Origin of the sequence: Planococcus plakortidis (assembly GCF_001687605.2) — a bacterium.
In the GTDB taxonomy this organism is placed as follows: Bacteria; Bacillota; Bacilli; order Bacillales_A; family Planococcaceae; genus Planococcus; species Planococcus plakortidis.
On sequence record NZ_CP016539.2, the window covers coordinates 1,695,605 to 1,751,791 of the forward strand.

Below are 56,187 nucleotides of genomic sequence, written 5' to 3' on the forward strand. Positions count from 1 at the left end.
GGGTGTCGTGAAACCATTGTCAAGGTCGATCCCATTAACACCGAGAAAGCTTTTATCAAAACGGTAATTCTCCAGCGACTGGGTGGCTTGAGGGCCGACCAACGCGCGCGTGCGGGACTTGATGAAGCCTCCCGTCAGATAGGCCGTAATGCCGTTCTCGACCAAGGCTTCAAGATGGCTCAGCCCATTGGTGACAACGGTTACATCCTTGCCTTTTAGAAATGGGATCATTTGTGCCGTAGTCGTTCCCGCATCCAAAAATAGCGCGTCTCCGGCCTTGACGAGCGATGCTGCATATTGCGCGACGAGCTGCTTTTCCCTTAAATGCTTTGCCGCTTTATCCGACAGGCTCGGTTCCGGCTCATTCGGGGCGATTTTCCTGGCGCCGCCGAAAACGCGTTCGAGTTTCTGCAATTCCTCCAGTTCCGTCAGATCGCGGCGGATGGTGGACTCTGAAGCCGAGGTCAGTTCCACCAGCTCTTGGATTTTGATGCTCTGTTTTTCTTTTAACGAATTTAAAATCACTTGATGCCGCTCCGTCGTCAGCATTCCCTCACCCTCTTTTTTTCTGATTAAATAGATAATACTTGAAATCGGTTTCAAAATCAATCATAATCATTCATAAGCAGTCAAAATCATTCACAATATGAATGATTTTCACTCAAAAACGTTCATCCATAGGAGGAATTCAACATGACAGAAAAACAATATACAATAACAGACCAAGCAGGCATCCATGCCCGCCCGGCATCAGCGCTCGTCGGCTCCATCTCGAAATTCCAATCGGACATCACGCTCGGCTTTAACGGCAAGCAAGTGAACTTGAAATCGATTCTCGGCGTCATGTCGCTCGGCATCACTTCCGGGTCGATCGTGACGATCGCTGCGGATGGGCCGGATGAAGGTGAAGCGATGGCTAAAATCGACGAAGTGCTAAAAGCGGAAGGAATTTCAAACGAATAATCCGAAGCTTTTCCGGCAGCTCAAAAAACCCCTGAATGCCTTGATGGCATTCAGGGGTTTTTCATGTCCTTAAAATGGATTCGTCGCCCATTGTTTCGACAATGGGATGAATATACGCGGATCCAGTTTCAATTGCGAAACGATGTATTCCGCGATGTCTTCCGGCTGCATGAATTTCTGCTTTTCCTCGTCGGTTTCATTGCCGGAATCGGTCATGGACGTAATGACACGGCTCGGCGCCAACGCGAAGACACGGATATTGTCCGGGCGCACCTCCTGCATCAACGATTCGCTCATGCCGAGCACAGCGAATTTCGATGCGCTATAGGCGCTAGAGCCTTTGGTGCCCTTGAGCCCCGATGAAGAGGAAATATTGACGATGTCGCCCCCTTGCTTCTCGATCATCTGTGGCAGCACCGCTTTCGTCGTATGGACCATGCCCATCAAATTGATGTTCAGCATGTTTTGCCAATCTTCGGTTTCGAGTTCCATGAACTTGCCGTATTTGCCGATGCCGGCGTTATTGATGAGGATGTCGATTGCGCCGAGCTCCTCGGTCAATTTCTGGACAGCAGATTCGACTTGCTTGGGATCCGAGACATCCGCAGCCGCAAAGGCGGCGCGCCCGCGCAGCGACCGGATCTCCTGCGCCAATTGCTCGATTTCCTTTTCGGTCCTTGCGATCAAGCCGACGGCCACGCCTTCATTGGCCAATGCCAGGGCGGTCGCCCGGCCGATGCCGCGCCCTGCTCCTGTTATGATTGCTGTCTTTTCCGTTAGCACTTGCCCCACTTTATTTTCCGCCCTTTCAGCTAGATGAATTTTCTCTGCCCTAGTCTTTGCCCGTAAACGAGCGGCTGTAAACCGGACATGTACCACCAGATGAATTTTTTACGGGCTCAGCTTTGCCTGTGGAAGTAATCCAGCAAGCCTTGCGCGCTGACCTGGAGGTCCATCTCGATATAAGGCTCCACGCGGTGCGGCTGTTCCATGCCCTGATCCGCCAGCTGCGCCATGACCGGAGCGGCCAATCGTTTCGCCAATTGATCCGCGGATTCACCGCTCCGATAGGCGGCCGCTCCCTCTTCGACAAAAACCTCGAGCCATTCCAGTACTTGCCCAAGTGCCGCCTGCGGGTTCTTGTCAGCGCCGTAATGCCCGTAATAAAGCCAATCGAATTGCTGTTCTTCCATCCGTTCAATCGATGCCTTCATCGCCCCCGGGTCGAATTGGTTCGGCGATGTCGACGGCAGGTAAAAATCGATGCCGTCTTCAATCAGTTGAATGTAACGGATGCCGGCTGTATCCCCGGCGAAAAAGCCATTCGATACAGGGTCATAGATACCGAAATGATGCTTGGCATGGCCTGGGGTATCCCAGAACTCCAGCGTGCAGCCGGGGCCGATCTGCAACTTGCCGCCTTCTGTCTTGACCTCGATACGGTGTTCGTGCACCGGGACGATCGGATTGAACAAGCTGTCGAATTTATCCCCATAAACTGCCCGTGCCCCGGCGATGAGACGGCTCGGATCCGAGAGATGCCTCGCGCCTTTCGGATGGACGATGAGGGTCGCATTCGGGCATTCCTGCATCAATAAGCCCGCTCCACCGGCGTGGTCGAGGTGGATATGCGTCACGATGATGTAGCGGACTTCTTCGAGCGGGAGGCCGAGTTCATTCAATCCTTCTTTGACATGCTCCACTGACGGGCTCGGCCCCGTTTCAATAATGGTCAGCTGTTGTTCATTGATGACGTAGCTGCCTGTGCGCTGCTTGAGCCCAAGATCGAAACCGTCGATCAAGTGTATGCGGTCGTTCAATTTGCTGATTGCCATACAAGCACTCCTTTCTATTTATCTTCAGTCTACCAAAGTACCTTCATTGCCTACAACTCGGCACAGAAAAAGCCGCCAGCATCCTGGCGGCGTCTGCCTTCAATTGCTGCTCGGGCGATAAGCGGTCAACGGGATATCTTCATAGGCTTCCGGGTCCAACGAATAGACGCTGTCATCAGCGACGCCTTCCACAATGGCCGTCAAGCCGCGTTCCACCGATTTAACCAGCTGCCCTTTCTCTTTCTGGCCAAGCGACTGGGTCTGGCCGCGCACTTCGAACAGCACCGTGCCGCTGCCGTTCAGTGCATAGCTGCCGAGTGCCGTCCCCGGCAAGTCGAGCCCTTGTGAATACAGCGAGATATTGGTGAACTTCGAATTGCCGTAGGACTGCAGTTCTTCATACGCCGCCACATTCAACTGGCGCGAGAAATCGTAATTATAGCGGTCCGCATATTCGCCGTATTTCGCCCCTTCAGCAGTGGAGGGGTCCGGGACGAATTGGGCAGACAATGACAAGGTAACGGGATCGGCCGTGCCATCGACATAGTACATCCCTTGGTGATGAAGGTCGATGAAGACGTCGACAGTGCCGAATTCCGCTTGAAGCGATTTATAGACGTCGCGTGAAACTTGGGCTTCTTTTGTGATAAACCAGCCAGGTTCGTTCGATGCGCCCGGGAAGTCTTCAGCCTGCGGCACATAGTCGAGGTCCGGGTTGAAGTCGCGGTTGACATCGAATCCTGGATTCGCGCCGTAGTCATAGCTTTGGCTGATGCCGCGGTCCAGGTAATTCCAGGACGGGGAGGCATCGGCAAGATCCGGATAATCCGCGACCACGTCACTCCAGGTCATGCTGTTGCGGCGCTTGTCACCTTCCGAAGCATCGGGGTTCATCATCGGCATGAAGACGATCGTTACTTCATCGCGTAAAGCTTTCGCCGCTTTCGAATTGCCGGATAGCGTTTTCAACATATTCAAGATGGCCACCGTGCCCGTTTTTTCATTGCCGTGGATCTCGCTCTGGATCAGCAGCACTTTATCGCCTGTCCCGACCGTCGCGGTATAGATATCGCGGCCTTCGAAGGATTGGCCGGCGACTTCGACCGAAACCGTGCCTTTGCTATTGGCTTCGATTTGCTGCAGTTCTTTTTGAAGCTCTTTATAATCGATAAAGCCGGAAATGGCGTTTTCGTGATGATGTTCAGCCGGCTGTGCCGGTTCGGCTGCCTGCACCGGCATCGCCATCATCGCACAAAGCCCCGCCATGGTCATTGTCTTGAATACCTGTTTTTTCACTATTCCCACTCCTTTTCATTGAATAGGCTGAGTATAGCAAAGCCTGTTAAACTTGCCTATAGTTGTCAGAAATTTCAGTTCTTTGGATGTATAATCCACCCTTCTCTCCCCTCTTTTCCCATTACCAATGCCAGGTGGCAAAATGGAAGACCGTTGTTTTTCACTGCTTCGCGGGGCGAAATACCTACCCCCTTTATCGTGCCCGTTACAGGACAGGGAATCTCGCCATATTTGGCTTCGGATGTATATAACTTTGCCTATCCCCAGGAATCGGCTACAGTTATGTTATCGACAGAAAACGGGAGGGTTCCATATGACCGATCCACAAACGAGCAACATCTGGACAGAGGAAAGAGTGCGCAGCACTTTGCCAGCACGTGCACAGGACAGCCATAAAGGGACATTCGGGACCGCATTGCTCGTCGCTGGCGGCCCGGATATGCCAGGTGCGGCCTTGATCTCAGGACTTGGCGCATTGAGGAGCGGCGTCGGGAAACTGGAAATCGGCACGTACCGCGAGACCATCCGCGCTATCGCGCACGCGGCGGCCGAAGCGACCTATGTGCCGGATGCGCTGATCCATATCGCCAATGGAAGCCATCCGCTCACTTCCTATAAAGCGATCGCCTGTGGGCCCGGCACCGTGCCGGATGCATTGACCGAAGCGGCTGTCGGCAATTTGGTGAAGTCATCTGCCCCACTCATACTCGATGCGGGCGCGTTGAGCGAACGCAGTTATGCCCAGCGGAGCGCCCCGCTCATCCTGACGCCGCATGCGGGCGAATTCAGCCGGATCTCCGGTTATGCAAAAGAACGCATTGCCCACTCTCCGGAACTCTGTGCGTCGGAGTTCGCTGAGACTCATGGCTTAACGGTCGTCTTGAAAGGCCCTCAAACGACCATCGCCTTTCCGGACGGCGAACTGTACCGCAACCCGACAGGAAATGCCGCACTTGCCAAAGGCGGCACCGGTGATATGCTCGCCGGCATCATGCTCGGCATGCTGTGCTGCCATGAGAATTGGCGCCATGCTGTCTTGAACGCCGTTTACTTGCACGGTGCCTGCGCAGATGAATTCATCAAGACCCGCTCTCCCCACACCATGCTTGCACGCGATATCGCAGGGTGGCTGCCTGAAGTATGGAAACAATTCGAGTGATCCGTTGTTCGGAAAGTTGTCACACGCGTAACGGCCTGGCTGTGAATTAGTTCACAGCCAGGCCATTTTTTGTTTGTTAGGCTGAAAGGGAGATGAAAGGAATGTTCGACATGATGAAAAAAATTGGCTACTGCAGCATTTTCCTGTTGATCCTTGCCGTCATGGCCATCGGCGTCCTGTCCAGCGAATTGTCTGCCGAGAAATCGAAAACGGCAGAAGTCCAATCGGATGGGCCCGAAACAGCCCGGACAGACCAAGCGACAGCAGGCATCACCCACAGCCCGCCGTCTTTGGATGAGGTGCCGGAAGGGCCGGAAGGCGAAGCGGTGAAGCGTGGCTATGAACTGGTCAATAACACCTCGGAAGTGTTGCGTGCAGATGCCGCAAGCGTCGAGGACGGCCAACAGCGCGTCAATGAATTGTCCTGTACCAGCTGCCACGCAGGAGCCGGCCTTGAGGAAGATTCCTCATCGATGGTCGGCGTAGCGTCGGCCTACCCGATGTACATCGGGCGATCCGGCGAGATCGTCACATTGGAAGAACGCATCAACGGCTGCATGGTCCGCAGCATGAACGGCGAAGTATTTGCGGAGGACGATGAGGATTTGGATGCGATGGTTGCCTATTTAAACTATATTTCCGAAGGCATTCCGCAAGGCGCCGAAATGCCGTGGCGCCACCAGAACTCCATGGAAAACGTCCCTGTGCCCGATGTCGATAACGGCGAGAAGCTTTATCAGGCAAGTTGTGTGGCCTGCCACGCAGCTGATGGCGGGGGCACCGGTTCGAACAGCGGCCCTGCTGTTTGGGGAGAAGGCTCATTCAATGACGGCGCTGGCCTTGCGCGCATGACGAAAATGGCCGGCTATTTGCAGAACAATATGCCAAAAGGTGCAGAAAACACCTTATCCGACCAGGAAGCCAGCGACCTGGCCGCTTTCATCCTGTCACAGGACCGACCGGAATGGGAAGGGCATGAACAAGATTGGCCAAAAGGCAACCGCCCGCCGGATGCCATGACCAAAGAGCGCCGTGATCAAGTGAAAGACGGCACGATCGATTGGAACGAAGTGCTTGGAAAAGAGGCCAAGTAAAAACACCCATCGCCGATTTGCGGCGGTGGGTGTTCGCTTCTCCATCATTTTGCCGGTTTTTGGCAAGGCATCTGGATGACATGCGATAAGCCGTTATGCAACTGGCCTTCATGCCGTTCGACTTCCCCCGTGAAAAAGTGGAGGATCTTGAATTCCCGGAACGCTTCGAGCACTTCTTCGGGCCGGTAAATGAAGGATTCCTGTGTCGGGCCGCCTGTGCCGTAAGCGGGTTGGTCGATAGAATATACTTCCATCAGAAAATGGCCTCCCGGTTTCAATGCTTGCCTGATGCCGTCGAATGTTTTGCGCTGTACGTCTTTCGGGAAATGGCCGAATACGCAAATGATGAGGTCCCAGGCGTCTTGCGGCCAATCAGCCTGTGCCAGGTCCACTTGCTCAGTCAAAACCGAGACGCGGCGTTCTTCTGCCAGCCGCTCCGTCTTATCCAATCCGCTTCTTGCCAAGTCCCAAGCAGTGACCTCCATGCCCTGTTCGGCTAGATAAACGGCGTTGCGGCCCTCCCCTTCCGCTATTGCGAGGGCCTGCCCGGAGAGCTTGAGCTGATTTTGCATCGTTTCGATGAATTCATTCGGATCTGTCCCATATACATATTCTTTTGATTGAAAGCGTTCATGCCATGTCGCCATACGGCACCCCCTCATTTTGTCTTGCTTCCAGCATAACCGCCAAACAAAAAAGATGAAAAGATTGTGCTTTCAGCTATAATGGAAACCGCCAGGCATTAGACTTTCAATACGGACGGAGGCATTTTTATAATGAACAGACACCAGACGGGCCAAAGCCAATGAGCTATGTTCCGATACTGCATCTGACCGTACCCGCGATATGGGTTTCTGTACTGTTGGCAGCTGCAGCGGCAAGCCTGCTGATGCGCATAGCGACTGGGTACAAACCTGGCGAATGGTACTGGAACGCTCTTGCGCTCTATATCCTGACATGGAAACTTAGCTACATCGTATTCAATTTGCAGCATTTTCTTGACATGCCTTTATCCATTCTTTATTTTAACGGCGGCCTGTACGGGCATTTGCTCGCCATAGCATTGCTCCTTGTTTATTTGGTCGTCGCGCGACAAAAACATGCCGCTTTGGCGGAACAGGCTGCGCATGCCTGGCTATTGTTCTTTTTGGCATATCAGTCCATACTGCAACTCTTCGGAGGCCAAGGGATGCAAGCCTTCCTGCAAGCATCACTTCTGGCAGTGGCGGTTTTCTCCATCCGCCTGCTGGCAAAACGAAAAGACGTCCCCCTAGGCCTATTGCTCGCCACATTGTCCACCGTGGAACTGCTTCTCTTGAGCGTCTTCGGGCCGCTGTTGACCTGGCAAAATGCAACGCTCGCCGTTCTTGCCGCATTCACCATCGCCATGAACAGACGCAGTGAACAGAAAGGATCGAAAAGATGATTAAAAAAACCATTATCGGCATCTTGCTTCTTGCAGCGATGGCCATCATCGCCATCAACTTCTTTGAGGAAGATGCTGTCCCAATCGACACGAACGAATCCACCAGTCCCGCGACTGCACCAGATGCATCTCTTGCAGAAGGGCTCTCCCAAGGCCAAGCGGCGCCAGATTTTACATTGACCGACCAAGACGGCGAAACGGTGAAACTCTCCGATTACCGCGGGAAGAAAGTCATCCTGAACTTCTGGGCGACCTGGTGCCCGCCATGCCGCGCGGAAATGCCGCATATGCAGCAATTCCACAAAAACAATGCAGGCGGCGACGTCGAAATCCTCGCGGTCAATTTGACTGCACAGGATAACGGCGATGAAGCGATTCGCTCGTTTATCGATGAATTCGGCTTGACCTTCTCCATTCCGATGGACGAAACCGGCAGCACTGCCCAGACTTATCAAATCCGTACCGTTCCGACGACCTTCATCCTCAATACGAAAGGCGAAATCGCCCAGAAAATCGTCGGCCCGATGGATGAACAGATCATGAAAGACCAGACAGACAGCATCGATTGAGTATTCACTTGAGGCTTGTGTCCACTCGAGGGTTTAAACAGAAGCCTTTTGCGGAATACTAGAAACAGGACTTGCAATGAAATGGAGGATTTATTCATGGAACTTGATTTAGCGAAAGAACAATTGCCATCGACAAAATCTAAAGTGAACGACCGCACACCCGACCACATCAATCAACAAATCGAACGGGAAACGGAAGCCTCAGTTAATTATTACAAACGCCAAGGTGAACAGGAAATCCTGGCGCGCATCAAAGAGCTGGACCACGAATGGGATACAGAACGCTTGCTGGAAGTGAATATGGCATCCATAGCGTTCATTTCTTCTCTTTTGGCAGTCCGGGCCAATAGAAAATGGGCCTTTTTGGCAGGAGCTTCGAGTGCAGTGCTCATTCAGCAAGCGTTGCAAGGCTGGACCCCACCCATCGCCATTTTCCGAAGCATGGGCGTCCGCACCGTCGCCGAAATCAACCGTGAGAAAAAGGCCCTGCAAAATTTATTGAATAAGCCTGAATAACAGCAAAACCCCCAAGCGCTGAAGCTTGGGGGTTTTTTAAGTTTTTTTCGTCACTGCGCCCGTTTCGCTTGCCGCAACAGCAGTGGCCTTATCTTTTCGCAGCCAGCCTTTAAACAGCCGGTGCAGCGGCAACTCCAACTTGAAATGCGCCAGAATCCCGAAAAACAGCATCAAAACCACGAGCAATAAGCTCATGCCTACATTGCCCAGCACTTCATGCCATCCGGCTTGGTCCATCCATTCAGAGAATAAATCAAGGACGACATTATGGACAAGATAGATCGCAAAAGCCGCGTTGCCGAGCTGGTGGAATGCTTTTGGAATATGGATTTCTTTATTCATATCGATCACGCCGAGCCCGACCAGCAAAAACATGATGGAGATGCTCGCGCTCATTTCAAAGCTGATCTCCATAAAAGGATTCAACGCATTCATCCAAGTTACAGGAAAGCCGATCAACCCGATAGCCATCGACAAATACCCCAGGACAGGCGGAATCTGGGCGTGGAGAATGAGCCACGCACAAAAGACACCCGCCATGAACATCAGATTATAGGAAGCGAATAGGAAATCGAACAGGAAATGGTCGATATAGATAATGCCCGTAGCACCCAAGAACGACAGAATTCCCCAAAAGGCAAATAGCGCCTTGCCGATAAAACGGGGACTCAGAAACAGGATGGAAAACATAAGATAGAAATAAATCGTGTACTCCAATGACCAGGCAACGATCAAGAACGGATCTTGCCATTCAGGGTTAGGGACCAGAAAAATCGAGGTCAAAATAACAGCCATGTCCCGCTCCGCCCCGTCGCAAACCATGGGAAGAGAAATGCCAGGATGAGAAACGCCAAGGTCACGACCCAGTAAAGCGGATAGATCCGAATGAAGCGGTTGACCAGAAAATCCGATAATTGCCCTTTCCTGCCGAATTTTTGGCGATAAATATAATAAGCCATGAAACCGGATAAAGAAAAGAAATAATAGACACCGCCGGTCAGCGGCAAATACGCAAGATTCCATATATTAAACCCGTAATAATCCATCATGGTCGTCGATAAATGGTGGAGCATGACCAATAAGGGCACTAATGCCCTGGACAATTGTATCAGTACCAGTTTTCTCCTCATACGCCCCACCCCTCTATCCCAAAGTCCTTCACCGACCTAAAGAACTAACGCGAATCCAGGTAATTATCCATATTTAATTTTTATAGATATAATATACCACGACCGTTTAAAACCACAAGCATTTCCTCCCGTTCACTCACCCCGCTTCTTCGCCCTTTTTTAGGCACTCAAAAACCCGGAACCATATAGGCCCGGGTGTAATCGTTCAGCGCCGCTCTTTAGAAACCGCTATGCCGGTCGTCTGCAATGTTTCCAGCAATAATTGATGCATGATGGCATAGCCCTCTTCGTTCGGATGAATCGAATCCAGCCAAATGGAGGGCAATTTCCCCATTTTCCTCGTGTTCGTGACTATGACACCTTTCGCGCCGATGGCTGAATTCCACATCCGGAACAGGAGCTGGGTGAAACCGAAATATTGCACTTCTTTTTTCATCGAATTATATAAGCTGTTTTGGACAATCAACACTCGATCGTTGCCCTCTTGAATATGTCCGTAAATGTCCAGCAAATTGCGGCGGTATTTCTTTTTTAATGAGGCGAACTGGCGAATCAGCTCACTTGCGCCTCCATTGCGGTACTGGCGGAGCAGGTCGTTGCCGCCGATATTGAGCAGCACGAGATCGGCTTGAGCCAATTCCGCCTGCCAATGCGCTGCCCGCAGACGCTCGACGAGGCCATCGCTCGTCAATCCGTTGATGCCGAAGTTCAGCACTTCGCTATCCGGAAAACTGTCTTCCAAATGTCTCGCAATCCCGCCTTTTGTCCCGTAGCCATAAGCGACGGAATCGCCGAGAATAATGATTTTCTTTATATGGCGCGGCCTTGCCGCATTGCGTTGTTTACGTCTGAGTGCCTTTTGGAAAAGGGCACTCGACCGGAAATTCTTGCCCAATCTTCTGCACGCCCCCTCTTTATTGTATCTCTTCATTTTAACATAAAACCCCATTTGTTATCCGATTTCACGTTTCAATGCTTAATCCGGTTGGCGGTAAGGGTATGGATACCTAAAGTGAAAAGGAGGAATGTTGATGGACCAGCTTTATCTATTGATCGGAATCATCATCGTCGCCCTCACATTGATCGATTTCATCTGGACGACGTTATGGGTCGACGGCGGCGCTGGGCCACTAACCAATAAGCTTACTTCCGCCTACTGGACGCTCCATAAGCAAGTGAGCCGGAATAACTCGAAATTCCTGAGCCTCGCAGGGCCGACTATTCTCGTCGCCACCTTGGCGACATGGATTTTCCTGCTATGGGCAGGCTGGACCTTCATTTTTGCCAGTTCCGACATGATCGTCGATACAAAAGACGGCGGCCCCATGTCATGGGTCGAATATGCTTATTATGCAGGTTACTTGATTTTTACGCTCGGCAATGGCGAATTTGCCCCGGATGACGGCATCTGGCAGATCGTGGCGATTTTCGCAACCGGAACCGGCATGCTATTCATTACATTCGGCGTCACATACTTGCTGCAAGTCCTGAGTGCCGTAACGGAAAAACGTTCGCTTGCCGCGAGCATCAGCGGGATCGGGAAAAATCCCGCTTCATTAGTCAACAATGCATGGAATGGACAGAACTTCGACCATCTCAATCTATTGCTCGATACGTTCGCGAATGAATTAAGCAATGCCGTATCGAAATACAATGCCTATCCGGTCCTCCATTATTACCGCAGTTCGACACACGACCGTTCGCTGCCTGTGAATATCGTCGTGCTTGATGAAGCATTGGCCTTGCTGAAATACGGCGTGCCGAACACTGTCCAACCGAACACATTATTGATGCAGGAACTCTCCAGCAGCATCACCAGTTATTTAGACACATTGCATAGTTCGTCCATAGATGAATCTTCAGTCACCCCGCCCCACCAAGTCCTCGCGAATCTGGATGAATCGATCCCGACAGTCGATGCAGCATCGTATGAGCGGGCGATGGAATCGCTTGAAAAACGCAGAAGAAAGCTTCTCGGCCTTGTGGAGATGACAGGCGAGAGGTGGCCGGGAACAGCCAACGATGATGAATGAAATTTCGCCCGACCGAAATGATTGAATAACGGGATTTCATCGCACTTAACGCGGCGGCACTCATAAAAAAGCGCTAAACGACAGCGCTTTTCTGTTTCCTGTTTTTGACGTTTTTATTAAATAACTTGAAATAAAGTGTTTCGCGGGAAATGTTTCAGGGAACAATTTGAAAGATGAGATTTTGAAATTGGAGGCCTAGCGATGCAAACGACAATACCTGCTTTATTGACAAAAGAAGATTTCTTGAACCGAAACGACCTGCCCGAATGGCTGCTGCAGGAATACAAGACTTTCCATGAGACGGTGACCGATAAGACTTTTCCATGCTATTTCGGCAGAAGCGGCGAATTGAAAGGCGAACTGCGTTATGCATATATAAGCCAGGCTGATTGGTCCAACTTGCCTGTGGCGGTTGCCGAATTCTTGACTTTGTTCGAAGACCCGAAGCACAAGCGCCATGGGCTGTTCGTGTTCGTGGAACCTTTTGAATCAGAAGGCCCTCTCGATGATTACCGTAAGCAGTTCTGGGAGATCCTGCAGTATCTTCATGACATGGACGATACGGAATGGCCGGAACAAGCGCCGCGTGACCCTGACCATTATCTATGGGATTTCAACTTCAAAGGAGAGCCCATATTCATCTTCGGCAATGCCCCGGCCTATAAACAGCGGCGCACCCGCCACCTTGGCAATTCGATGGTGCTCGGGTTCCAGCCCAGAAGGATCTTTGAAGGCTTGACCGGAACTGAGAAAGGCGGCATCATGTCGCGCGAAAAGGTTCGCGAGCGCGTTGAGAAATGGGATGAATTACCGACCCATCCGGACATCAGCCATTTTGGCGACCCGGACCACAACGAATGGAAACAATTCTTCATCGGGGACGATATTGAACCTGTCAAAGGCAAATGCCCATTTTCCCATAAAGAACTTCAATCATAAAAAAAGCGGCCACACATTTTTGTTGTGTGGCCGCTTTCCTGTGACTAGGCTTCGTTATTTTGGCGGCCCTTGAACTTTTTTACGGTTTTTCCGCTATCGAGTTGGAGCTCTTCCGGGGTGGAATACGCCTCCGTTTCCCGGCCTTCGATTTGGTGCACGAGGCGCTCCACCAACCGATGCTCCAGTGGCTGTGCAGCAGCTGGCGGCTTGATGGCGGTTATTGCTTCGCCCTCTCCCGCTTCCGGTTCTCCGGCGACCACGATGCTGATGTCTTTCGGCACCTTAAAGCCTGCGCTTTTCAAGGAATTGAATAATTTCAATCCATCCTCATAGCTGGCCGCGACAAATGCGCTTGTCGGTTTCCTGAACGACCGGACATCGGCTGCAATGGCATCAAAATCAGAAGTGCTTTGTGTGGCATGGATGCGTTTTTTGCGCAACTTCAATTGATGATGGGCTAATGCTTCATAGTATCCCTGTAGCTTTTCACCGTTGTCCGGCAAATCTTCCCCCACCCAGGCGATCTGCTCGTGGCCTTTTTTGGCAAGATGGCCGGTGGCAAGATATGCCGCTTTTCGTCCGTCCAATGGTTTTTTACTATCCATTGCCTGTTCGGCCTGCAGAAAGACAATGCCCTTTCCGTTTACAGCTTCCTGGAATTCACCGGGAATGCTGCCAATGCCGATAACGCCAGCCACGCCTTCCAATAAGGTGGTGACGTCGTCCGATGATTCATTGCCCGTCAATACACGCCCCATCAGCTGATAACCGGATGATTGGGCAGATTCAGTCAATTCACGCAAACGGGCGAAATCATCGGCACCACAATCCTTGGAAAAAAACACGCTTAAATGTTTCGATGATCCTGCGGGTTCTGCGTTTGACGCATTTGTATTTCCGTAATCCAGCTCAGCCAATGCCTGCATCACTTTGTCATAGGTTTCTTTCTTGACTTGCTCCGGCCGATTCAACACACGCGACACAGTCGTTTGGGATACGCCTGCATGTTTTGCGACTTCTGTAGTAGATACCATATTCGTCATCCTTCCCATCGATTTATTCATTGAATACACTATACCATACATCTCTTCTGTATTCAGTAAAATATTCAAAAAGCGCAAGGTGCACCGGGAAACCCCTTACCAAAAGAAGACGGGAGGCGGATCTCGGTGACGTACAAATGACCAATGAATGAATAATTAACAAGTGCCTTGGTGGTGAACCCTATTCACAACTATTCATTTTTTGAAAACGCTTTATACAGACGCATTCGCGCGCCCGCACAATAAAAAACGCACGGCAAAAACCATGCGTTTAGTTTCAGTTATTCATTCATAAAATGATTGTTTCTGTGCCACCTGAAAAATGGTTTGTTTGAGTCATTAGCCGCGATGCGCATATTTTTCCTCAAGCTATAACGTTCTGCTTCCTCTTGAAGCGATATTGACATTCTGAGCGTACCGGCACCGGTAAAGGATATCTGGCCGCTTTCATAGAGCGCGGCGTGGTTAGCGCATAATAATGTACCGTTTGCGGGGTCAATTCGTTCCGCATCGTTGCTGTCTTTCCAGGGTTTGCTATAGACGGCCTTCAACAGTGCCGGATTCGAGATGCTGCAGATGGCGCACCTGCCTTGCCAACGCTCCATTTGCAATGCTTCAAACTGCCCTTGCAACTTGCTGAATTTCCGCTTCAGCAAGTATTCAGAATCCATCATCCAGGCTGTCAGGGAATTGTATTTCCCCTCGCGCACTGCATCATAAACAAATTCCAGCTGTTCGATATTCTGCCATTTTGTTGCCGATAATAAGTCCAGGAACACCATTGCCAACGCTTCATTGCATGGATACAGATAACCTGAATTGCCATGGCCATCCGGCTGAAAGGCAGCGTATTTGATCGGCAGATGGTGTTTGACCTCTTTGATGCACGACACGATTTCGAGCGGGACATCCAGCTCCAAATACTCACAAGGCGCAACCCATTCAGCACTTTTCGCAGCTGTTTTCTGTTCCCGTGCATCTTCCTGGATGGTGCCGACCGCAACGATGGCCCCCTTGACGTAATGGAAAGTCCGGTCTCCTTTTTGCAGCGATTTCACACGCAGCCAAGAATGCGGCGTAGCTCCTGATTTATCTTTCATCGGCGCACGGACAATCCCGAGGCGCTTTTCTTCTCTATAAGTTTCCCCCTGCATAACAATGTAGCTATTCATTCTGTGCCTCCTGACCACTGCTTTCTTCTATTCTATCATCCTTTCGCTCTTTCCGCCTGGCCACAATGCAAAAGCAGCACGGCCTAACAACCAACAAACCACTTCCACTACGGGAAATGGTTGTCATCAAGCACGTGCGATCCGCCCCGGCGCTGACGCTTTATACCAGCTATAGCAAAAAAGGAGGATGATGGCCACATCGACCGCATCACCGCCATAATACATGATTTGCGCTCCCAGCTGCCCATCATTTGTCGTGACACCGGCTGGGGGCATGGCGTACAAGGACTTCGCCAATATCTTATGGGACGCGAGCGCCACAATCAGCACGGCAGCACGCAAACGGAATGAATGGCGGTGCGCCGACAAATCCGTGTATAACATCGACCAGGTGAAGACATATCCCGCCAATAGAACATGGATGTGCACCAGTGCATAAACCCATGTCGATTGATGCATCCATATGAAAAGGCTTGTCCTATACAGGACGAACAGACCGCCAAAGTTCAACAGCGCGGCACTGGCAGGATGGCTGGCAGCAGCAATAAAACGGCTATTCATCAGACGGCTGAGCTGGCGTGCTTTGTTTGTCGGCAAGCCCCTCATTAACAAGGTCAGGGGGTTGCCGTGTAAAAGCAGTAGCGGTGCCAGCATGCCGAGCAGCAAATGGCCGGTCATATGGGCAGAAAAATTGGTGTGCGCTGCGTCCGCCAACGGGCCGATCAATGCCGCTCCTGCCGCAATGACGCCTGCAAATCAAAACAAATAGCGGTGCAGCGGCCATTTCCTATAGCGCCCATTCGTCCAAATTGCGAGCATTGGATAGCACATCAGCGCCCACGCAAGCATCAAAGCTGCCGCCAGCTGAAACCAAGGTCCGACCGGGCTGAAGTCGTGATGTATCATCTCGTCATGCGGACCGCCTTTCCGTGCTGGATCTTGAGAGAATCAACCCTGCAATGAGCAATGCTGCACCAAACAAGTTCCAGCTCAAGTCATAAATCCATAAATCGACATTGTAACGAACCTGATGGATTCTCAACACTTTATGGTCGATGATGCCGTCAAACAGTTAGAATGCCCCTGCTCCGATGAACACCGAGGCTAACTAATACCGCAGGCGGACCGCTTGCCGCCTTCTGAGTTCCGCAAACATGAACAGCCCGCCAATCGCTGCAAACCAGGCGAATGAGTTCAATAAGCCATCTGCAAAAATGCCGATTTTTGGCGTCGCCAAATCATAGAAATGATGCCATTGGAGCAATTGGTGAAAAATGACTTCTTCGACGAATGCCATCAAGCCGATCCCGAATAATAAACCGGACCACAAATTCCTTTTCTTGAGCTTTGGATGGTGCTTCCCGCCATGGGATGGTCCTTCATTTTCCATCTTCACACCTCTCCTTCTAGCAATTAGCAGATTTAACCTCTATATACCCGTGCCATTTTACGGAAACGAAAAAAAGAGCCCCTGGCCAGGCTCTTCACTGAATTTCGATGCGTTTGCCATTTCCGGATTCTTTTTCTTCCGGCTTTGGCACAGTCAAGTGCAAGACACCGTCCTTGAAATTTCCTTTAATGCCTTGATCATCAACATCGCCTACATAAAAACTGCGCTTGAAAGACCCGAAAGAGCGTTCCTTACGGATGTAATGCCCTTCATCTTCCGAAGTTTCCGAGCTTTCCTCTTTCTTGCCGCTGATGGAGAGGTAGCCGTCTTTGAAATCGACTTGAATGTCATCTTTCGAAAAACCCGGGACGTCCACCACCACATCATATTGGCCGTTCACTTCCTTTACATCCACTTGAGGGTAATTGCTTTCCTTGAAGAACCGGTCGAAGAAATCCGAATCCAGATCACTTTGGAATAATTTCGGAAAGAAATCCTCCCGTTTTCTAGGCATGAACTTCATTGATCTTCCTCCTTGTTAGCCATTTTATGAACCGATGCCAGAGGCCCTTCTTCAAAGAATAGTCCTGTTACTGTGAATTATAGTTGCTTTCCTTTAAAAGTCAAACAACTTTTTTACAATTCGAAATAATCGGACATCGGTAGTTATGCTTTTATTCGATACCTTATTTGGCTTGGCCTCCATGACTGCAGGTTTCGCAGCGCATGCAAAAGCATTGCTAAGGGTTCGGGGCTTAAGCATTGTGTGCTGGCCTGAAATCTTCAAACCCGTGCATGTTTAAAAAGGGGGCATTTCAGGAATACTACAGAAAGCATATGTGTACTACCGACAATGATTTCCCTGTTATAATGGGAGATATTACTGAAGGAGATGATAGCGATGGAAATGGGTAAAATTAAAGGTTCGAGCATGATGGTGAAAGTGGTGCGTTCCCTTATGGAAGAAGGCTGGTCTTTTACGCCGAACGAATTGGACATCATCGTACGCGCCGAGCATCCTGAAACCGGCGAATCCATCTCCTTCCCTTCATTCGGAAGCCTGAAAATGTGGCTCTACGAAAAAGGGCTTAGCTATTAATTAAAAAAGCTGTCCCTGCTGCCGGTTCGGCAGAGGGACAGTTTTTTTGTCGGGCATTTCAGGTTCATGATCAGCGATTCCAGATGCGCTTAAATCTAAACGGTCAGTTCGAGAATTGCCGGCTTCTTGCATAGCGAAGCGTTGACGCCTTGTTTTCTTAATTCAGAAACGATGGCGCTATTGGTTTTCCTGTACGATTCATCGAGCATTCTCTTTAACTGCTTCATTTGATAGGATTGACGGTTCATTCAACACACCCTCCACTCGGATGACTTCCTAGACCAGTATACAGGTCAACTATGAACAAACTATTAACAAACGACAAAAATGTTTGAAATCTTTTTTATGCCAGGAGCCTCACCCGCACGATCGAACATGAGCCCTGACGGCTGAAAAAAACCCGCCTTCCGGAGGCGGATTTTTTATTACATGCGCAAACTGATGCCAGGGCCAATCGGTAGCCCCGTCAATGCAAAAATGACCATCATGACGAGCCACACACCGAAGAAGATGAGGCTATATGGCAACATCATGGAAATCAAGGTGCCAAGTCCCGCTTTTTTGTCGTATTCCCGCATGAAGGCGAGGACGATCAGAATATACGGATTGAGCGGCGTGATGATGTTCGTCGATGAATCCGCGATACGGAAGGCCAATTGGACAAATGCCGGATGATAATCAAGCAGCATGAACATCGGGATGAAAATTGGCGCCATCAACGCCCATTGAGCGGACCCGCTGAAAATCAACAGGTTTAAGAGCGCTGCCAGGACGCTGAAGCCGACCATGACCGGCAAGCCCGTCATATTGATGCTCGTCAAGAATTCGGCGCTGTTGACAGCGAGCCAGATCCCCAGGTTGCTCCAGTTGAAATAATTGATGAACTGGGCAGCGGCGAAGATCAAGACGATATAGCCGGACATGTCCTTGATGGCATCTCCCATGTAGGCAGGGACATCTTTCGATTCAGTGATTTTCTTGACCGTGATGCCATACGCGACGGCCACGGTAATGAAAAAGAACAGGATGATCGGGACGATGCCGGATAAGAATGGCGATGGGATGATGCCGCCGTCTTCGTTCCGGACTGGTGAATCGGGCAAGAACACTAGCAATGCAATCAAGCCAACATAGATGGCCCCTGCAATCACGGCATTCAGTAAGCCCTTGTTTTCCTGTTTCGTCACCGGTTCGAATGTATTATCGGCCCTGCCAGTGTATTTGCCAAGTCTAGGCTCGATCAATTTCTCGGTAATGATTGCGCCGACGATTGCCATGACGATGACGGATGCACTCATGAAATACCAGTTATCAACCGGCGTCACGACAATCGTATCATCGATCGCGCGGGCTGCTTCTGTGGAAATCCCTGAAAGCAGGGCGTCCGTTCCGGTAACGAGGATATTCGCTGTGAATCCTGCGCCTGTCCCGGCGAAACCTGCGGCAAGTCCTGCGAGCGGATGGCGCCCGACAGAAGCGAAGACCATGGCCGCAAGCGGCGGCACAAGGATAAAGGCGGCATCTGACGCCAAGTTGCCCATGATCCCTGTGAAAATGACCGCATAAGTGATGAGTGACTTCGGCGCATTGAGGATGGACTTCTTGATGGCAGTTTCCATCAGGCCGACTCGTTCCGCAAGCCCGATGCCGAGCATCATGACGAGCACGAGGCCGAGCGGCGCAAAGCCGGTGAAGTTATTGATCGTCTCTGCCAGGATATAACGGATCCCTTCCCCCGAGACGATGTTTTGAATCGCCAGCTCCTCACCCGTGCCTGGATGGACGACAGTCGTGCCGAGTGAACTGACCAGCCATGACAGCAAGACGACAAAAACGGCTAAGTATACAAAAATGAAGAACGGATCGGGCAAGCGGTTGCCCCACTTTTCAATGAAATTCAAAAATCCTTTTTTGTCTTGATGTTCTGTCGGTGTTGCCATTCCCATTCCTCCCTTATCTTTTTATGTACCGAAGGTCAAACGGTATAATTTCCGCGGCCGGCCGCGCCGGCCAGCTTCTTCTCCCGCGACTTCCGCTACACCGATGCTTTCGAGCTCGGTCAGGATCCTGCGCGCATTGCGCTCGGTGCTGTTCATCCATTGGGATAGTTCCAAGGCGGTGATTTCGTCTTTCGCGTAATGGCGGGACAATGATTCAATGCGGGCGATGACAGTCTGGCTGATCGATGCGCCTTTTAGCGCTTCCTGCCATTTGGCTTCGGAACTGCGGCGGCTGTAGCGGAGCCGTTCACCGGATGAGTTGATTTCCGTCACTTTGCCGCCTTCATCGATATTGATGACGTCGCCGTTCTCTTTTTCCCTTGCATAGTCGAGCGCGAGCCGGACATTCTGCTCGGATTCTGTCACGGTCCGGCCATAGCCGATGCCGATGCGTACCTCGAACTTGCTGTTGGCAAAAATTTCATCCTTCAATTCTTCCGGATAATGGGACTTTCCGTAAAGTTCCAGTTCACCCCGGGTCGTATAGATAAAATAGATGCCATTACCCATCCCGACTTTCGAGCCCTTGACTTCTTCGGCGAAATCGATGAGGACCCGGTTCACCGCAAGCTCCTGGCGCTCGATCTTGAACGGGGTCTTACGCTGCTGCGCCTGGCTCGGGTAGATGATTTCGATGCCGATCATCGCCAATTGCTTCATGCGGTACAAATCCGACAGGCTTCTTTCCTTAATAACGGAAATCGCACGGTGCGCCGCCAGTTCCGATACACTGATGCGGTAGACCGGCACGCCCCGCTCCTTTAAACCGTTGTAAGCGGCATGGACGCAAGTGAGCGCTGCTTGAATGTGCCCCGAGCGGTAAAGCTTTTCGTGATAATCGATCAATTCTTCTGCCGGAATATAGCCAAGCTCCGGCGCGGTATGGATCTCCAGCTTTTCCAAATCGAAATCCTTGAGCATTTTCAGCACTTCACGGCGCGGGACCGAATCGACGCTGATGCTCGATAAGACGGCGCCTTCTTGCACGAAGGCATCGAGCATCGTGCCGAGCAGGCTTGACCCATGCAAGAGGATATAATCCGCATGATCCGCATCGATTAACTCTTCTTTCAAGGCGAAATGATACGGCGCAGGGCCTGAAAACAGCCAATGCCCGATCTGCGCTGAATGTTCGTTGATGATGCTTTTCGTTTCCTCCGTGTGCTGGTAAATAAACGGAATGAGCTCGATCCCTTCTATACTGCCCGCCGCTTTCATCGTTTCAATCACTGAATCGTTCGGCCCGATCAGCCCGACTTTAACCGTTTCTGCCATTCGCGGTCGCCTCCATCAAAAAGCGGGCCAATAGCTCGACGCCCATTTTCAAGTCTTCAGCATCAGCGAATTCGTCGGGATGGTGGCTCAGCCCATCCTTGCAGGGAATGAACAGCAAACCGCTCGGCCATATTTGCGCCATATTCATGACGTCATGCCCTGCACCGCTGTCCATCCGATGCGCCATATAGGCTTCGTGGTCGCCCGCCTCGACCAATTGCTGTGCAATCGTGTCATCGAGAAGAACGGATGGATTGTTGACCAGTACTTCAATGCCAATGGCCACGCCTGTCGTTTCTTCGATACGCTTCGCTTCGTTCTGTATGGCATCTGCCATCTTCATCTTCAAGCGATCGTCGACACTTCGGATATCGATACCTGCCGTGACGGTTTGCGGAATGACATTCATCGAATTCGGCGAGGCCGTCAATGTCGACACCGTTGCGACCAGTGATTTGCCATAGGCATCATTCAATTGTAGCGCCGTTTCCTGGACGAAGGAAATAAATGGCGCAGCAGCTGCCAGTGCATCTTGCCTCCGGTCCATCGGCGTCGTCCCGGTATGCCCCGCCTTCCCATTGAATGTGACGGACAGGCGGATCGGACAGGCGACGCCTTTGACAACACCATAATCTTTTCCATGGTTGACGATATGCATTCCTTGTTCGATGTGCAGTTCGACAAAGCATTCCAGCTGTTCTTTCGGACGCTTCGCATTCACCATTTCCTGCCATACGAAACCTTGGCCTTCGACCGCTTGCGCGAGCGTGACGCCGTACTGGTCTTCGAGCGTCCCGAGGGACGGGTCCAGTGAGCCGCTCATTGCTTTGCTGCCGATCGTCGAGACGCCAAAACGTGAGGACTCTTCCGCACGGAAGCAGATGACTTCGATTGGGCGCTGCGGTTCGAAATCGGCTTCCTTCAGCATCTTGATCGCCCCGAGCCCGCACACGACGCCTGCTCCGCCATCGAATGCCCCGCCGTTTGGCACCGTGTCGAGATGGGATCCCGTCGCGACTGCCCCATGCCCGCCCGCGACATTCCAGCGGGCAATGGCATTCCCTGCCGCGTCTTCTGAAACCTCAAGCCCCAGTTCCTCAGCGATCGCTTTAAAGGCCTCGATCGCTTCTGTTTCTTCCGATGTATAGCCTTCCCGCGTAAACCCTTGGGGCCGGACGAGTACATCGCTTAAATTCATCCGCATCAATTGCTCAATCAGCCAGTTCTTCACGGGTTTCGCCCTCCTTCAGCAAGTATTCGGTCGTCCGGATCAAGGCTTCCAGCCCTGCTGACAACGCCTGTTCCTCGTAATCAAAACGCGGGTGGTGATGGCCGGCTGGCAACGGGCTGGCAAAAATCATGAACGTCGCTTTGCCCCCGCATTCCCGGACGCGCTCCATCATATAGGTGACGTCTTCTGACGCGCCGATCGGCAGCTGCGGCACAATATTCAAGCGTTTTGATGCGCCACAGGCCCGCTCTACGATTTCCGCGAACCCGGGATCCGCGTCGGCCGAAATCGCCTTTCCCATATGCTCGGTTTCCAGTTCGACGTCAAACATCGCCGCACTCGCCCGTAGGATGCGCAATGCTTGGTCCTGCATATATTCATCCAATTCATTGGTCTCGCCGCGCGTCTCGATTTCCATCAGCGCTTGGTCGGCGATGATATTCCGGCCAGACCCGGCATGCAAAGTCCCGACATTGATGCGTGTCGCCCCGTCTTTATGGCGCGAGATGCCGTGCAGGTGCATAGTCGCTGACGCCGCAGCAAGCAAAGCATTGCGCCCGGCGTTCGGCTCCAGTCCGGAATGCGCCGATTTGCCGATGAATTTCGCGTTGAGCTTGGAACTCGCCAAGAACTTCGATGTGGAGGCGGCAACCGTCCCGGACGGCAGATCGTGTATGCCGACATGGCCGCTCAGGAAATAATCGGCATCATCGAGCCAGCCTTTATCGACCACTGCCTTCGCCCCGCGCCCGCCTTCTTCGGCAGGCTGGAAGATCAGCGTGTATTTCCCCCGCAAACTGCCCTTTTCTTTCGCCAGGTATTCAGCGAGCCCAAGCCCGATAGCGGCATGCCCATCGTGGCCGCAGGCATGCATCATGCCGGGAACTTCCGAACGGAAAGCTTGCGCGGCTGGCACATGGGGGGATTGCCCTCTTCTTCAATCGGCAAGGCATCGATATCGAAACGATAAGCGAAATTAGGCCCTTTTTTGCCGGTATCGAGCACTGCGGCAAAGCCGGTATGCCCGCCCTTCATCTGTGCCAGAAAATCAAGCGGCACCCCATAGCCGAGCGCGCGTTGTTCTTGTTGTTTCAGAAACCCTTCGCTGGGCACGCCCATGCGTTCCTCGCTCGTCAAAAGATCGCGGCCGAAAAAGAGTTCGAATCCTTTATGGGTTAATTGTTCACTTAATTCGTAAGTCGTCACATATTCCGCAAATCCGATTTCAGGGTATTTATGCCGCTTGCGCCTTTGATCGACGAGATGCGGTTCGATTTCTTCCATGAACCGGTCAATAACATCTGCCACGTCCATTCCTCCTATCCGTTCAATTCACTAAGCACATCAAGCGCTGCCTGCGCCATCAGGCCGGTGCCGATCGGCAATGCCCGTTCATCGATCATAAAGCCCGGGTCATGGAGCGGTTTTTGATTTTCCCCGACCGATGTGCCGAGCCAGTAATAAACCCCTTCATATTTTTTCAAGAAGCGTCCGAAATCCTCGCCTGCCATGCTGCCGATCAGTTCCGGGGCAGCATCGGCACCCAACTGTGTTGTCGCGGATTCACGGACCACCTCGGCCCAGCGTTTCGTGTTGACCGTTGCGGGGTACCCATCCGAATACCTGATTTCACATGATCCGCCCATCATTTCGGCGGTGCCTTCGACGACTTCATGGAAACGCTTTTTCAGTATTTGCTTCGTTTCATCTGATAATGAACGGATCGTGCCTTCGAGTACCACGCTATCCGCCACGACATTATAGCGGTAACCTCCCGAGATTTTCCCGATTGTGATCACGCCAGAGTCCATTGGATTGGCATTCCGGCTGATGATGGTCTGGATAGCGGAAATCACCTGGTTGGCGATGACAATGGCATCGACCGTCTGATGCGGCATCGAGGCATGGCCGCCCGCTCCACGGATCGTGACGTGGAAGCGGTCAGAGTTTCCCATGATCGCGCCGTCCAGGACCCCGACTTGCCCGGCCGGAAGCCCAGGCCAGACATGCTGTGCCAAGAGGACATCCGGCTGGTACCGGTCGAACACGCCGTCTGCCATCATTTGCTCTGCCCCGCCAGTCGGCGCATTTTCTTCGGCAGGCTGGAAAATGAGCAATACCGTTCCAGTTATTTCGGCTTTTCGTTCCTGCAGCAATTTGCCTGCCCCGAGCAGCATCGCTGTATGGGCATCGTGTCCGCATGCATGCATTTTCCCGTCGGTTTTGGATTTGAATGGAACATCCGCTTGTTCGAGGATCGGCAAGGCATCGATGTCGGCACGCAAGCCGATTGTTTTTCCCGGCTTGCCCCCTTCGATCACGCCCAGCACACCCGTTTTGGCATATCCCGTATAGTACTGGATGCCATACTCATCGAGCTTCTTCTGGATTTTTTCTGAAGTCTTCATTTCCTCTCCGCTCAGTTCGGGATGTTCATGGAGGTCCCGTCGGAACGAGCGAATTTCGTCAAATAGTTCCTGTGCTTGTTCTATCATCGCTGTCACCTGCTTTTCTTATTTAAGGAAATAAACCTTAATCATTCCGTTAATAAAAAGTGTACCGTACTTCGCGGGTGGAATACTACCCCTCATTTTGATTTTTCTGAATTTCCTCTCATTAAAAAAGAAGCCTGCTGTTACGCAGGCTTCTGTGAAAGTCGATCCGCCCCATCCAGGGATGAGTATCCAGTTATCCGCCGTATAGGGCCGCGAATCGGTTTCGATGCTGCTCGATCGACGTAAAGATCGATACATCGTGCACTTCATTGTATTTGATGCCGATCGTTTCCAAGTATTCAGCCAGTTCGCCATAAAGCCCTTCGTAAACTTCGACGAACTCGGGACCGGTCAGCTCAGCAATCGTTTTCAGATGGTCGTCCGCCAAGTCATTTTCCCCTGCTTGGCGCATGACGTAAAGTTCGCTCATGGAATGGATCAAATGGCGGAACGTGGCTTCAAAATAAGGTTGAGAGAAACTTTCTCCCTTTTTCGCCAAAACAAATGGCAAGCTTCTTAAAAACATATCCGCCGATCCTTCCAGCCCATACCTGACCGTCGAGCTATGGACCTGGCAGAAATACAATTGCCAGCTTTGATAGCTGTCACTCTTTTCCAGCCCTTTCCACTCCTCATGGCGCCGGATATCCATATTCTGCTTGAAATGCTCTATCGCTTGCCCGATGACAAATGCAATCAATGGTATGGTCTCATCCCCGGATACTTCAATGCCGATGATACTCTTGACACCGAACGGATGATGGACAGCTTTTTTTCCATCGAACTCATCATCGATGATCCCATATTCAGTAAAAATCGCATGGCTGAAATCTTTGCGCTCTTTATAGAAGAAAAGAAATTCGATTTTATCTTTGAAATTAAATGGTTTGTATGCTGTTTTCGCTTTTTTTACCATTGCCGGAATATCAATCTCCGGGCTTTCGTCAAACAATTCAATATAGCGGATCCCTTGCTCCGTTGTTTTCAATGGTTTAACTCCTTCTCTGTAAGTCCATCTTTTCCCATTTCCCAAGTCGTTCCATTCGCGTATGGTTAGACCTATTATAAGAAAAACCTTTTCCAAAACACAAGCAAGAACTTTCCGCTCCCTATAAAGAAGCCTTCACGGCTTTCCCTGCTGCCTGTGCGCTACAGTCAGATGACCGCGCACTGGCTGATCGGATGCAGCACTTATAGATGGGGGGGAGTTGATGAAACAGTCTTTCAGCACCTTCAATAACTGCCCTGACCGATTATTCCGTGTTTCAGCTCACCAAGCCCTACAATTTGCCAGTATCCTGTAAAATTACTTAATAATCAGTCAAATCCGGCCATCAGAGCACAAGCTTTTTTTTCGGAACCAAATGAAAGCGCTTCAGCAAACCGTGCCGCATGAAGTCCCTGGCCGGCCATCAACATAATCAAAAAGGAGAGATTTTTATGACAACTACAACTAAAGGTTTAGAAGGTGTCGTCGCAACACAATCGGCGATCAGTTCGATCATCGATGATACCCTTACATACGTCGGCTATAATATCGACGATCTGGCGGACAACGCCAGCTTCGAAGAAGTGATCTACCTATTGTGGCACCAGCGTTTGCCGAAGGCGGACGAACTGGCCGAGCTCAAACAGCAGCTCGCGGACAACATGGCCGTACCGCAAGCGGTACTGGACCACTTCAAGACATACGACATCAAGAACGTCCACCCGATGGCGGCACTGCGCACTGCGGTCTCCATGCTCGGCCTCTTCGATGAAGAAGCCGAAGTGATGGAACCGGAAGCAAACTACCGCAAAGCGGTGAAGATCCAGGCGAAGATCTCGACGCTCGTGACGGCATTCGGCCGCATCCGCGCTGGGAAAGAGCCGATCCAGCCGAAAACGGACTACAGCTTCGCAGCGAACTTCCTGTACATGCTGTCCGGCGAAGAGCCAAAAGACATTGAAGTCGAAGCCTTCAACAAAGCGCTCGTGCTTCACGCAGATCACGAGCTGAACGCATCGACGTTCACGGCGCGTGTGGCGGTCGCGACCTTGTCTGACGTCTACTCCGGCGTAACCGCTGCGATCGGCGCCTTGAAAGGCCCGCTCCATGGCGGCGCTAACGAGCAGGTCATGAAGATGCTCACGGAAATCGGCTCTGTCGACAACGTCGAGCCTGTGATCAAGGAAAAGCTTGCGAACAAAGAGAAGATCATGGGCTTCGGCCACCGTGTCTATCGCCAAGGCGACCCGCGCGCGAAACATTTGCGCGACATGTCGAAAAAGCTCACCGAGCTTCGCGGCGAATCGAAATGGTATGAAATGTCCGTGAAAATCGAGGAATTGGTGACAAGCGAAAAACCGCTTCCGCCAAACGTCGATTTCTACTCGGCATCCGTCTACCATTCGCTCGACATCGAGCACGACCTGTTCACGCCGATCTTCGCGGTCTCCCGTGCCTCGGGCTGGCTCGCGCATATCCTGGAGCAATACTCGAACAACCGCCTGATCCGCCCGCGTGCGGAATACATCGGGCCTGGCATGCAGACCTACGTGCCGGTTGAAGAACGTTAAGTTCATCGCCACAAGCTTGAGCCGTACCTTTCATTAGGTGTCTGGCTCAAGCTTTTCTATTTGCCCATGCCAGCCCGAGTTGGTTGTTTCATGTTTTTCATAGCGGCTATAATAACAGGAAAGACATGCTCTACAAATTATCGTTAGGAGGCGCTCCCATGAACTACTCAAAAAGCGGCTGGAAACTGCAGAATAGCTATGCTGGCCTTCCGAAAACATTATATGCCCCGATGGAAGCCAATCCAGTTGCCTCGCCTAAATTGGTCATTGCGAATAAGGAATTGGCGAAAACACTGGGGCTGGATCCCGGCCAGCTGGACAGCCCCGAAACCCTTCAAGTATTCGCAGGCAATCGTTTTCCCGAAGGCAGCTTTCCGCTCGCCCAGGCTTATGCCGGCCACCAATTCGGCCAATTCACGATGCTCGGCGACGGGCGCGCCATCTTGATCGGAGAACAGCAGACGCCGGATGGCCGGATTCTTGATATCCAATTGAAAGGCGCCGGCATTACGCCATTCTCCAGAAGCGGGGACGGGCGCGCGGCACTTGGTCCCATGTTGCGGGAATACATCGTCAGCGAAAGCATGCATGCGCTCGGCATTCCCACGAGCCGCAGCCTGGCAGTCGCATTGACAGGCGAAAAAATCCAGCGCTACGCTGCAGAGCCCGGGGCGATTCTCACACGGGTGGCATCAAGCCATATCCGTGTCGGCACTTTTCAATTTGCGGCAAAATACCGTTCCAATGAAGATTTGAAAGCTTTGGCCGATTTTACCATCAACCGGCATTTCCCGGACATTGACGGTCCAGACCGCTATATCGAGTTATTCCGGCAGACGGCCCGGCGCCAGGCTTCACTCATTGCGAAATGGCAGCTCGTAGGTTTTGTCCACGGCGTCATGAATACCGACAACATGGCCATCAGCGGTGAAACGATCGATTATGGCCCTTGTGCTTTCCTGGACCGTTACGAGGAATCCGCGGTCTTTAGTTCGATTGATGCCGGCGGCCGCTATGCGTACCGTAACCAGCCGCTCATCGGAGGATGGAATTTGGCACGCTTTGCCGAGTCCTTATTCCCCCTCTTGGATGATCGCCCTGAAAAAGAAGCGCTTGCTTCTCTTCAGGAGATACTCCAGGAATACGTCAAGCTGCAGAAGCAATTATATATGACTGGCATGCGCGAGAAACTGGGCTTGTTTACCGAAATGCCCGATGACGGACAATTGATCGATGAATTGCTGGAATTGATGCACGAACATCAAGCCGATTATACCAATACATTCCGTTCGTTGACCTTCGAGGACATTGAAGAGCCCCAGTTATCGAATAGCGGATCGTTCGATTCCTGGCTCAGCCGCTGGAAGACCCGGCAACAGCAGGAAGGCCGCACAGCAGAGGAAATCCTGGATTTGATGAAAAGCCGAAACCCGGCAGTCATCCCGCGGAACCACCGCATAGAAGCTGCACTCGAAGCTGCCTTGCAAGGCGATTACGAAGTGATGGAAAAACTATTGGCCATCCTTCAAGACCCGTATGCCCACTCCAAAGAGCAGCAGCCCTATACGGCCGCTCCCCCCCTTCAACGCCGCCATACCAGACCTATTGCGGAACATGAAAAAAATCCCCTGCCTGTTTATCGGCAGGGGATTTTTTGGTTGAACGCCGTTATGGTCACTGTCCGTCTTTCACTTCAGTGACACTGACCATCTTGACTTCATCCATCTTGAATTGGTAATACGTGTCGTTGTCGCCGATAAATTCGCGGAAATCATCCGCATCCAAACCGCTGACCGCTTGTTTTGGGGTATCGGCTTCTACGGTATTGACTGCCTCGACGCCAGCCCCGAAATGATAGACGACGCGGAATTTTTTTGATGCTTCCATGTATGCGATTCCTCCTCAAAAAACGTGTCTTGTCTTCTTTACCCGTTTTTTCCCTATGTATTCTTCTCTTGCCAAAACAACCCGATCTTTCTCTCCTCCTTTAAACTGCCTGTTGTCCATTCGATTGGACGATAAAACACCGCCCTCCTTCAGTAGTGAAGGAGGGCGGTGTTTAGTTTACATAATAAAATTACCTTCTTGTGATTCCGATGTTCAGTTCAGCTATCGATCTTGCCATATGTGATTTCGTCCTCATCTTGGACATCGACGCCGTTCTTCACGTGGACAATCGTCCGCAAAATCAATTTGGCATTAGCATTTTCCAGTACCCAACGCTCATCCGGCACGATTTCGAATTGCTGCATGACGGAGTTCTTCGACTTTACAGCACCTGCAAATTCCAGGCTCTGTTTGGCAACCGGCGTTTCATAAAAATCGAAGTCACTGTCTTCCCGGTAATCTTCCACAAGCCGGATCACTTGCAGCTCGATATAGTCGATCTCCTGATCCCCGCTTCCGCCGTCCAGGTAGACCGTGCCGTTCAACGTTTCACCTTCTTCAAGATGCGGCCTCTCCACTACGGTGTCTACCTTGACCGATCCGATCCCGATCGAAGATAAAAAGTCTTTGAATTTCATAAAAATCTATACCCCCAAATTTTGATAATTCTCCATACCACTTTCCGGCTCTCTGTAAACAGAAAACTTAAAGCTCCGTGTAATCGTACTGTTTATCCAAGTCCGTTTCATACCGGTTATACCGCCGTTTGAACAGCTTGTACAGGTGGCTGATGATGACCCGCAGCAATGCGTACATCGGAATCCCCAAAATGACCCCGACGACGCCGAATAGGGAGCCGGCTGTCAACAAGACGAAAATGATCGTGACAGGATGGATGTACATCGTCTTGCCCATTACTTGCGGTGAGATTAAATTACCTTCCACCAGCTGCACGACGGTCCAGACGACCGCAAGTTTCACGAGCATGAACGGCGAAGTGACCAGCGCGATGATCGCGGCGGGCGTTATCGCAATCGCCGGCCCGATATACGGGACGACGCTGGTGACCATGGCAAGCGCCCCGAGCAGCAGCGCATAGTCCATGCCGATGATCAAGAAGCCGATATAGACCATCACGCCGATGCAGAATGCGACGATGAGCTGCCCTTGGATATACGCGCCCAATTGCTTGTCCGCTTCCTGCAGGACCTCTTTCGTATCCTCGCGGAATCTCGGTGGCAATAGCTTCAGGAAATAGCCTGGAAGTTTATCGCCGTCTTTCAACAAATAGAATAGGATGAATGGGACGATGACGATCGACAGGATGACGCCGGTGATCGTTGAAATCCAGCCGGTAACACGGGTGATGATGCCCGTGACGGTCTCTTGGAGCGTATCCGCGATGCTCGTCGGCAAAGTCGCGATCAAGGCCTCGATATTGAAATTTGACTCCGTGTAATAATCCCCAAGAAACGAATTGCGCAAGAATTGGTCGATATTGTTCAATAAGCGCATGAAATAATCCGGAAATTCCTCGATCAAGTTCTGGAATTGCTCCCTCATGAACGGGAACACCAAGACACTCAATAAGGTCAGCAGCCCGATGCCTCCAAGAAAGATGATGAGGATGCCCCAGATCCTTGGGATTTTAAAGCGCTCCAGCAGCCGCAGCACGGGTCGCAATAAGTAAAACAGGATAAGCGCCAGCACGACCGGCAGGACCACCGTTTTCATGAACACGTTTAATGGATTGAAGATAAACGATACTTCCCGGAAAATGAATACGACAAGCCCGATCAAAATTAGGATCAATAAGGTGAAAAGCGTGTTCCTCCCACCCAGAAACCGGATATAGTTGGTAGCGAAAAACGGCGGTCTATTGTCATCTGGCGGCATGGAGATCCCCTCTTCTTTATATAAGCTTCTACCTATAGTTTACCATATTATCTGAATAATTAGTTGAGGGGCTGGGACAAAAATTCTTCCAGCGCCCGGCGGTTTTGCTCTACATCAATTTCAAGGACCGATCCGGCTTGCGGATAATTTGCATAGCTGTATCCGCCTTCTACCGGGATGGTCAAGCGTTCGATTTCCCCGCTGCCACCCGTGCCGAGCTGTGTCGCCAATTTAATCTGGTCTACCAAAGGCATATCGGTCTGCACATAGCCTTGTGCCGCTCCTGCGAGTTTTGGCAGTTTCGGGATCGAAGACACGCTGATCAACTCATCTTTTAAGGCAGCGATGACTTGCTGCTGGCGGCGCACGCGGCCGAAGTCGCCTTCATTATCCGAACGGAAACGCGCGTACCCGAGCAATTCCTGGCCATTCAAGTTCTGGACGCCGGGAGACAAGGTCACGCCGATTTTCTCGGACATCTCTTTTTCCACATCGATTTCGACGCCGCCTGGCGCTGCGATATCGACGAGTGTTTCGAAACTTTGGAAATCGACGAGTGCATAATTATGGATTTCAACGCCGAACATTTCACGCAAGGTCGACGCCAGTAAATCGACGCCCCCCAAATAATAAGCGGTATTCAATTTATAGGATTGATAGCCTGGAATATCCGCATAAATATCACGCATGAACGAAGTGATTTTCACTTCATTGTTTTCACGGTCGTGTGTCACCATCATCATCGTATCCGTCCGGGATTGCGCTTCCCCGCGCGAGTCTATCCCTAGGACGAGGATGTTCTGGTATCCGCTATTGTCTTCGTCCCCAGCGAAAGGTTCCGGTTCAATTTCGGTTTCACCGGCAATGTCTTGCCCTTGCTGGTATTGCATGAAAAAGTAGATTCCGGCGCCGAGCAATAAAATGATCAATAATAAGAAAAGTTTGCCTCTCGGGCGGAACCGTCTGCGCTTCCTGGTCTGTCTTGTTTCGTATTGTTCTTCCATGATGATTACATTCCTTTCTGAGCTGTACAATTTGTTTAGACGCATATAAGGAGAAAGAAGTTTCCCCGTGCAACACGTTTTTATTGTCGGGGCAAAGCCGTAGTGGTAAAATTTTTCTTATTCCTAGGCGCTATACCGTTTCTGCGGGCCATCGCCTATTCAATGGAAGGAGGCAACCCGATGTTTGAAAAAGCAACATTCGCCGGCGGCTGTTTCTGGTGCATGGTCAAGCCGTTCGATCAATTCGATGGCATTGAATCCGTCATTTCCGGATACACGGGCGGCCATTTGGCGAATCCGACATACGAACAAGTGAAAAGCGGCCATTCGGGCCATTTGGAAGCGGTCGAGATCACCTTCGACCCGGCAGTCTTCCCATACGAACAATTACTGGATATTTTTTGGCAGCAAATCGACCCTACCGATAACGATGGGCAGTTCCAGGACCGTGGCGCTTCCTATCGCCCGGCCATATTCGTCCATAATGAGAAGCAGCGTCAAATGGCGCTCGCTTCAAGGAAACTGCTCGACGAAAGCGGCCGCTTCCCTAAACCGGTGATCACTGAAATCCAGGATGCCGAACCTTTCTATCCGGCAGAAGAATACCACCAGGATTTTTATTTGAAAAACCCCGATCATTACGCACAGGACCGTGCCGATTCGGGGCGCGATGAATTCTTGGAAGCCGTGTGGAAGAAAGCCGACGCTTGATGCGCCGGCTTTTTTTAAGCCCGAATATCCAGCCAACAGGTTTCCTCGCGATGTCACTGGCTCCTGATACCCCCGGGAATATTTTTATTGACAGATTATTCACTTAGTTTAAAATCAAAATCAGCGGGTCTCCCCGCCATACTGGGTCTAACAGGAGGCATTATTATGCAATGGCTTAGCACATTGGATATTTTTTTCGTGCAATTGATCCTTATCCCGCCGTTTGTCATTTCACTTGGCGTCATCGCCGCACTGCTGTCCAGCCGAGTTTTCATCGGCCCGATCGTCACGCTCATCTCAGCGCTTGAACTCAATTATTGGTATTTTTCAACCACCCTTCCGGAAGCGGACATTCCGCCGATGATGGTCGCTTACTGGGCAATCCTGTTCCCGTTAATGTCGCTTTGTTGTTCATGGCTGGCTTTAGCCCCATCCACTAAGCAAGCGTTCAAGGTTTTCGATTAAGCAAATATGCAAAGAGTACCATCAAGAAGACGAATGCCAGGAACATCCATAAAGTGATGTCGTGGTTGCCCGTCTGGTCATAAACCACTCCGATGATAAAGGGCATGAACGCCGAAATCAAATAGCCACCCGATTGCGTCATCGCAGCCCAGCTATTTGCTTCGTCGGCCGAATTCGTTGCATCGAGCGGCAGCAATAAGGCGATCGGAAACAAGCCGCCGAGCGCCACTCCGATAAGAACGGCGGCGGGCCATACCGACCACGCCCCTGCAAACATCAATAACAGGATGCCGCCGGTGCCGAAGCCGAGCACAACCAACACCCATAAAAAGCGGTTCGGGTAACGGCTGAACAGCAGCGGGATGGAAATATTGCAGACGATCTGCACTGCCGTCATGACAGTGACGACTGCCCCTGCAGACAGGACGCTCAAGCCTTTGTCGATGGCAATCGGCGCAAGCCATGTCAGCATCGAGAAAAAGAAAGCCGATTGGAAGCCGAAGAACAATAGCATGTACCATGCCTTCACATTTTTCCATGGGCTTTCTGTGATCGGCAACGGATCATCCGGCATTGCTTGTGCTTGCCCTTTCGACTTCGCTTCAGGCATTCTCAGCCATACGATCAGGGCAGCAATCGCCAAGACCGACCAGATCGCAAGCCCCGCCGGCCATCCGGCCGCTGCATAGACGATACTCGTCAATCCAGCGGCAAGTGTGGCACCAAGCCCCATGCCGAACGAATAGATGCCGATCAAGGAAGCCGTCCGGGCCGGAAAATCCCGTTTGATCATCGCAGACAGCATCGGCCCGATGATGGCGATCGCGATGCCGATGAAAAACGAACTAAGCAATAAATTGAAATAGCTCGGCCAAAAGCCGCGGCCTAACGTAAAGACGCCGATAACGGCCAATAAAAAGCCGATGGAACGCTTCAAGCCGTAACGGCGGTTGAAGACGATCGCAAACGGCGCGAACACCCCCATGCACAGTACTGGCACAGCGGTCAATAAACTGACTTGCCCATTGGTGAGCAAGAGATCCGTCCGAATCGGATCGAGCATCGGGCCGATCGAAGAAATGGCCGGCCGCAAATTGAGCGCCACTAAAAGGATGGCGAAAATGACGCCGGTCAAAGCAGATTTATTTCCAACTTCCTTCATGTTTCTCTCTCCTTCTCCCTCAGCACCAAACTTGTGTTCCTGCCGCTGCTTCCCTTAAAATAAGACTGGAAAGGCGGGTTGCTGGATGAAGCTCATAAATTGGAGCTACGCAAAACGATACAATATTAAAGCCACTTTTGATGAATTTCCGCACGTCGTGGTGCTATTTCGCCAAATCGGGGGCTATTACTTCATTTTCTCGATGAAAGGCCTGACGCCGGAACATGTCCCGGGCAGGCGTGAATATGTACAAATGGAATACTTGCTGAACAAAGAACTCGGCCAACTGGATGCATACCTCCGGCGAAAAAGCCGTTGAGGCATTTCCTCTATTAGTTTAGCTGACACGGGCTTTGAACGCTACCGGTTTAAGGTGTATTCGTGTTATACTATTCATATTGTGAATTTTAGGAGGACGAATAATAATGATAGCAGTAAATGATGTATCCTTGCGTTTTGGCGACCGCAAATTGTTTGAAGACGTCAACATCCAGTTCAACCCGGGCAATTGTTACGGCTTGATCGGGGCGAACGGAGCCGGTAAATCGACGTTCATCAAGATCCTTTCGGGTGAACTCGAAGCACAATCGGGGAATGTTTCCCTGGGCTCAGGCGAACGCCTTGCCGTATTGAAGCAGAACCACTTTGAATACGAAGAGCATGTAGTCCTCGATACGGTCATCATGGGCCATAAAAAACTCTATGACGTCATGTCCGAGAAAAACGCCATCTATATGAAAGAAGATTTTTCCGACGAAGACGGCATGCGCGCTGCCGAACTTGAGGGTGAATTCGCAGACCTGAATGGCTGGGAAGCGGAATCCGAAGCCGCCATCCTGTTGCAGGGACTCGGCATTTCCGAAGATCTTCACGACAAGAAAATGGCGGAACTCTCCGGATCGGATAAAGTGAAAGTGCTTTTGGCACAAGCCCTGTTCGGCAAACCGGATGTACTTCTTCTGGATGAGCCGACCAACCACTTGGACTTGAAAGCCATCCAATGGCTGGAAGAATTCCTGATCAATTTCGACAATACGGTCATCGTCGTATCACATGACCGCCACTTCCTCAATAAAGTGTGCACGCATATTGCAGACCTTGACTTCGGGAAAATCCAGTTGTATGTCGGGAACTACGATTTCTGGTACGAATCCAGCCAATTGGCGACTCGCCTGGCATCCGACCAAAATGCGAAAAAAGAAGAAAAGATCAAAGAACTGCAGGCCTTCATTGCCCGTTTCTCTGCCAATGCTTCGAAATCCAAGCAGGCAACTTCCCGGAAGAAAATGCTCGATAAAATCGAGTTGGACGACATCCGCCCGTCTTCCCGTAAATACCCGTTTGTCAACTTCACCATCGGCCGCGAAATCGGCAATGATGTACTGACGGTTAAAGACCTGAGCCAAACAGTCGACGGCAAGCAATTATTGAACAACATCAGCTTCAATATGAACAAGGACGATAAAATCGTCCTGATCGGCGACCCGTTAGCCAAATCCGCCCTTCTGCGCATCCTGGCTGAAGAGGACGAACCGGCAACAGGCTCAGCCCGCTGGGGTGTCACGACTTCACGCGCCTACTTGCCGATCGACAATACCGAGTACTTCGAAGGCAGTGAAACTTCCCTTGTGGATTGGCTACGCCAGTATTCACCGGAAGATGAAAGCGAAACCTTCCTTCGCGGATTCCTTGGCAGAATGCTGTTCTCCGGCGAAGAAGTGAAAAAGAAACCTTCCGTCTTATCGGGTGGCGAAAAAGTGCGCTGCATGCTATCGAAAATGATGCTGTCGCATGCCAACGTGCTGCTACTGGATGAACCGACGAACCACTTGGACCTGGAATCGATCCAAGCCCTGAACAATGGCATGATCGCTTTCAAAGGCGCAATGGTCTTCACTTCCCATGACCACCAGTTTATCCAGACCGTTGCGAACCGTGTCATCGAGATCCAGGAAGATGGCTCGATTCTCGACAAGCAATTGACTTATGATGAATTCTTGGAATGGAAAGAAGCACAAGGCATCGCCAAATGATTGCCTGACATGAAAAACCCCCTCAGAAACGGCGTTTCTGAGGGGGTTTTTCGATTCGTTTCGGATTTATTTCAGGAAACGTTTTACGGCTTTACCGGCTGGAAGTTTCGCCGCCAGCTGGTCACCGGAATTCGCCAATTTGCTTAACACTTTCAAGAGGTCTTCATCCCCTGCCCAATGTTCCGTGACGACTTCTTTCGGGAACCGGTTCAGGACAGTATTGAGGACGTAAACCGCAACGATGACATCGTCCATGAAGCCGCCCGGGCCGACCAGGATTTCCGGCAGCAGGTCGATAGGTGCCATAAAGTATAGCACACCGGCCCCGACATAGGCTTTGCTTTTCTTATCGATACGGCTGTCAAGCAGCAGGCGCGTCAATAGATGGAAAAGGTCTGGCGCAAAAAAGACAAATTGGCCTGCTGAATCCAATTTCGAAGATTTACTTTCGAGCCAATTATGCACTCTCACACGAAGCTTTTGATAAAAATCCTGTTGTTTTTCCTCACTCGGCAATGATTTGCTCAAATATTCGTTCTCCATATGCGTTCCCCTTTCCTCCGGCGATCAAAAGACTAGTGTGACGTTTGTCGCTACCCGCTCTTTCCCGGGTGCCCCGTCATAAACCGTGAATTCGACGTGCTGGTTCGGCATGAACCGGCGGAACCCTTCTTCATTGATATTGATCGTTTCGAAATAGAATAGCTCGCCTGTATCGCCCTCGATATAGCCGAATCCTTTATCGTCATTGAATTCCTTGACTTTTCCTTGCATGGATAATCCTCCTCCATTTTCTTGGCAATCTCTTTTAGATATACCCGGATAAACAGGAAGATTAAACAATAGCTCCGTTGAGGGGAAAAATCCCCATCAAAAAAGAACTGCCTTAACGGCAGTTCTTGGATTGGAGAATTAAAGTTTAGTTACGTTAGTAGCTTGAGGTCCGCGGTTGCCTTCCTCTACTTCAAATTCCACGCGTTGTCCTTCGTCAAGCGTCTTAAAGCCTTCGCCTTGGATCGCTGAGAAGTGTACGAATACGTCGTCTCCGCCTTCAACTTCGATGAAGCCGAAACCTTTTTCTGAGTTAAACCATTTTACTGTACCTTCTTGCATGTTAAATTACCTCCTGTGGTAAACAAAATTTTTCAATATGCGAACTTTCATAAAAAAAATTCACATATTCCCAAAAGTACCGACACTTGCTGATCACTTTTGGGAATATGTGAATAGCTGTTGCGGAAGTTCGTATGTTGAATTACCTTAATTATATCAAATTGACTATAAAAGTCAAACAAATCTAAAAACTTTCTGAATTTTTTCCAAACATTCAATTCCTCTTTCTAAAAAATCCTTATATGCATTATGCCAAATTTATGGGAAATTGTAAAGGATTAATGCGTGGGTGGCCGACGGTCCGGAAGTTTGTATTGACTGCCCCATTCACGTAAAATAAGGGATAGAAACGCGCAGAATGAAACCTTTTCCTGCGCCGGACGTATAGTTTAGTAGCCGCTAAGGAGGTTAAAGCATGAAACCCATTAAGCCGATCGAAAACTTCATCAAAAGACAATCGGTCAGCCTCCCTCTCATGTCCGCCGTGTTCCCGATCCTCTATCTGGGTGCAGAAATCGGGCTGCTCGCTTCCGGTGCTGTTGCAGCCGGCACTTACTTTGCCAGCAATACATCGATGAAGCAATATCAGCTGTCGAGTGATTCAAAACAGCTCGGCATGACAAGAAGCGAATACCGCAATATCCGCGTGCAGATCAAGGAAGGCAAAGAAAAAATCAAAACCTTGCAAAGCCAATATTATAAAGTACGTTCCATCTCCTCGTTCAAGCAATTGATGGATATGGTCAAGATCGCCAATAAAATCATGGCAATCGTCCAGCAAAACCCGCGCAAATTCTACCTGGCAGAACCGTTCTTCTATTCGCATCTGGATTCTGCCATCGAATTGACCGGAAAATATACATTATTGGTCGGACAGCCTGTCAAAGACATGGAGATGCGCATTGCATTGCAGGAAACCCGCGAAATGCTCCGTTCCCTCCAACAGGTGATGGAAGCCGACCTGAAACGCGTATTGTCCACCGACGTGGAACAATTGCGCATGGAACTGGATTACGCACGCCTTGCTGTCGACCAGCACCATACTAGAGCGCTCGAGCAGCAACAGCAAATCGAACATAAAGGAGACATGGAAAATGACCAACAATCAGACGAGAAATGAGTTGGATGAGCTTCTTGGAACGCCGTTTGGCATGGAAGAAACCTCCCAGCAAACTCAATTGGCACAAACAGAAGGCCAGCCTGTCGCACTGCTCGACCGCTTGAGTGCCGAGGAACAGGAAAAAGCCCGCGAGTTGGCCAAGCAGATCCCGACCGGCAACCGGGAAGCGATCCTCACATACGGCGCCAATGCGCAAAACCAGCTGAGCCAGTTCTCGCATAAAATGCTCGATCATGTCCAGCGCAAGGATATCGGCCCTGTCGGGGATGTGCTCCATGACCTGATGAAGAAGCTCGAACAGCTGAACCCCGAAGAACTGACCCAGAAAAAGCAAAAAGGGCTGCGCAAAATGTTCAACCGCGCCAAATACTCCGTCCAGGAAATGATGAGCAAATACCAAAAGTTAAGCACACAAGTCGACCGGATCAGCGTCCAGCTTGACCATTCAAAACGCGGATTATTGGAAGATGTCCAGATGCTCGAGCAATTATATGACCAGAACAAGACCTATTTCCAGGCCTTGAACGTCTATATTGCCGCAGCGGAAATCAAACGGGATGAGATCATGAACGAAACGATTCCCGCATTGCGCAAAAAAGCCGAGGCATCCAACGACCAGATGGCCTATCAGGAAGTGAACGATATGGTCCAGTACGTCGACCGATTGGAAAAACGTCTTTATGACCTGCAATTGTCCCGTCAGATCACCATACAAAGCGCGCCGCAGATCCGCATGATCCAACAGACCAACCAAACGCTTGCAGAAAAAATCCAATCGTCGATCATGACGTCCATCCCCTTATGGAAAAATCAGATCGCTATCGCTTTGACCTTGAACAAGCAGATGAAAGCGGTCGAGGCACAAAAACAAGTGACGGCCACTACAAACGACCTGCTTTTGAAAAACTCGGAAATGCTCAAGATGAATTCGATCGAAACCGCACGTGAGAACGAGCGCGGCATTGTCGAGATCGAAACCTTGAAGCAAACGCAAGAGAATCTGCTTGAGACGATCGAAGAAACCTTGAAAATCCAGGCGGAAGGCCGTCGTAACCGTAAAGCGGCAGAGCTTGAAATCGGCCGTATGGAAGAAGACTTGAAGCAACGGCTGCTCGCTATCCACGATGGCCAGGAAAAGAACTGACTAAACCCCTCCGCACAACTTGCGGAGGGGTTTTGGCTTTCCTCTTACAATGCCTGTACGACCAGGTGCAAGGTGCGTTTCAATAAGCGCAGCGTCTGCTCGACAAATTGCTCCAGAGAATCAGCGCTGACCGATTTATTGCCATACAACATCCGGTAAAACGCTGCTTGTTCTTCGCTTGTCGGTTCACCGCTTAAAAACAAATGCATCACTTCGATGCCCATTTTCCCCGTTTCTGACACTGCCTGTGCCGTATCGATGATGCCGTTATCGGCATAATTATAGGCAGAAGGCTCGCCGTCTGAAAAGACCAGCATGAAGCGGTGTTTTTCCGGACGCTGTTTCAGTCGTTCGGCCATCCAGCGAATCGCAAAGCCGTCCCGATTGTCCTCGTGGGCATCCAGCGACAGGATCTCCGCAGCATGGTCCGCCGCTCCGTCCGTGAATTTATGCAGCCATTCGAAATAATTAGGCTGTTGATCATCCCCCGCCTCATAGGCATCCTCATAAAATACCACAATCTCATGAGGTATATGGAGCGCCCTTAAAACATCGTGGAACAACAGCACCGACTGCTTCGTTTCGTCGAGCTTGTCGACCATTGAAGCGGAGCCGTCGATCATCAAGCTGAAAACCGCATCCAATTGTTTTGAAGGGGCGGTTTTCCGGTAGAAAGGCTTTGGCCGTTCATCGGTGATGAGCGGCAATAGATTTTTTGACAGGCGGCCGGCATGCAAATTGGTGCGCTCGCTTTCGATGCGCTGCTGCATGCGCTTTTGCATTTCCTTCAGCAATGCACGCACATAGGGAGCTTGTTCACTGCGCCAGTGCTGCAGCCGCTGGCGGTCGATCGGCAAAGCTTCGATGCGCGATTCGTAATATACGACACCATCGTTCGCTGAACCGAAGCGGCCGTTCGCTTTTTTCGGCTTCTTTTCATCTTTTCTGCGCTCATCGGCCAGGTTGTCTTCCTTGTGTTCGCCTTTCGATTCACCCGTTCCGGTCTGTTCGACTTCCCCTGAGCCCTCTTCTTCCCTGCCTCCATCGGCAAGCTTTGAATCCCCGCGCTCGAGTTCGTATTCAAGCGCAGCCGCATTATTCAACTCGGTTTCACGGTGCCACGATTGGAACCATTCTTCGATTGTGTCGATTTCTTCTTGCTCGCCGGATTGCTCAGCCTCAATGCCTTCATGATATCTAGGCGGCGGCGTTTTTTCAGCCGGTTCACCGAATGTGTAATACGTATGGAGAATATCCGATTCCAGTAAATATTCCAGCCGGGGCATGATCCTCTGGATGGTCCTTACAGAATCGGCAGTGGAATCGGCACTGAATAAGTCGGTCCATGATAGAAACAAGGGATCCAGCTCTTCACTTATGGAAGCCTCCTTGCCACGCAGTTTCAAATAAGCTGCATTGAGGAAGGCATCTGCCCAAAACCCCTTCTTCCGATTCTGTTCCAGCTGGTCGGTATGGAACGCGATGGCGATTTTTTCCCTCACTTCAAATACGTGCCTGGTCCCTGGACGTTCCGCTACGATGCGGTCGCTTAATCGGAACTCTTCTGCCATCAACAGCAATTGCGCGGCAAGGTCGGGCAATCGGGACTCAGACTGCTCAAAATCGCGCCAGGAGCGCAAGCTGAAATGGCGCCAAAAACCAGCGCCCATTAAATAAATATCCGAAAGATAGCCAGCCTCCTCGATTTCCTTTGGCCGATGGCGCCAGAACACGCTCATCGAGACGGCCCCTTCAGATGGCCGGAACTCCCATAATTTCCGAGTCGTCAAGCGGAGGTAAGGCGCGGATGACAACGCCCTTGCAAGCTGTTGCATCCGGTTGAGCAGTCCCGTATCAACCGTTTCATTATTGAATTGGATAAAGCGATTGATTGAAGTCATCCTGCATCCCTACTTTCGCCAAGTATTCGCCAGATCCATCAACAGCGTCCGTTCACTTTCATCATCCAGTTTTTCGGCGATTGCGTAACGGACGGCACGCAAAGGGTCGATATGCATTGCCAGCGCTGTGGCATCCAATAAGCTGCGGATCGAGGCGGCTTCTTCCGACATCAGGCCGTTTTCCACTTGCTTCATCAAATCGCCCGCCAAGTCCAATATGAACAATTTCAGCTTCGGGTCGGCGTCCGGGAATTGCCTATCCCAAAGGCCACGCAGCTGCTCACCAGATAGATAAGGAATCGGATAGGAGATGAAACGGTTCTTCAGCGCTTCATTCATAGGTGATGTCCCGATGTACCCTTCATTGATGGCAGCCAGCACCGAGAAATCCGGATGCGCCTGGATGACTTCGCCAGTAAATGGATTGGTCAGCATCCGCCGGTAATCGAGCGCACTGTGCAGGATCGGCAAGGTTTCGGCTTTTGCCATATTGATTTCGTCGATATAAAGAATATGGCCGTGTTTCATGGCCGTTACGACAGGCCCTTCAACAAATTCAATCTCGCTTTGGCCATCACGCTGCACCAGTGTCTTAAAGCCGAGCAGTGCTTCCGCGTCCAAGTCGACCGAGCAGTTGATGCTTTGGATCGGCTGCTGGAACAAGTCAGATATGCTCTCGGCAAGCTTGGTTTTCCCTGCTCCTGTCGGCCCTTTCAATAGCACAGGCTTTTTCAACACAACGGCTGTCAGGATATCGTTCCATAAATTTTCATCAGGCGAGATATAACCGCCTTCCCCGATCAGGTTTGAATTTTCTGCATGGTCCCTTTGTGTCCGCTTCTTGATTTCTTCTTCAATAATCGTCATTTGCCCCACTCCCGTCTCCATAGAAAAAACCGATGGCTTCATCGGTTTTTTGTTCATCACTCGAAATAAGTTTTGTAATAGCCGCCGACTTTTCCAGTGTTGTCGACGACAAACAAGAATTCTTCCGTTTCGTTTTTCACATCATATTGCTGCCCTACCGTCAGCACATTCGATACTAAAAATTTTGCGGCATCGGTGTGCTTGCAGGTTACGGTACGGGTTGTTTCTTTTTCCAGCCAATTCGTATGTATCATCGCTCTCATCCTTTTCCATCTATTTATAGCTAATTTCAGTATAAGGAAAACTCAGTGGAAATTCAAACTTGCCCCCCTTTGCCGCCTTTCCGAACGATGGCAAGATATCCCACCAAGCCGATGACCGCGATAGTCGATAATGTGATCAAAAACCATTGCAAATGTCCAAGAATCGCTTCGTAGGCATATGGGAAACTGCGGCCCAACGAAAAATAGGCAAAAGTCCAGACAAATCCGGCAGGCATGGCGAACAGCAAATATCGCCCGAGCGGAAAGCGGCCGGCCCCTACGACATAAGGCATTGCCCAGCGCACGCCGGGGAGGAAAAAACTGAACGCGATCGCCCAATTCCCTTTTTCAGCCAAAAGTTGCCGGAATCGTTCGATGCCCCTCTGCAATAATGTCCTCTGCAGCCCTTCGATCAACCGGTTCCCGAACAGCCAACCGATGCCATATGCGAATAAATTACTCGTGATTAGCCCGCTATAGGCGGAAAGAAAGGCTGGCAATGGCTTGAAATCGCTCGTTTCCGTTACGACGCCTGAAAACGCTGCCGCGAATTCATTGGGGACCGGAAGGCCAAACAGCAATAGCCAATTCACCAAGAACATGCTTAAATATCCGTATTCCATCGCCATTTCCCATAGAAAATCCAGCTCCATCCAAATCCCCCGTCTCTATGCCACATTATCCCATAACAAAAGGCAGCCCCGCAATGGAGCTGCCTTTTGGTGTGGTCTTACGATTCAAGCAATAGGTCTTCTGGGTTCTCGATCAATTCTTTCACTGTTTTCAAGAAGCCGACAGAGTCGCTTCCATCGATGACACGGTGGTCATACGACAGGGCTACGTACATCATCGGACGGATTTCGACATTGTCGCCCACTGCGATCGGGCGCTTTTGAATCGTGTGCATGCCGAGGATCCCGACTTGCGTACCGTTCAAGATCGGCGTAGACAAGAGCGAACCGAAGACACCGCCGTTTGTGATCGTGAACGATCCGCCGGTCATATCACCGATTGACAATTTCTTGTCGCGGGCTTTTGTCGCCAATTCGCCGATTGACGCTTCGATTTCTGCAAAGTTCTTTTTATCCGTATCGCGGACGATCGGCACAACAAGCCCTTCTTCAGTCGATACAGCGATCCCTACATCATAGTACTGCTTCAAGAGCACATCCGTGCCATCGATCTCAGCGTTTACGTATGGGTATTTTTTCAATGCAGCCGTCACTGCTTTAGTGAAGAATGACATGAACCCAAGCTTGACGTCATGGTCTTGCTGGAATTTGTCTTTCTTGCGCTTGCGCAGTTCCATTACATTGGTCATGTCGATTTCGTTGAACGTCGTCAGCATGGCCGTCGATTGTTTCACTTCAAGCAAACGCTTGGCGATCGTCTGGCGGCGTCTTGTCATTTTTTCACGGACAACGCGGCCGCTTTCTTCATCAGAAGAAGGTGCTGCTGGCGCAGAAGCTTTCGGTGCTTCCTGTTTAGCTGGAGCCGCTGCCGGTTTCGAACCGTGCGCTTCGACATCCTGAACGCGCACGCGGCCCATAGGGTCTACTGGCGTGATGGAAGCCAGGTCGATGCCTTTTTCACGAGCCAACTTACGGGCCGCAGGGCTTGCGATTGTGCGGTCGGAAGAAGTGCTGTCTTCTTCTGTCGGCGCTGCTTCTTCGTCTGCAGGAGCTTCTTGCTTCGCTTCTTCTTTCGCCAAATCTTCTTTTGGCGCTTCTTTTGTTGAAGCTTCTTCTTTCGGTGCTGAAGCTGCCGCTTCGCCAGAACCTTCTCCAACTGTTGCGATTACTTGACCAACTTCAACTGTATCGCCTTCTTCTGCAAGCAATTCCTGGACGACACCCGCTTCTTCAGAGATGACTTCGACGTTGACTTTGTCTGTCTCAAGTTCAACGATGAATTCACCTTTCTCTACTGTATCGCCTGGCTGTTTCAGCCATTGGGCGATTGTTCCTTCTGTAATCGATTCTGCTAATTCCGGTACTTTGATCTCTGCCACAATTAATTCCTCCTTAAAAGTTCATCATTTCGATTTAGCTAAAGCTTCATCGATGATGCGTGCCTGTTCGACTTTATGGGACTCGCCATCGCCTTCTGCAGGGCTTTGGCGCTTCATGCGTCCATAATATTTCACTTCTTTGCCATCTGCAAGATCGCGCAAGTAAGGGTCAGCGAATGACCACGATCCCATGTTTTGCGGCTCTTCCTGAACCCACGCCAATTCCTTGGCATTCGGGTAGCGATCGATAATCGCTTTGATTTTTTCGGCCGGGAACGGATACAATTGCTCGACGCGGACGATATGCGCCCATTCGTAGCCTTTTCCGTCTTTGACGCGTTCCGCCAAATCGATGGCCATCTTGCCGCTTGCAAATAACAGGCGTTTCACTTTCTTCGCATCCTGCCCCATGCCCGGCTGCTCGATGACTGTCTCGAACTGGCCTTCTGCCAATTGATCGACTTCAGCCCCGACAAGCGGGTGTCTTAGAAGTGATTTTGGCGACACGATGATGAGTGGGCGGATCGCTTCTTCTCCAAGCATTTTCGCCTGGCGGCGGAGAATGTGGAAGTAGTTTGCTGCGCTGGATAGGTTGGCGACTGTCCAGTTGTTTTCTCCAGCCATTTGCAAATAACGCTCGAGGCGTGCACTGGAGTGTTCCGGCCCTTGCCCTTCGTAGCCGTGCGGAAGCAGCATGACCAAACCGGATTTTTGGCCCCACTTTGCGCGGCCGGACGAAATGAATTGGTCGAACATGACTTGTGCCATATTGGCGAAATCCCCATATTGCGCTTCCCAAATGACCAAAGCTTTGTCATTCTCCACATTATAGCCGTATTCGAAACCAAGTATAGAAGCTTCACTTAATGGGCTGTTGTAGACGACAAATGATGCTTTCGAGTCGGAAATATGGTGAAGCGGAACTAGTTCATTGCCGTTCTTCTCATCGTGCAGCACCAGATGGCGGTGTGCGAAGGTTCCGCGCTGTGCATCTTGCCCTGTCAGGCGGATCGGGTTGCCGTCTTGCAAAATGGAACCAAAAGCCAATGTCTCGGCATGGGCCCAATCGATTTTTCCTTTACCTTTAAACGGCTCTTCGCGGCGTTTCAGGATGCGCGCCAATTTGCCGAATGCGGAAAAGTCTTGAGGCCATGACAAAAGTTCATGGTTCATTTTTTCAAGGATGTCCTTGCCGACGCCCGTTTCGATTTCCGGGAAACCGTTCAATACGGCTTCTGGCATTTCAAGTTTCGGGTGATCGTCGGATTTGTTCTCTTTTACTTTGTCATAGGCTTCTTGCATCACTTTTTGGATGTCTGCATCCAGCTTTTTGACATCATCTTCTGACAGCACGTTTTCGGAAGCCAATTGTTTTCCGTACAATTCACGGACCGTATCGTGCTGATGAACGCCGTGATACATCATCGGATTGGTCACTAACGGCTCATCCATCTCATTATGGCCATAACGGCGGTAGCCGATCAGGTCGATCAAGATATCTTTGCCGAATTTCTCGCGGTATTCAAAAGCCAACTTGGCAACGGCTACTACAGCTTCCGGATCGTCCGCATTGACATGCAATACCGGAACTTCGAAGCCTTTTGCCGGGTCGGATGAATAATGGGTAGAACGGGAATCATACTGTTCCGTTGTAAAACCGATCAGGTTATTGGCAATGATATGGATCGATCCACCCGTTTGGTACCCTTTGATGCGGCTGAAGTTCAAGGTTTCCGTCACGATGCCTTGCCCTGGGAACGCGGCATCGCCATGGACGAGGATCGAATAGGCTTTTTTCGGATCTTGCGGAGCCAAGCCGCTTTCCGAAGTCATTTCCTGTGCAGCGCGAGTTTGCCCTGTCACGATCGGGCTCACGACTTCCAGGTGGGATGGGTTATAGGCAAGCTTGATCTTCGTTCCCGCTTTAGAGCTATATGCAGCACCCATATGGTATTTTACGTCGCCAAACCAGCCTTTGGTGATTTCAAGCGATCCGTCTTCCGGTAGGAACGCTTCATCGCCGACATGCGCGAATCCAGCGAACATCATTTCATACGGTTTGTGGAGGATATGTGTCAGGACGTTCAAGCGGCCGCGGTGGGCCATGCCGATCATGATGTTTTCAGTGCCTGACGATTCGGACATGCGGACCAGTTCATCCATCAAGACGACAAGCGAATCGACACCTTCAATTGAAAAGCGCTTTTGTCCGACAAATGTGCGATGAACGAATTTCTCAAATCCTTCAACGCGCGTCAAAAGATCCAACACCTGTTTTTTCTTGTCGGCATCGAGTTTTGGTTTCATATCGCCCGCTTCGATTTTCGACTGTATCCAGCTGCGTTCCTGCGGTTGGATGACATGCGCGAATTCGTAAGCGATTTTGTCCGTGTATAGCGATTTCAGGTAATTGATTGCATCCAGGCCGTTCTTCACCTCGGCTGGTGCATTTTCCAGGATCAAGGATACCGGTACATCTTTCAAATCGGCTTCACTCAAGCCGTATTTTGAGATTTCCAGTCTCTCCGTATCACGCGGCTGGTCTTTCAATGGGTAGATATCCGATGCCAGATGGCCGTGTGCCCGGATGGCTTCCGCCAGGTTGATCGCTGCCAATACTTTTTCAAAACGGTTCGGTTCGACTGAAGCGCCGGAAGCGGTTCCCGCAGCAGCACCCGTCTGTACGGGAGGCTGTTCGGTTGGCGGGCCGTATTGTTTGAATAGCTCCGCAAATTCGGGGTCGATCGATTCAGGGGCTTCCTGATAAAGCTCGTACATCTCCATAACATAACCCAAGTTTGGGCCGGTTATGGAATTCCATGGGGATTTTGTGTCCGGTTGATTGGTAGACATTGAATAACCTCCAACTATTTGCCTTATGGCATTCACTTTTATTTATAGGTCTTTCCTATTTTAGCACGCCCCTCGCCCGACTTAAAGCGGCAGGGCTGTAGCGGTACTGAACGAATTTCCATATCAATCTTACTACTTCCACTGAAAAAAACAATGCTTTTACTTGAAAAGATTCAGTTAAAACGCATTGAAGCGCTTACATGCATCCAGGACTGCAGAATTTACGGTTTATAATGGAAGAAAGTCATCCTTCACCGTGAAAACATACGATGCCCCCGCCCCTTTTTTTCGCTTCATAAAGTGCATGGTCGGCTTTTTGGATCAGCTCCTCAAACTCACTTCCATTCTCCGGATACAAGGCACTTCCGATGGAGCAAGTCGGCGAGAATTGGCGGCCCTCGATCATCCATCCATCTTTCAATGTCTGGTGGATGCGCGAAATAATGCTCTCGATCTGGTTCCGGCTGTCGATGGTGGAAATGCCGGGCAACAGGATGAGGAACTCATCCCCTCCGATACGTGCCGCTACATCCCGTTTTCGGATGCTGCGTTCAAGCGCGCGGGCGAATTGGTGGATGAATTCATCGCCGATTTCGTGGCCGTGCCGGTCATTGATTTCCTTGAAATTATCGCCATCTATGTACAGGACAGCGACCTGCTCTCCCATCCGGCTGCTATGCGCTGCCATCTCCCGGAAATGCTTGACCATCATTCGCCGGTTCGGCAAATTCGTCAATGAATCATGATACGCCATATGATGCAATTGCTCTTCCATTTCCTTGCGGTCCGTGATATCGAACAGGATGGAAAGCACCTGATAGATCTGCCCTTCGACATCCAACAGCGGAATGATCGTGGCATCCACCCAGAACGGCTGCCCATTCTTTTTCAGGCTATGCACTTGCCCGCGCCAGATTTCGCCTTTCCTCAAGACCGACTGGAGATGAGCGAGCTGCTGTTTGGGCATGATTGCATGGCCGATGGTCTGTATGTTCATCCCAGTCAATTCGCTGCTGTCGAACCCTGTCAGCTTCTTGAAGTTATCATTGGCAAATTCAATCATACCGGAGATATCCCAGATGAGTACGAGTGCTGCGTAATTCAGTGCATCCTTGTAGCTTTCCAGAATATTCTCCGTCCGTTTCAGTTCATGCTTCAATAACAATTCATTCGTCAGCTCACGGAACACGACATGAAAGGCCCGGATGATCCCGTCTTCCTTGATCAATGAATAGCTGGCTGAGAACTTCGCTTCCCGCCCATCGCTCTTGACTCGGCTCAAGAAGATCGAACTCGCTTTATGGGTGCTCCGGCTGTTTTCAAGAAGCAGCTTGCCTGTCTCGAAGAATTTTTGCTTGTCCTGCGGGATATCCTCGTAATTGCACCCCACCCAATCCTGGCGTTTCACGCCGAAAGTCCGCTCATACGCCGGGTTCATGTCGAGAATGGTAAAGTCCGCCGAAATCATCAACATCGGATCGACTGAATTTTGTACAAGCGATTGATAGAACAGATAATCCTCTTCGATTTTCTTTTGTTCTGTAACATCCCTCGTAATCGCCAGCACGTATTGCTGCCCTTCATGGCTGAATGGGGTCAGTTCGGTTTCCATTGCAGTGCCGCGGTCGGAGAACAGGCTATAGTCCCGGTAACGATGCCGCTCATTGCGCTTGATCGCAATCCGATATTGTTTATGGATTTCAATCGCCAATTCCTTCGGCATGCACTCCTCTACGGTACGGCCCGTTAAATCGATCCCGAAGATCTCCTTGCAGACTGGATTGACCCAAACATAAACAAAGCTGTTTCCCTGCTGTTGCATATAATAGACAGGGTCGGCCGCTTTCCCGTACAGCATATCCATTTGCTCTTTCGTAAAAGGTCCGGACATCGAATCCACCGCTTTCTGTTATCTCAGCTCTGCTGTCGCGCTGCTGATTTTCTCAATGAATCTTTCATAAGCCGGCTGCTCATCCATCGGTTTTACCAGTTCCAGCCCGCCTTCTGCCAAAGAAGTGCCGGCATGGAAGCGATACCCCCCCAGATATGTCGCATTGCCGCTCAATTTCAATTGATAATGGCCGTCCGCGGATTTTACCGAACAATTAACCATACCACCTGGATTAAAAACGGAAACGTCACCGAAAGGCACGAGCCCCACAAGACAACTGACCAATGCGGAGGCTGTCATGGCCGTACCGCACGCGTCCGTAAAGCCGACGCCTCTCTCATAAGTGCGGACAAAAATCCCTTGCTTTATCGGTGTCACATAACTTAAATTGACCCCATCCGAAAAATATGGGTTTTCGCCATTGAAATAAGCGGCCCATTTCTCCTGGTGGGAAGGGTCTTTCTGCAATTCTTTGCCGACAATCCCGATCAAATGGGGATTCGGGACGGCAACCGCAGTAAATGGGATCTCACCATCCATAAATGGCAGCGCTCGATGGCGCCATTCGGTGTGATCTTCAAACGCCATCGGCAAATCGGCTAACCGGAAAGAAACAGGTGAAATTTCAACGCCATACATTTTGACGCCTGCATCCACTTCCCGTTCTTTTTGCACGGCTAAATCCGCTTTCATCGTTTCGATCACTGCCTGTTCGGCCCCTTCCCGCTCGCAAACAAAGCGTGCCACACAACGCAAGCCGTTGCCGCACATGGAAGCTTCAGAGCCATCCGTATTGAACACGCGCATTTTCGCATCCGCGTGTATGGATGGAGAGACGGTCAACAGGCCGTCTATTTCCGGATCTAGTGCCGCCAGTCGCTTCGTCAATTGCGGAAAATCCTCGCGGTCGCTTCCCTCATAAAGGAAAAATGTATTCATTGAGCCATGCACTTTCAATAATTCCATATCAAACACCTCTTCAGCTCGAGTTTATTTGGCGTGGGCAGCCACCAATTTCGCCATCTCGTAGGCGGTTTTCGGCGGTTCTGCCTCTGTCATTGCGTGGATCAATTGCTCTTCTTCAGCTGCCAATTGTTCAATCGCCGCCAAGAAGCTGTGGGCATCCAATTGCTCTTCTTCGAGCACATGGGCAAAGCCTTGGGATTTGAACAAATTGGCATTCAGGATCTGGTCGCCGCGGCTTTTTTGCTTCGACAGGGGGATAAGCAGCATCGGCTTTTTCAAGGCAAGAAATTCAAATATCGAATTCGAGCCTGCACGGGAGACGACGAGGTCCGTCAAATGCAATAGATGCGGCAACTCATGCGTTACATATTCAAACTGGCAATACTGTTCGTGGCCTTCAAGGCGTTCATCGATATTGCCTTTTCCACAAAGGTGGATGATGTTGAACTGCTTGGTCAAGCGGTCCAGGTTTTCGCGTACCGCCTCATTGATGAGCGCCGACCCTTGGCTGCCGCCCATGACCATCAAGACTTTATGGTTATTGTCGAAATGGCATAATTCCTTGCCGCTTGCGGCTGAACCATCCAGCAGTTCGCTGCGGATGACCGAGCCCGTGCAAGTCGATTTCTCTTTCGGCACATGGCCCATCGTTTCCTTGAAGACCGTGAAGATGTGATCCGCAAAGGGAATGGCCAATTTATTCGCAAGGCCCGGTGTGACATCTGACTCGTGGATGATGACAGGCACTCCTGCCAAACGCCCTGCCATCGCGACCGGCACCGAGACGAAACCGCCTTTTGAAAAGATGGCGGCCGGCTTCACTTTGCGGATGATATTCAAGGCTTGCGTCAAGCCTGCCCCCACTCGGAACGGATCCGTGAAATTCTTCATCGAGAAATAGCGGCGCAATTTGCCGCTCGAAATGGCATGGTATGTAATTTCGGGATGCGACTCGCGGATCAATTCATTTTCGATGCCTTCTTTGGAACCGATATATTCAACGCGGAACCCGAGCTTTTCCAGTTCCGGAATGATGGCCTGATTTAATGAGACGTGGCCGGCTGTCCCGCCGCCTGTCAATATGATTGTCTTGTTTTCCATCTGTTGTCCAACTCTCCTGCCGTGTGCATAGGTGTCTTCATCACTTAGCACGGTTTGTGTGATATACTCGTGTTATTTGGTATTGCAAGTGTATTGGGAGGCTGTGCATATGTACGAAACGAGAACGACTCGAGAAAAACTCAAATTGCTAATGAAAATCGTCCTGCCGATTCTCATCACCCAAGTCGCTATGTATATGGTGACTTTTTTCGATATTTACATGACCGCCCGATACGGGACCGAGGATCTGGCCGGCGTGTCGATCGGCTCCTCTTTTTGGGTTCCGGTGTATATCGGACTTGCCGGCATCCTCATGTCCATTACTCCAATTGTAGCACAATTGATGGGGGCCAAGAAAAAAGATGGCGTGAAAGACGCGGTGCAGCAAGGGATTTATTTGGCTGTCTTGCTCGCGGCTGCCGTCTTCGGCTTTTTCTTCTTCGGCATCGGCTGGCTGCTCGGGTTCATGGATCTTGAACCTGCTGTCAACGAGGTCGCGCGACGCTATATATTTGCGATGAGTCTGGGGTTAATCCCGCTCTTCGCCTATAACGCTCTGCGCTCGTATATCGACGCACTCGGTGCCACGCGCGTGACGATGTTCATCACCTTGATGTCGGCGCCGATCAATGTATTCTTCAACTACTTGTTGATTTTCGGCAACTTCGGTTTTCCTGAACTGGGCGGGCCGGGAGCCGGGATGGCATCGGCGATCACCTATTGGCTCGTGCTTGCGATTGCCGCATTCATCATCCATACGAACGAACCGTTCAAGTCATTTGGGATTTTCCGCAAGTGGGCCCGCCCTTCCTTGGCGCGTTGGAAAGAAATCACGGGGATCGGCGTGCCGATCGGCATTTCGATCTTCGCCGAAACGAGCATCTTTTCCGCGGTTACCTTCATGATGTCGGTATACGGGACGATCACCATCGCCGCCCACCAGATCGCCTTGAACTTCGCATCGCTGCTTTATATGCTGCCGCTCAGCATATCGATGGGCGCGACGATACTGGTAGGATTCGAAGTCGGGGCAAAACGCGCGTCCCATGCCAAGCAATACAGCTGGCTCGGGGTCGGGGCGGCGGTGACGCTCAGCGTCATCTCTTCCGCTATCCTTTATTTCCTGCGCGAACCGATCGCCCAGTTATATTCATCCGATCCCGCCGTTATCGGGCTCGCTGTCCAGTTCTTGATCTTCGCTGCTCTTTTCCAAGTGTCGGACGCTGTCCAAGCTCCGGTGCAAGGGGCGCTGCGCGGCTATAAGGATGTCAATATCACGTTCATCATGGCACTCATTTCCTATTGGGTCATCGGATTGCCTTCAGGCTATCTGTTCGCTACATTCACCGATCTTGGCGCATTCGGCTATTGGGTCGGCCTGATCGCCGGACTCACGGCAGGAGCCATCACCTTATCGATCCGCCTGTTGTTCATCCAAAAAAAACTTGCCGCTCAGTGAGCGGCAAGTTTTTTGTATAATTGGATCAATTGTGTTTTTTCCTCATCCGTAAGCGCTGACTCACCGATCCGCCCAATTGCCAACTCCAGTTTTTCCTCCACCGGCCGGCGCACGCGCGGATGGGTCAACTCGTCATTCAGTTCCACGCGTATGCTATTTTCCAATTCGTCTTGCGTCGTAAGACGCTGGACCCCTTGCCGGTCCGGCCATAATCGTTTATATGCTTCAATCATGGCATCTTCAGCTCCTCGAGGTTTTCGCCGATCAGCACGATCTGGTTGCGCAATTTCATGTATTCAGGCAGCCATTGCACCATGCCGTAAGCGTATTGGAACGAATGCGGATAGCTATGGCCGGAAAGCGTAAGATAGCCTTTGATGCGGTAAACCGTATCCGGCAACTTGCGCAGCCATTCCTCGAACGCCTCCCGCTCAACGGGCTCATCGAATGACACGATCTTCGTCTGCAGATTCAATTTTGACACCGGTGCCTGTTCGACAGCACCGCGCTGTGAGGGGTTCACGGATTCAAGCAATTTCAAAGGCACTTTAGCATGCACCGTCTGGACAATGCGCGCCGTTGGATTGATTTGCTGGATCTCGAAAATCGCCTGGCTTTGTTCCGATTCGCTCAGCAAATCCGTTTTGTTCGTCAGTAGTAAATCGGCGTGGCGGATCTGCTCGATGAACAACGAGCGGATTTGTGGAGACAATTGCTGGCGCTCTAAAAAGCGTTTACTGTCCGCCACGGTGACAATGCCGCGGAAGTTCAAGCGCTCTGCGAATAAAGGCGAGAATATCGCGTCGAGCGCTTCAACGGGATGTGCCGCTCCCGTCGTTTCGATCAGCAACACATCGAATTCCGATTCTGCAAGCAAGGACTGGATCTGCGCTTCCGATTTCTCCGAGCCGCTGCAGCAAATGCAGCCATCCAAAATCTCTTTAAGCGGCACCCCGTCCCCCACTTCTTCCGAATCGAAATTCATCGATCCGAGTTCGTTCATGAACACCGCCGGCTTCAAGCCCTTTTCTTTGAATTCCATGATCATCTTCTTCAGCAAGGTCGTTTTCCCGCTCCCGAGAAACCCACTGAACAAATATACATCTACCATCAACTCACCCTTTCTTCCATATGCAAGAAAAGGCCCGCCGGAAGCGGGCCTTTTCCACTAGCTTATTCTTCTGTACCGGCTTCTTCCTCAGCCGCCTCTTCAGCCGTCAAGCCAGCCTGTTCCATCAAGATCTTGGTGGCTTCCTGGAGCTGCGGGTCTTCCGTATTGATCTTTTCACGCAATTGGTCCATGACCGCATACGTCGTGTCTTCGGTCAATACACCGTCCGCATCCAGGTCGTTCGCTTCCTGGAATTCAGTTACGGCCTGCTCCATCTCTTCTTCGAACACGCCGTCGATTTCGCCGACTTCATAACCAAGTGCATCGAGCATTTTCTCTGCCGTCTGCACTTGTTCGGAAATGCTGCCATCTTTCAATTCGACTGACGGGTCAAGGAACGGCAAGGACGCATATTCCGGATACGGAACCACTTCATCCGGCTCGATGCCTTCTTCGTGGATCCAATTGCCATCTGGCGTCAACCATTTAGCGGTCGTAAACTTCAGGTTCGAACCATCCGACAGGTCATTCGCCGTTTGGACGGTCCCTTTGCCGAAAGTTTTCTCTCCGACCAAAGTAACATCCGCGGATTCGCTCATCGCTCCTGCCAAAATCTCAGAAGCCGAAGCGCTGCCCCCATCGATCAATAAGGTGACCGGGATATCCAACTTGTCCCCGCCTGTAGCCAAATACACTTCCGGCTCTTCGCCTTTTGCCTGCACTTCGAACATTTCTTTGCCCTCTTCAATGAAAAGGTTGGAAATATCGAGCGCTGTATTCAACAAGCCGCCTGGATTCTGTCGGACATCCAGCACTGCCGCTTCCATGCCTTGTTCTTCCATCTCGGCAATGGCTTCCTGCAGTTCGCTGTACGTATTTTCAGAGAAGCTTGTAATGTTGATATGGGCGACCTGGTCATTGACCATTTCCGCATACACCGTTTCAATCGGGATCTCGTCACGGACGATCGTGATTTCGATCGGGTCTGCATTTTCTCCACGTTGGATTGTCAAGGTCACTTCCGTCCCTTTTTCCCCGCGGATCAACATGACCGCTTCGGTCGTGGAATACCCTTGTATGCTCTCGCCATCAACCTCCAGTATTTGGTCATTCGGCAAGACGCCCGCTTTTTCAGCCGGCGAATTCTTGATCGGCGACACAACTGTCACATAACCGTTGCGTTCCTGGACTTCCGCCCCGATGCCTTCGAAACTGGAAGAAATGCCTTCCATGAATTGGGCAGCTTCTTTCTCATCCATATAATCGGAATAAGGGTCGCCCAGCGCATCCACCATCCCATTGATGGCGCCGTTGATTAACTTTTCCTGTTCCACTTCCTCGAAATATTCCTGTTCAATTTGGTCATAAGCCGAATATAGTTTCTGGAATTCCTGGCGTTCAGGACTGTTCACTTCCACCGCCTTTTCATCTCCAAAGGTCAATGCGAAAACGGTGATGCCCGCTGTCGCAATAATCAAGGAAAAGACGAGCATGATGAAATAGAAGGTTTTCATTCGAATAAAATGGGCCTTCGGTTCTTCAGCCGCCTGCTCTTCGGGTTGCTGTTCTTCTCCCGGTCGCTTTTCGTCCATTTGGTTCACCACTTTCTTCATTCACCTGACAGCAAGTTTCGAATTCCTCCCGAATGTAAGCGGGGGTTAAAAGAAAAAGACTGCCTCGACAGTCTTTGTTCCTGTTAGTCTTGGATCGCTGCGTCGAGTGCCACAACAATCATGTCATTGAAAGTTGTTTGGCGTTCTTCTGCAGAAGTCACTTCACCCGTCAATAGATGATCGCTGACCGTCAAGATCGACAAAGCTTTACGGCCGAATTTCGCAGCCAGCGTATACAATGCGGAAGACTCCATTTCAAGGCCTAGGATGCCATATTGCGCCCATTTCTCATGCTCTGCGTGCTCGTTGTAGAAAACGTCTTCAGTGAAAACATTCCCGACGCGCAAGTTCAAGCCTTTTTCCTGGCCAGCTGCATATGCTTTTTGCAGAAG

Annotated in this window: 58 protein-coding genes and 2 pseudogenes (2 of these 60 only partly in view); 18 read left to right on the forward strand and 42 right to left on the reverse strand. The window is 50.8% G+C overall.

What is annotated here, in order from left to right; translation table 11 throughout:
* Positions 1-549, reverse strand: partial view of a DeoR/GlpR family DNA-binding transcription regulator gene (locus BBI15_RS08585; RefSeq protein WP_068869185.1) — the 5' portion only. It extends 204 nt beyond the left edge of the window; 549 of the gene's 753 nt are visible here — the first part of the coding sequence; the start codon lies at positions 547-549; the stop codon falls past the left edge of the window.
* Between the two features lie 144 nt (positions 550-693).
* On the opposite strand from BBI15_RS08585, the gene BBI15_RS08590 reads away from it, so the two are divergent.
* On the forward strand, positions 694-963 hold the full coding sequence (locus tag BBI15_RS08590) for a phosphocarrier protein HPr (RefSeq protein WP_068869186.1): 270 nt from the start codon (positions 694-696) through the stop codon (positions 961-963).
* A gap of 69 nt (positions 964-1,032) precedes the next feature.
* Here BBI15_RS08590 and BBI15_RS08595 read toward each other — a convergent pair whose 3' ends face one another.
* From BBI15_RS08595 to BBI15_RS08605, 3 genes are all read right to left on the reverse strand, one after another.
* Positions 1,033-1,755 carry a 3-ketoacyl-ACP reductase gene (locus BBI15_RS08595; RefSeq protein WP_068869187.1) on the reverse strand — a complete coding sequence of 241 codons (723 nt, stop codon included), beginning with the start codon at positions 1,753-1,755 and terminating at the stop codon, positions 1,033-1,035.
* A gap of 107 nt (positions 1,756-1,862) precedes the next feature.
* Positions 1,863-2,798, reverse strand: a complete 936-nt coding sequence (locus BBI15_RS08600) for an MBL fold metallo-hydrolase (RefSeq protein WP_068869188.1) — start codon at positions 2,796-2,798, stop codon at positions 1,863-1,865.
* Between the two features lie 99 nt (positions 2,799-2,897).
* Entirely contained in the window at positions 2,898-4,094 is a 1,197-nt protein-coding gene (locus BBI15_RS08605; protein WP_237150852.1) for a M14 family zinc carboxypeptidase, read from the reverse strand.
* A 313-nt stretch (positions 4,095-4,407) separates the two neighbouring features.
* On the opposite strand from BBI15_RS08605, the gene BBI15_RS08610 reads away from it, so the two are divergent.
* Both BBI15_RS08610 and BBI15_RS08615 read left to right on the forward strand, forming a co-directional pair.
* The gene (locus BBI15_RS08610) at positions 4,408-5,253 is read left to right on the forward strand and encodes an NAD(P)H-hydrate dehydratase (RefSeq protein ID WP_068869189.1); all 846 of its coding nucleotides are present in this window, start codon (positions 4,408-4,410) and stop codon (positions 5,251-5,253) included.
* Between the two features lie 110 nt (positions 5,254-5,363).
* Positions 5,364-6,347 carry a c-type cytochrome gene (locus BBI15_RS08615; RefSeq protein WP_237150853.1) on the forward strand — a complete coding sequence of 328 codons (984 nt, stop codon included), beginning with the start codon at positions 5,364-5,366 and terminating at the stop codon, positions 6,345-6,347.
* Positions 6,348-6,391: 44 nt separating this feature from the next.
* Here the strand turns inward: BBI15_RS08615 and BBI15_RS08620 are convergent, their stop codons facing one another.
* Entirely contained in the window at positions 6,392-6,994 is a 603-nt protein-coding gene (locus BBI15_RS08620; protein ID WP_068869190.1) for a class I SAM-dependent methyltransferase, read from the reverse strand.
* Positions 6,995-7,152: 158 nt separating this feature from the next.
* Here BBI15_RS08620 and BBI15_RS08625 point away from each other — a divergent pair, with 158 nt between their 5' ends.
* The 3 genes from BBI15_RS08625 (at position 7,153) to BBI15_RS08635 (ending at position 8,858) form a co-directional block, all read left to right on the forward strand.
* Positions 7,153-7,773, forward strand: coding sequence for a hypothetical protein (locus BBI15_RS08625; RefSeq protein ID WP_068869191.1), 621 nt, complete (start codon positions 7,153-7,155; stop codon positions 7,771-7,773).
* Positions 7,770-8,342: a peroxiredoxin family protein gene (locus tag BBI15_RS08630; protein WP_068869192.1), complete on the forward strand. Its 573-nt coding sequence runs from the start codon at positions 7,770-7,772 to the stop codon at positions 8,340-8,342. The genes BBI15_RS08625 and BBI15_RS08630 overlap by 4 nt, the downstream gene beginning before the upstream one ends.
* Positions 8,343-8,438: 96 nt before the next feature.
* Positions 8,439-8,858, forward strand: a complete 420-nt coding sequence (locus tag BBI15_RS08635) for a hypothetical protein (RefSeq protein ID WP_068869193.1) — start codon at positions 8,439-8,441, stop codon at positions 8,856-8,858.
* Between the two features lie 36 nt (positions 8,859-8,894).
* Here BBI15_RS08635 and BBI15_RS08640 read toward each other — a convergent pair whose 3' ends face one another.
* From BBI15_RS08640 to BBI15_RS08650, 3 genes are all read right to left on the reverse strand, one after another.
* Entirely contained in the window at positions 8,895-9,653 is a 759-nt protein-coding gene (locus tag BBI15_RS08640; RefSeq protein ID WP_068869194.1) for an acyltransferase family protein, read from the reverse strand.
* Complete coding sequence (locus BBI15_RS08645; RefSeq protein WP_157101641.1) at positions 9,638-9,988, reverse strand: acyltransferase family protein; 351 nt, start codon at positions 9,986-9,988, stop codon at positions 9,638-9,640. The genes BBI15_RS08640 and BBI15_RS08645 overlap by 16 nt, the downstream gene beginning before the upstream one ends.
* A gap of 205 nt (positions 9,989-10,193) precedes the next feature.
* On the reverse strand, positions 10,194-10,883 hold the full coding sequence (locus BBI15_RS08650; protein WP_068869196.1) for an SGNH/GDSL hydrolase family protein: 690 nt from the start codon (positions 10,881-10,883) through the stop codon (positions 10,194-10,196).
* A gap of 136 nt (positions 10,884-11,019) precedes the next feature.
* On the opposite strand from BBI15_RS08650, the gene BBI15_RS08655 reads away from it, so the two are divergent.
* The gene (locus BBI15_RS08655; RefSeq protein ID WP_068869197.1) at positions 11,020-12,021 is read left to right on the forward strand and encodes an ion channel; all 1,002 of its coding nucleotides are present in this window, start codon (positions 11,020-11,022) and stop codon (positions 12,019-12,021) included.
* A gap of 201 nt (positions 12,022-12,222) precedes the next feature.
* A complete protein-coding gene (locus BBI15_RS08660; protein ID WP_068869198.1) occupies positions 12,223-12,960 on the forward strand; it encodes a YqcI/YcgG family protein in 738 nt (245 codons plus the stop codon).
* A gap of 44 nt (positions 12,961-13,004) precedes the next feature.
* Here the strand turns inward: BBI15_RS08660 and BBI15_RS08665 are convergent, their stop codons facing one another.
* The 5 genes and pseudogenes from BBI15_RS08665 to BBI15_RS08685 form a co-directional block, all read right to left on the reverse strand.
* The gene (locus BBI15_RS08665) at positions 13,005-13,994 is read right to left on the reverse strand and encodes a LacI family DNA-binding transcriptional regulator (protein ID WP_068869199.1); all 990 of its coding nucleotides are present in this window, start codon (positions 13,992-13,994) and stop codon (positions 13,005-13,007) included.
* 290 nt (positions 13,995-14,284) lie between these two features.
* Positions 14,285-15,175, reverse strand: coding sequence for an HNH endonuclease (locus BBI15_RS08670; protein ID WP_068869200.1), 891 nt, complete (start codon positions 15,173-15,175; stop codon positions 14,285-14,287).
* Positions 15,176-15,301: 126 nt separating this feature from the next.
* On the reverse strand, positions 15,302-15,919 hold the full coding sequence (locus BBI15_RS08675) for a cytochrome c oxidase assembly protein (protein ID WP_257785653.1): 618 nt from the start codon (positions 15,917-15,919) through the stop codon (positions 15,302-15,304).
* Between the two features lie 166 nt (positions 15,920-16,085).
* A pseudogene (locus BBI15_RS08680) lies at positions 16,086-16,565 on the reverse strand (DUF2243 domain-containing protein).
* A gap of 94 nt (positions 16,566-16,659) precedes the next feature.
* On the reverse strand, positions 16,660-17,088 hold the full coding sequence (locus tag BBI15_RS08685; RefSeq protein WP_084632805.1) for an Hsp20/alpha crystallin family protein: 429 nt from the start codon (positions 17,086-17,088) through the stop codon (positions 16,660-16,662).
* Positions 17,089-17,466: 378 nt separating this feature from the next.
* Here BBI15_RS08685 and BBI15_RS08690 point away from each other — a divergent pair, with 378 nt between their 5' ends.
* A complete protein-coding gene (locus BBI15_RS08690; protein ID WP_068869201.1) occupies positions 17,467-17,664 on the forward strand; it encodes a hypothetical protein in 198 nt (65 codons plus the stop codon).
* A gap of 95 nt (positions 17,665-17,759) precedes the next feature.
* Here BBI15_RS08690 and BBI15_RS16430 read toward each other — a convergent pair whose 3' ends face one another.
* The 8 genes from BBI15_RS16430 to BBI15_RS08720 form a co-directional block, all read right to left on the reverse strand.
* Complete coding sequence (locus BBI15_RS16430; RefSeq protein ID WP_157101642.1) at positions 17,760-17,912, reverse strand: hypothetical protein; 153 nt, start codon at positions 17,910-17,912, stop codon at positions 17,760-17,762.
* Between the two features lie 177 nt (positions 17,913-18,089).
* Positions 18,090-19,604: an AbgT family transporter gene (locus BBI15_RS08695; RefSeq protein ID WP_068869202.1), complete on the reverse strand. Its 1,515-nt coding sequence runs from the start codon at positions 19,602-19,604 to the stop codon at positions 18,090-18,092.
* Positions 19,605-19,625: 21 nt separating this feature from the next.
* Positions 19,626-20,939 (reverse strand): helix-turn-helix domain-containing protein, encoded by a 1,314-nt coding sequence (locus tag BBI15_RS08700; protein WP_068869203.1) that lies wholly within the window; start codon positions 20,937-20,939, stop codon positions 19,626-19,628.
* Complete coding sequence (locus BBI15_RS08705; RefSeq protein WP_068869204.1) at positions 20,923-22,170, reverse strand: M20 family metallo-hydrolase; 1,248 nt, start codon at positions 22,168-22,170, stop codon at positions 20,923-20,925. The genes BBI15_RS08700 and BBI15_RS08705 overlap by 17 nt, the downstream gene beginning before the upstream one ends.
* A complete protein-coding gene (locus BBI15_RS08710; RefSeq protein ID WP_335645661.1) occupies positions 22,151-23,047 on the reverse strand; it encodes an amidohydrolase in 897 nt (298 codons plus the stop codon). The genes BBI15_RS08705 and BBI15_RS08710 overlap by 20 nt, the downstream gene beginning before the upstream one ends.
* Positions 23,044-23,478 carry a zinc-binding metallopeptidase family protein gene (locus BBI15_RS16780; RefSeq protein ID WP_335645662.1) on the reverse strand — a complete coding sequence of 145 codons (435 nt, stop codon included), beginning with the start codon at positions 23,476-23,478 and terminating at the stop codon, positions 23,044-23,046. Before BBI15_RS16780 ends, BBI15_RS08710 begins: the two co-directional genes overlap by 4 nt.
* An 11-nt stretch (positions 23,479-23,489) precedes the next feature.
* Entirely contained in the window at positions 23,490-24,665 is a 1,176-nt protein-coding gene (locus BBI15_RS08715) for a M20 metallopeptidase family protein (protein ID WP_068869205.1), read from the reverse strand.
* A 193-nt stretch (positions 24,666-24,858) separates the two neighbouring features.
* Positions 24,859-25,653, reverse strand: coding sequence for a hypothetical protein (locus tag BBI15_RS08720; RefSeq protein WP_068869206.1), 795 nt, complete (start codon positions 25,651-25,653; stop codon positions 24,859-24,861).
* 452 nt (positions 25,654-26,105) lie between these two features.
* Between BBI15_RS08720 and citZ the strand changes: the two genes are divergently transcribed.
* Both citZ and BBI15_RS08730 read left to right on the forward strand, forming a co-directional pair.
* A complete protein-coding gene (gene citZ, locus BBI15_RS08725; protein WP_068869207.1) occupies positions 26,106-27,224 on the forward strand; it encodes a citrate synthase in 1,119 nt (372 codons plus the stop codon).
* A 158-nt stretch (positions 27,225-27,382) separates the two neighbouring features.
* Positions 27,383-28,842, forward strand: a pseudogene (locus BBI15_RS08730) (protein adenylyltransferase SelO).
* A 56-nt stretch (positions 28,843-28,898) separates the two neighbouring features.
* On the opposite strand, the gene BBI15_RS08735 reads toward BBI15_RS08730, so the two are convergent.
* The 4 genes from BBI15_RS08735 to BBI15_RS08750 form a co-directional block, all read right to left on the reverse strand.
* Positions 28,899-29,111, reverse strand: coding sequence for a hypothetical protein (locus BBI15_RS08735; protein WP_068869208.1), 213 nt, complete (start codon positions 29,109-29,111; stop codon positions 28,899-28,901).
* Positions 29,112-29,329: 218 nt separating this feature from the next.
* Complete coding sequence (locus BBI15_RS08740) at positions 29,330-29,749, reverse strand: sporulation protein (RefSeq protein WP_068869209.1); 420 nt, start codon at positions 29,747-29,749, stop codon at positions 29,330-29,332.
* A gap of 67 nt (positions 29,750-29,816) precedes the next feature.
* Positions 29,817-31,007 (reverse strand): AI-2E family transporter, encoded by a 1,191-nt coding sequence (locus BBI15_RS08745; protein WP_068869210.1) that lies wholly within the window; start codon positions 31,005-31,007, stop codon positions 29,817-29,819.
* Positions 31,008-31,066: 59 nt separating this feature from the next.
* On the reverse strand, positions 31,067-32,011 hold the full coding sequence (locus BBI15_RS08750; RefSeq protein WP_068869211.1) for an LCP family protein: 945 nt from the start codon (positions 32,009-32,011) through the stop codon (positions 31,067-31,069).
* Positions 32,012-32,191: 180 nt separating this feature from the next.
* On the opposite strand from BBI15_RS08750, the gene msrA reads away from it, so the two are divergent.
* Positions 32,192-32,722 carry a peptide-methionine (S)-S-oxide reductase MsrA gene (msrA, locus tag BBI15_RS08755; protein WP_068869212.1) on the forward strand — a complete coding sequence of 177 codons (531 nt, stop codon included), beginning with the start codon at positions 32,192-32,194 and terminating at the stop codon, positions 32,720-32,722.
* 165 nt (positions 32,723-32,887) lie between these two features.
* Positions 32,888-33,187 (forward strand): hypothetical protein, encoded by a 300-nt coding sequence (locus tag BBI15_RS08760; RefSeq protein ID WP_068869213.1) that lies wholly within the window; start codon positions 32,888-32,890, stop codon positions 33,185-33,187.
* On the opposite strand, the gene BBI15_RS08765 is transcribed toward BBI15_RS08760, so the two are convergent.
* Positions 33,171-34,349, reverse strand: coding sequence for an MFS transporter (locus BBI15_RS08765; protein WP_068869214.1), 1,179 nt, complete (start codon positions 34,347-34,349; stop codon positions 33,171-33,173). The two genes, BBI15_RS08760 and BBI15_RS08765, sit on opposite strands and share 17 nt — an antisense overlap.
* 85 nt (positions 34,350-34,434) lie before the next feature.
* Between BBI15_RS08765 and BBI15_RS08770 the strand changes: the two genes are divergently transcribed.
* Positions 34,435-34,668, forward strand: coding sequence for a hypothetical protein (locus tag BBI15_RS08770; protein WP_068869215.1), 234 nt, complete (start codon positions 34,435-34,437; stop codon positions 34,666-34,668).
* 106 nt (positions 34,669-34,774) lie between these two features.
* Positions 34,775-36,382 carry an ABC-F family ATP-binding cassette domain-containing protein gene (locus BBI15_RS08775; protein WP_068869216.1) on the forward strand — a complete coding sequence of 536 codons (1,608 nt, stop codon included), beginning with the start codon at positions 34,775-34,777 and terminating at the stop codon, positions 36,380-36,382.
* Positions 36,383-36,448: 66 nt separating this feature from the next.
* Here BBI15_RS08775 and BBI15_RS08780 read toward each other — a convergent pair whose 3' ends face one another.
* From BBI15_RS08780 to BBI15_RS08790, 3 genes are all read right to left on the reverse strand, one after another.
* On the reverse strand, positions 36,449-36,925 hold the full coding sequence (locus tag BBI15_RS08780; protein ID WP_068869217.1) for a YkvA family protein: 477 nt from the start codon (positions 36,923-36,925) through the stop codon (positions 36,449-36,451).
* 24 nt (positions 36,926-36,949) lie between these two features.
* Entirely contained in the window at positions 36,950-37,156 is a 207-nt protein-coding gene (locus tag BBI15_RS08785; RefSeq protein WP_068869218.1) for a cold-shock protein, read from the reverse strand.
* A 138-nt stretch (positions 37,157-37,294) separates the two neighbouring features.
* Positions 37,295-37,495 (reverse strand): cold-shock protein, encoded by a 201-nt coding sequence (locus BBI15_RS08790; protein WP_033541967.1) that lies wholly within the window; start codon positions 37,493-37,495, stop codon positions 37,295-37,297.
* 415 nt (positions 37,496-37,910) lie between these two features.
* Here BBI15_RS08790 and BBI15_RS08795 point away from each other — a divergent pair, with 415 nt between their 5' ends.
* Both BBI15_RS08795 and BBI15_RS08800 read left to right on the forward strand, forming a co-directional pair.
* A complete protein-coding gene (locus tag BBI15_RS08795; protein WP_068869219.1) occupies positions 37,911-38,615 on the forward strand; it encodes a 5-bromo-4-chloroindolyl phosphate hydrolysis family protein in 705 nt (234 codons plus the stop codon).
* Entirely contained in the window at positions 38,536-39,759 is a 1,224-nt protein-coding gene (locus BBI15_RS08800) for a toxic anion resistance protein (RefSeq protein WP_405312882.1), read from the forward strand. The genes BBI15_RS08795 and BBI15_RS08800 overlap by 80 nt, the downstream gene beginning before the upstream one ends.
* Positions 39,760-39,803: 44 nt before the next feature.
* On the opposite strand, the gene BBI15_RS08805 is transcribed toward BBI15_RS08800, so the two are convergent.
* From BBI15_RS08805 to BBI15_RS08845, 9 genes are all read right to left on the reverse strand, one after another.
* On the reverse strand, positions 39,804-41,660 hold the full coding sequence (locus BBI15_RS08805; RefSeq protein WP_068869221.1) for a vWA domain-containing protein: 1,857 nt from the start codon (positions 41,658-41,660) through the stop codon (positions 39,804-39,806).
* Between the two features lie 9 nt (positions 41,661-41,669).
* Positions 41,670-42,527 carry an AAA family ATPase gene (locus BBI15_RS08810; protein WP_068869222.1) on the reverse strand — a complete coding sequence of 286 codons (858 nt, stop codon included), beginning with the start codon at positions 42,525-42,527 and terminating at the stop codon, positions 41,670-41,672.
* Positions 42,528-42,583: 56 nt separating this feature from the next.
* Positions 42,584-42,781, reverse strand: coding sequence for a DUF6501 family protein (locus BBI15_RS08815; RefSeq protein WP_068869223.1), 198 nt, complete (start codon positions 42,779-42,781; stop codon positions 42,584-42,586).
* 62 nt (positions 42,782-42,843) lie between these two features.
* Positions 42,844-43,443, reverse strand: a complete 600-nt coding sequence (locus tag BBI15_RS08820) for a DedA family protein (protein WP_068869224.1) — start codon at positions 43,441-43,443, stop codon at positions 42,844-42,846.
* Positions 43,444-43,520: 77 nt separating this feature from the next.
* The gene (odhB, locus tag BBI15_RS08825; protein WP_068869225.1) at positions 43,521-44,801 is read right to left on the reverse strand and encodes a 2-oxoglutarate dehydrogenase complex dihydrolipoyllysine-residue succinyltransferase; all 1,281 of its coding nucleotides are present in this window, start codon (positions 44,799-44,801) and stop codon (positions 43,521-43,523) included.
* Positions 44,802-44,825: 24 nt separating this feature from the next.
* A complete protein-coding gene (locus tag BBI15_RS08830; RefSeq protein WP_068869226.1) occupies positions 44,826-47,654 on the reverse strand; it encodes a 2-oxoglutarate dehydrogenase E1 component in 2,829 nt (942 codons plus the stop codon).
* A 244-nt stretch (positions 47,655-47,898) separates the two neighbouring features.
* Complete coding sequence (locus BBI15_RS08835; RefSeq protein WP_068869227.1) at positions 47,899-49,545, reverse strand: sensor domain-containing protein; 1,647 nt, start codon at positions 49,543-49,545, stop codon at positions 47,899-47,901.
* 18 nt (positions 49,546-49,563) lie between these two features.
* Positions 49,564-50,511 (reverse strand): diaminopimelate epimerase, encoded by a 948-nt coding sequence (dapF, locus tag BBI15_RS08840; RefSeq protein ID WP_068869228.1) that lies wholly within the window; start codon positions 50,509-50,511, stop codon positions 49,564-49,566.
* 24 nt (positions 50,512-50,535) lie between these two features.
* On the reverse strand, positions 50,536-51,612 hold the full coding sequence (locus BBI15_RS08845) for an undecaprenyldiphospho-muramoylpentapeptide beta-N-acetylglucosaminyltransferase (RefSeq protein ID WP_068869229.1): 1,077 nt from the start codon (positions 51,610-51,612) through the stop codon (positions 50,536-50,538).
* 109 nt (positions 51,613-51,721) lie between these two features.
* Here BBI15_RS08845 and BBI15_RS08850 point away from each other — a divergent pair, with 109 nt between their 5' ends.
* Positions 51,722-53,071 (forward strand): MATE family efflux transporter, encoded by a 1,350-nt coding sequence (locus BBI15_RS08850; protein WP_068869230.1) that lies wholly within the window; start codon positions 51,722-51,724, stop codon positions 53,069-53,071.
* On the opposite strand, the gene BBI15_RS08855 is transcribed toward BBI15_RS08850, so the two are convergent.
* The 4 genes from BBI15_RS08855 to deoD form a co-directional block, all read right to left on the reverse strand.
* Positions 53,065-53,304 carry a hypothetical protein gene (locus tag BBI15_RS08855; protein ID WP_068869231.1) on the reverse strand — a complete coding sequence of 80 codons (240 nt, stop codon included), beginning with the start codon at positions 53,302-53,304 and terminating at the stop codon, positions 53,065-53,067. The genes BBI15_RS08850 and BBI15_RS08855 overlap by 7 nt on opposite strands.
* A complete protein-coding gene (locus BBI15_RS08860; protein WP_068869232.1) occupies positions 53,301-54,182 on the reverse strand; it encodes a CobW family GTP-binding protein in 882 nt (293 codons plus the stop codon). Before BBI15_RS08860 ends, BBI15_RS08855 begins: the two co-directional genes overlap by 4 nt.
* Positions 54,183-54,244: 62 nt before the next feature.
* On the reverse strand, positions 54,245-55,774 hold the full coding sequence (locus tag BBI15_RS08865) for a lmo1851 family serine protease (RefSeq protein ID WP_068872559.1): 1,530 nt from the start codon (positions 55,772-55,774) through the stop codon (positions 54,245-54,247).
* A 104-nt stretch (positions 55,775-55,878) separates the two neighbouring features.
* Positions 55,879-56,187 carry the final stretch of a purine-nucleoside phosphorylase gene (gene deoD, locus BBI15_RS08870; protein ID WP_058380644.1) on the reverse strand. 396 nt of this gene lie beyond the right edge of the window, so only the last 309 of its 705 coding nucleotides appear in the window; its start codon lies beyond the right edge, outside the window — the gene reads right to left on this strand; it ends in the stop codon at positions 55,879-55,881.

What these genes read in the sequence shown, in the direction of transcription:
- BBI15_RS08835 (WP_068869227.1), bottom strand. Translation starts at nt 49,545, where the DNA reads ATGTCCGGACCTTTTACGAAAGAGCAAATGGATATGCTGTACGGGAAA.
- BBI15_RS08820 (WP_068869224.1), bottom strand. Translation starts at nt 43,443, where the DNA reads ATGGAGCTGGATTTTCTATGGGAAATGGCGATGGAATACGGATATTTA.
- BBI15_RS08810 (WP_068869222.1), bottom strand. Translation starts at nt 42,527, where the DNA reads ATGACGATTATTGAAGAAGAAATCAAGAAGCGGACACAAAGGGACCAT.
- BBI15_RS08770 (WP_068869215.1), top strand. Translation starts at nt 34,435, where the DNA reads ATGAAGCTCATAAATTGGAGCTACGCAAAACGATACAATATTAAAGCC.
- BBI15_RS08665 (WP_068869199.1), bottom strand. Translation starts at nt 13,994, where the DNA reads ATGGTATCTACTACAGAAGTCGCAAAACATGCAGGCGTATCCCAAACG.
- BBI15_RS08790 (WP_033541967.1), bottom strand. Translation starts at nt 37,495, where the DNA reads ATGCAAGAAGGTACAGTAAAATGGTTTAACTCAGAAAAAGGTTTCGGC.
- BBI15_RS08690 (WP_068869201.1), top strand. Translation starts at nt 17,467, where the DNA reads ATGGAAATGGGTAAAATTAAAGGTTCGAGCATGATGGTGAAAGTGGTG.
- msrA (WP_068869212.1), top strand. Translation starts at nt 32,192, where the DNA reads ATGTTTGAAAAAGCAACATTCGCCGGCGGCTGTTTCTGGTGCATGGTC.
- BBI15_RS08590 (WP_068869186.1), top strand. Translation starts at nt 694, where the DNA reads ATGACAGAAAAACAATATACAATAACAGACCAAGCAGGCATCCATGCC.
- BBI15_RS08670 (WP_068869200.1), bottom strand. Translation starts at nt 15,175, where the DNA reads ATGAATAGCTACATTGTTATGCAGGGGGAAACTTATAGAGAAGAAAAG.
- BBI15_RS08610 (WP_068869189.1), top strand. Translation starts at nt 4,408, where the DNA reads ATGACCGATCCACAAACGAGCAACATCTGGACAGAGGAAAGAGTGCGC.
- BBI15_RS08710 (WP_335645661.1), bottom strand. Translation starts at nt 23,047, where the DNA reads ATGATGCATGCCTGCGGCCACGATGGGCATGCCGCTATCGGGCTTGGG.
- BBI15_RS08700 (WP_068869203.1), bottom strand. Translation starts at nt 20,939, where the DNA reads ATGGCAGAAACGGTTAAAGTCGGGCTGATCGGGCCGAACGATTCAGTG.
- BBI15_RS08815 (WP_068869223.1), bottom strand. Translation starts at nt 42,781, where the DNA reads ATGATACATACGAATTGGCTGGAAAAAGAAACAACCCGTACCGTAACC.
- BBI15_RS08780 (WP_068869217.1), bottom strand. Translation starts at nt 36,925, where the DNA reads ATGGAGAACGAATATTTGAGCAAATCATTGCCGAGTGAGGAAAAACAA.
- BBI15_RS08735 (WP_068869208.1), bottom strand. Translation starts at nt 29,111, where the DNA reads ATGGAAGCATCAAAAAAATTCCGCGTCGTCTATCATTTCGGGGCTGGC.
- citZ (WP_068869207.1), top strand. Translation starts at nt 26,106, where the DNA reads ATGACAACTACAACTAAAGGTTTAGAAGGTGTCGTCGCAACACAATCG.
- BBI15_RS08750 (WP_068869211.1), bottom strand. Translation starts at nt 32,011, where the DNA reads ATGGAAGAACAATACGAAACAAGACAGACCAGGAAGCGCAGACGGTTC.
- BBI15_RS08805 (WP_068869221.1), bottom strand. Translation starts at nt 41,660, where the DNA reads ATGACTTCAATCAATCGCTTTATCCAATTCAATAATGAAACGGTTGAT.
- BBI15_RS08760 (WP_068869213.1), top strand. Translation starts at nt 32,888, where the DNA reads ATGCAATGGCTTAGCACATTGGATATTTTTTTCGTGCAATTGATCCTT.
- BBI15_RS08695 (WP_068869202.1), bottom strand. Translation starts at nt 19,604, where the DNA reads ATGGCAACACCGACAGAACATCAAGACAAAAAAGGATTTTTGAATTTC.
- BBI15_RS08635 (WP_068869193.1), top strand. Translation starts at nt 8,439, where the DNA reads ATGGAACTTGATTTAGCGAAAGAACAATTGCCATCGACAAAATCTAAA.
- BBI15_RS08645 (WP_157101641.1), bottom strand. Translation starts at nt 9,988, where the DNA reads ATGAGGAGAAAACTGGTACTGATACAATTGTCCAGGGCATTAGTGCCC.
- BBI15_RS08615 (WP_237150853.1), top strand. Translation starts at nt 5,364, where the DNA reads ATGATGAAAAAAATTGGCTACTGCAGCATTTTCCTGTTGATCCTTGCC.
- BBI15_RS08630 (WP_068869192.1), top strand. Translation starts at nt 7,770, where the DNA reads ATGATTAAAAAAACCATTATCGGCATCTTGCTTCTTGCAGCGATGGCC.
- dapF (WP_068869228.1), bottom strand. Translation starts at nt 50,511, where the DNA reads ATGGAATTATTGAAAGTGCATGGCTCAATGAATACATTTTTCCTTTAT.
- BBI15_RS08600 (WP_068869188.1), bottom strand. Translation starts at nt 2,798, where the DNA reads ATGGCAATCAGCAAATTGAACGACCGCATACACTTGATCGACGGTTTC.
- BBI15_RS16430 (WP_157101642.1), bottom strand. Translation starts at nt 17,912, where the DNA reads ATGAACCGTCAATCCTATCAAATGAAGCAGTTAAAGAGAATGCTCGAT.
- BBI15_RS08775 (WP_068869216.1), top strand. Translation starts at nt 34,775, where the DNA reads ATGATAGCAGTAAATGATGTATCCTTGCGTTTTGGCGACCGCAAATTG.
- BBI15_RS08865 (WP_068872559.1), bottom strand. Translation starts at nt 55,774, where the DNA reads ATGGACGAAAAGCGACCGGGAGAAGAACAGCAACCCGAAGAGCAGGCG.
- BBI15_RS08620 (WP_068869190.1), bottom strand. Translation starts at nt 6,994, where the DNA reads ATGGCGACATGGCATGAACGCTTTCAATCAAAAGAATATGTATATGGG.
- BBI15_RS08740 (WP_068869209.1), bottom strand. Translation starts at nt 29,749, where the DNA reads ATGAAATTCAAAGACTTTTTATCTTCGATCGGGATCGGATCGGTCAAG.
- BBI15_RS08640 (WP_068869194.1), bottom strand. Translation starts at nt 9,653, where the DNA reads ATGGCTGTTATTTTGACCTCGATTTTTCTGGTCCCTAACCCTGAATGG.
- BBI15_RS08625 (WP_068869191.1), top strand. Translation starts at nt 7,153, where the DNA reads ATGAGCTATGTTCCGATACTGCATCTGACCGTACCCGCGATATGGGTT.
- BBI15_RS08850 (WP_068869230.1), top strand. Translation starts at nt 51,722, where the DNA reads ATGTACGAAACGAGAACGACTCGAGAAAAACTCAAATTGCTAATGAAA.
- BBI15_RS08855 (WP_068869231.1), bottom strand. Translation starts at nt 53,304, where the DNA reads ATGATTGAAGCATATAAACGATTATGGCCGGACCGGCAAGGGGTCCAG.
- BBI15_RS08860 (WP_068869232.1), bottom strand. Translation starts at nt 54,182, where the DNA reads ATGGTAGATGTATATTTGTTCAGTGGGTTTCTCGGGAGCGGGAAAACG.
- BBI15_RS08715 (WP_068869205.1), bottom strand. Translation starts at nt 24,665, where the DNA reads ATGATAGAACAAGCACAGGAACTATTTGACGAAATTCGCTCGTTCCGA.
- BBI15_RS08845 (WP_068869229.1), bottom strand. Translation starts at nt 51,612, where the DNA reads ATGGAAAACAAGACAATCATATTGACAGGCGGCGGGACAGCCGGCCAC.
- BBI15_RS08765 (WP_068869214.1), bottom strand. Translation starts at nt 34,349, where the DNA reads ATGAAGGAAGTTGGAAATAAATCTGCTTTGACCGGCGTCATTTTCGCC.
- BBI15_RS08745 (WP_068869210.1), bottom strand. Translation starts at nt 31,007, where the DNA reads ATGCCGCCAGATGACAATAGACCGCCGTTTTTCGCTACCAACTATATC.
- BBI15_RS08660 (WP_068869198.1), top strand. Translation starts at nt 12,223, where the DNA reads ATGCAAACGACAATACCTGCTTTATTGACAAAAGAAGATTTCTTGAAC.
- BBI15_RS08655 (WP_068869197.1), top strand. Translation starts at nt 11,020, where the DNA reads ATGGACCAGCTTTATCTATTGATCGGAATCATCATCGTCGCCCTCACA.
- BBI15_RS08785 (WP_068869218.1), bottom strand. Translation starts at nt 37,156, where the DNA reads ATGCAAGGAAAAGTCAAGGAATTCAATGACGATAAAGGATTCGGCTAT.
- BBI15_RS08795 (WP_068869219.1), top strand. Translation starts at nt 37,911, where the DNA reads ATGAAACCCATTAAGCCGATCGAAAACTTCATCAAAAGACAATCGGTC.
- BBI15_RS08830 (WP_068869226.1), bottom strand. Translation starts at nt 47,654, where the DNA reads ATGTCTACCAATCAACCGGACACAAAATCCCCATGGAATTCCATAACC.
- BBI15_RS08685 (WP_084632805.1), bottom strand. Translation starts at nt 17,088, where the DNA reads ATGAAGTTCATGCCTAGAAAACGGGAGGATTTCTTTCCGAAATTATTC.